Genomic DNA, 42726 nt, shown 5'->3' with positions numbered 1-42726 from the left:
TCTAAGCTATATCCTTGTTTTCTAAGTTCATAGATCTGAACTTTATCATCATAAGTTAATTTCATAATAAAAACACCCCAAAAGTTAGATTTTTTCTGTCTAACTTTTGGGGTGCAGTTCAACTTGAACCGTAATACTATGCGTTTTATTGTGAGAAAATTTATTTCATTTTCTCCTGAAATTGAGTTTTTACCCAGTCTCTAATGAGTTATTTCCAAGTGACCAGTTCGCTCCAAACGCTAACATTCGATATAGTAGAGGTTTCACCAGCTGGAACCCATTTGTTGGTGCCTAAGTATCTAACTTCTAGTTTACGAACGTTTACTGTGTAAGATGCTTTTAGTCTAATATAACCATAAGTGTAGGGTGGTACGTTATGGGAGACTGAGTGATTTAAACTAAGTCCAGCTCCAGACTCCGGAGCAGAAAAGCTAACACCTGCACCTACAGTCAGAGTAGCTCCAGCTTTTCCACCATAGGCAGTTGAACTTACAGGACCTGATGTGGTGCTTTTCTTGTAAGAGTGAGAGTATTTAGTTCTATAGTCTGCAACACCAGTTGCATTAGAACGAGTCTGATACGTAGATTTAGACTCTAAATAGGCGTCTCTAAGTTCAGTCGTATAAAATGACAATAACTCTCCTGTGTTGATATCTTTTACAATACGATTAGATACAATTTCATAATTTGTACCAGGATAGACATCAGCAAAAACCGTAGATGTTGTGACTAAGAATAATAGACTTGATAGTAGAGAGAAAAACAATAGTTTCAGTTTAATCATAACAAATTTACTTTCTTCATGAGTAAAAGATTATTTTTTCAATCCTTTGAAAGTTATAATGCAACCCGAAATAATACTGAGAGTTCCTACAGGTCTCCAATATAGTTGCCAAAAGAATAAATTTATTCTTTCTTTCAGTGTCGCATAGGGTTCGGCATAATAGGGGTTGATGTGAAATAATAAAAAACCAAAACATAAAACTATGATTCCAGTTAAGAATAAAATGTCCTTATTTACTTTCCTCATAAAACCTCCTTTTATTTTATTTAAAGCGCTTTCTATTATTAGTATACGTCAAAAAAAGAAAAAAAACAAGTCTATTTATTTATTTTTTTACATGGTATAATAGAATAGTTGGAGAGTTTTTATATAGCTTTAAAAGGCTGATATGAATACTTTGTATAATCTAATGATTCTTCAAAAAATTTCTTATTCAAACAAGAGCAAAGAGAAGGTGGGCTGCATATCAGAAGTTAGATGTATTTCTGTCTAACTTTTGAGGTGTAGTTCATTTTAAAACCACGAATCCTATGTGACTCGTGGTTCTTTTTTATAAACTAGTAGAGTGTTTTGGTTGTACTTTTTGCTCAGGGTCGATGTAGTTGATAGCATTATTGACAGCAGTTGGAGCTTCTCCGAGACCTGTCGCAATCAAGTCAATTTTTCCGTCATAGTAGCAACAGTCACCGATAGCATAGATACCTGCTTGGCTAGATTCCTGTTTGCTGTTGACAATAATCTTGTGACGGTTGAGGTCGAGCCCCCAGTTTTTAAGGTTACCAACAGAAGATTTGAAACCATAGTTGACAAAGAGGTGATCTAAGTCAATCGTTTCTGTTTCATCAGATTTTACTTTTGTGATTTCCAACTTGTCAAGCTTTTTTCCATCTCCAAGGAGTTGGCTAGGGACGAATGGTGTCTTGATGGTCACAGATGATTCTTGCAAAGCTTGCACACTGTGTTCCAAGGCACGGAAATTATCTCTGCGGTGAACAAGGGTAGTTGGCGCGATTTTTTCAAAAGCCAAAGCCCAATCCACAGCTGAGTCCCCCCCACCAAGAATCGTCACTTTCTTACCAGCATATTGCTGGATGTTGGAAACGTGGTAGTGGATATTTTCATAGTTCTCAACGCCTTCTAGTTCCAGAGGACGTGGTTTGAAGGCGCCGCCACCCATAGCAATGATAACTGTTTTAGACAGGTGACTCCCTTTAGAAGTTGTAATTACAAAGCCTTCTTCTTGTTTTTCAATCTCAATAACCGTTTCGTTGAGATGAATAGGGGTATCAAAGCCGTTTAGCTGTTCAATCAAGCGGTTGGTCAACTCTTCTCCAGTCAGGTTTGGGAAACCTGGAACGTCGAGGATTTCCTTTTCAGGATAGAGAATAGCAGGTTGTCCACCTAGTTGGGGAAGAGAGTCGATGATTTGGACCTTGGCTTGGCGTAGGTGGGCATAGAAGGCCGCAAAAAGACCAACTGGACCACCACCTACAATGGTAATATCATAGAGTTGAGACATGGTTTCTCCTTTGTTTTTTCTAGTCATACTCTTCGAAAATCTCTTCAAACCACGTCAGCGTCGCCTTACCGTAGCTATGGTTACTGATTTCGTCAGTTCTATCCACAACCTCAAAACATTGTTTTGAGCAACCTGCGGCTAGCTTCCTAGTTTGCTCTTTGATTTTCATTGAGTATCAGTTTATTTTATCATATTTTTTCCTTAATTTAAAATGAAGTAGGATAGGGGAAAAATGCCAGAAAAATGGTATAATAGACAGGAACGTGTTTGGACAGAGAGGAGACGGCAGATGAACTTTCAACAATTATCCAACCTGCAATATTGGACTAGCTTGTTTTCTAGTCCTTGGAGTATTGCCATCAATGTGTTTGATATTTTGATTGTGGCTTATGTTTTGTATCGTTTTACAAAAGCGATAGCTGGTACCAAGATTATGATTTTGGTGCGGGGGGTATTGATTTTTGTATTAGCCCAGGTTGTAGCTAATATCCTTGGTTTAACCACGATTTCTTGGTTGATTAATCAGATTATCACTTATGGAGTCATTGCTGTGGTTGTTATCTTCTCTCCAGAGATTCGGACTGGTTTGGAACGCTTGGGAAGGGCGACAGATTTCTTTTCTACTACTCAAATAAGTGCAGAAGAGCAAATGATTCGTTCCTTTGTCAAGTCAGTTGAATACATGAGTCCTCGTAAGATAGGTGCCCTGGTTGCCATTCAACGAGTTCGGACCTTGCAAGAATACATTGCGACAGGGATTCCTTTGGATGCCAATATTTCGGCTGAACTTCTCATCAATATTTTTATCCCTAACACTCCCCTACACGATGGTGCTGTGATTATCAGAGAAAACCGAATTGCGGTAACCTCTGCCTATCTGCCCTTGACAGAAAGTACAGGGATTTCCAAGGAATTTGGGACCAGACACCGGGCGGCTATCGGTTTATCAGAAGTGTCTGATGCCTTGACCTTCATCGTCTCAGAGGAAACAGGTGGTATTTCTATTACCTACAATGGGGTCTTCAAGCATGACTTGACGATTGAAGAATTTGAAGCAGAGCTACGAACAATTCTTTTGCCAGCTGTTGAGGAAAAAGCCAGTTTCAAGGACCGTTTGCTAGGAGGTTGGAAATATGAGAAAAAATAGTCTATATATCATTTCATCTCTCTTTTTTGCTTGTGTCTTATTCATTTATGCAACGTCTACCAACTTTCAAAATAGCAATACCGCAAGGCAGGTCAAATCAGAGACCTACACCAATACGATAGCAAATGTTCCTATCGATATTCACTATGATAATAGTCAATACTTTATTAGTGGTTTTGCTTCAGAAGTTTCAGTTGTGCTGACAGGTGCCAATCGTGTGACTTTGGCCAGCGAAATGCAGGAAAGTACTCGTAAGTTTAAAGTTACTGCTGATTTGACGGATGCCAGTGTTGGAACGATTGAAGTTCCCTTGAATATTGAAAATCTTCCAAGTGGATTGACCGCTGTGGCAACGCCTCAAAAGATCACAGTGAAAGTTGGGAAGAAGGTTAAGCGAGATGAGATGATTGTTGTTCCGCAAGTTGACCAAAGCCAGATTGATCCCAAGTTACAAATTGATAGTGTAACTGTGTCAAATGAACGAGTTTCTGTCACAACTGACCAAGAAACATTAGCTAAGATTGACAAAGTTATTGCGCTTTTACCAACTAGCGAACGCATAACAGGTAATTACAGTGGTTCAGTACCTTTGCAGGCAATCGACCGCAATGGGGTTGTCTTACCGGCAGTTATCACTCCGTTTGACACAACAATGAAGGTGACTACAAAACCTGTGACACCAAGTTCAAGCACATCAAATTCAACTACAAGCAGTTCGTCGGAGACATCTTCGTCAACGAAAGCAACTAGTTCAAAAACGAATTAAAAAATAGGAAAAGGATTTTATAAAAATGGGTAAATATTTTGGGACTGATGGAGTCCGTGGAGAAGCTAATGTAGAACTAACACCAGAATTGGCCTTTAAACTAGGACGTTTTGGAGGCTATGTTCTTAGTCAACATGAAACGGAAGCACCGAAAGTCTTTGTAGGACGTGACACACGAATTTCAGGAGAAATGCTAGAATCTGCCTTGGTAGCTGGTCTCCTTTCAGTTGGTATTCACGTATACAAACTAGGCGTTCTGGCAACGCCAGCAGTAGCTTACTTGGTTAAAACTGAAGGAGCAAGTGCAGGTGTCATGATTTCTGCTAGCCACAATCCAGCCCTTGATAATGGAATCAAGTTCTTTGGTGGGGATGGCTTCAAACTAGATGACGAAAAAGAAGCAGAAATTGAAGCCTTGCTAGATGCTGCGGAAGACATTCTTCCTCGTCCAAGTGCAGAAGGTCTAGGTACTGTAGTTGATTATCCAGAAGGCTTGCGTAAGTATGAAGGCTATCTTGTTTCAACTGGAACTCCTCTTGAAGGAATGAAGGTTGCCTTGGACACAGCAAACGGTGCAGCGTCTACAAGTGCCCGTCAAATCTTTGCAGACCTTGGAGCTCAATTGACTATTATCGGGGAAACACCAGACGGTCTTAACATCAACCTTAATGTTGGTTCAACCCACCCAGAATCCCTTCAAGAAGTGGTCAAAGAAAGCGGGTCAGCTATCGGTCTGGCCTTTGATGGAGACAGTGACCGCTTGATTGCTGTTGATGAGAATGGCGATATCGTTGATGGTGACAAGATTATGTACATCATCGGAAAATATCTTTCTGAAAAAGGACAATTGGCCCAAAATACAATCGTGACAACTGTTATGTCTAACCTTGGTTTCCACAAGGCCTTGGACCGTGAAGGTATTAACAAGGCAGTCACTGCAGTCGGTGACCGCTACGTTGTTGAAGAAATGAGAAAATCAGGCTACAACCTTGGCGGAGAACAGTCTGGGCACGTGATTTTGATGGATTACAATACCACAGGTGATGGCCAATTATCAGCTGTCCAATTGACGAAAATCATGAAAGAAACTGGTAAGAGCTTGTCAGAGCTGGCCGCAGAAGTAACCATCTATCCACAAAAATTAGTCAATATCCGAGTGGAAAATGCCATGAAGGAAAATGCCATGGAAGTGCCAGCTATCAAGGCCATCATTGAGAAGATGGAAGAAGAAATGGCAGGAAATGGCCGTATCCTTGTTCGCCCAAGTGGAACAGAGCCCCTCTTACGTGTTATGGCAGAAGCGCCTACAACAGAAGAAGTGGACTACTATGTTGATACCATCGCTGATGTAGTTCGAGCTGAAATTGGGATTGACTAAATCCTAGAAAACTAGATGAAAATAAAAAATTATGGTACAATAGCTTATAATATTGTAGCTAAGGGAGAGAGACATGAATCTTAAACGTGAACAAGAATTTGTTAGTCAGTATCATTTTGATGCGCGTAATTTTGAATGGGAAAATGAGAATGGAGCTCCTGAAACCAAGGTGGATGTAAACTTCCAATTGCTCCAACATGACCAAGACAATCAAGTGACTTCCTTAATTGTTGTCTTGAGTTTTATGATTGTATTTGATAAGTTTGTCATTAGTGGAACCATTTCACAGGTGAACCATATCGATGGTCGTATTGTCAATGAACCAAGTGAATTGAGCCAAGAAGAAGTGGAAACTTTGGCTCGTCCATGTTTGAATATGCTCAATCGTTTGACTTATGAAGTGACTGAAATTGCATTAGACTTACCAGGAATCAATTTGGAGTTCTAATATGAAACTAGCTGTTATTACAGATTCCTCTGCCTTTCTCAGTACAGAGACCTTGCAAAGAGAAGATTTGTTTGTCTTGGATATTCCTGTCAATATTGATGGTGAGGAGTATGTTGAAGGCATCAATCTGACTGCTGAGGAATTTTATCAAAAAATGGCTCAGGCTTCTGAATTGCCTAAGACCAGTCAACCAAGCATTGCCAAGTTAGATGAAATCTTAACTTCGCTCAAAGAACAAGGCTATACCCATGCCTTGGGGCTTTTCCTATCTTCTGGAATTTCAGGTTTTTACCAAAATATCCAGTATATGGTGGATGATTATGAGGGCTTGACCATTGCTTTCCCAGACACTTTGATTACAAGTGCTCCGCTGGGTATTATGGTTGAAAGTGTCTTTAACTGGCGAGACCAGGGCGATGATTTTGCCATTATTCAGGATAAGCTAGCCATTCAAATCAGCCGTACGTCAGCTTTTATCATGGTAGATGATTTGGACCACTTGGTGAAAGGTGGACGTCTTTCAAATGGGGCTGCGATTTTGGGCAATCTGCTAAGCATTAAGCCAATCCTTTATTTTAACGATCAAGGTGTGATTGAAGTTTACGAAAAAGTTCGTACTGAAAAGAAAGCAACCAAGCGCTTAATTGAAATCATTAAGGAAACAACAGCTTCAGGCCAATATCGGGTCATTGTCATTCATGGAAATGCTCCTGAAAAGGCTGAAGAATTGCGTCAACACTTGCTTGAATCTGGAGTGGGTACGGATATTTCACTAGCTACATTTGGTAGTGTCATTGGAACTCACCTAGGAGCAGGAAGTATTGCTCTGGGTTATATTCCAGTGATTTAGTTGGCACTTTTAGACTAGTTAAGAAGTTAGCAGTTGAACACGCCTGGAACCCCGTGTGAAAAAGATAGTTCTTCCAAGGAGTAGACGCTCCTTGATCAGAACTCCTATTTTCACTTTGTGTTCCTACAGGCTTTGTATCTTAGACAGGAGTAGAGATGAGTATTCGAGTAATTATTGCTGGTTTTAAGGGAAAGATGGGCCAAGCTGCTTGTCAGATGGTCTTGGATGATTCAGACTTGGACTTGGTAGCAGTTTTGGATCCCTTTGAGTCTGAATCAGAATGGCAAGGAATTCCTGTTTTCAAGGATAAGGCTGATTTAGCAGGCTTTGAAGCGGATGTCTGGGTAGATTTTACTACTCCAACTGTTGCCTATGAAAATACACGCTTTGCTCTTGAAAATGGCTTTGCTCCAGTAGTTGGAACGACTGGTTTCACAAGTGAAGAAATTGCAGAACTAAAAGCATTTTCCCGTACCCAAGATTTGGGTGGTTTGATTGCCCCTAACTTTGCCTTGGGTGCTGTCTTGCTTATGCAATTTGCTACGCAGGCTGCCAAATATTTCCCAAATGTGGAGATTATCGAGCTCCATCATGACAAGAAAAAGGATGCTCCGAGTGGAACAGCTATTAAAACAGCTGAGTTGATGGCAGAAGTTCGTGAATCAATCCAGCAAGGTGCGCCTGATGAGGAAGAATTGATTGCAGGTGCCCGTGGTGCTGATTTTGATGGCATGCGCATCCACTCAGTTCGTTTGCCAGGCTTAGTAGCCCATCAGGAAGTCATCTTTGGCAATCAGGGAGAAGGATTGACCCTCCGTCATGACTCCTATGATCGCAGCTCCTTCATGACAGGAGTGAATTTGGGAATTAAAGAAGTTGTCAAGCGTCATGAGCTTGTCTATGGATTAGAACACTTATTATGAGATTAACGAAAATGCCTTCTGAATTTCAGAAGGCTTTACCAGTATTAGAAAAAATTAAAGAAGCAGGCTTTGATGCTTATTTTGTTGGAGGCTCTGTTCGAGATGCCCTTCTCAATCGTCCCATCCACGATGTGGATATAGCGACGTCTTCTTATCCTGAAGAGACCAAGCAGATTTTCCCACGAACAGCCGATATCGGAATTGAACATGGAACTGTCTTGGTCTTATATGGAGACGAGGAGTATGAGGTGACTACTTTTCGGACAGAGGATGTCTATGTGGACTATCGTAGGCCTAGTGCGGTTTCCTTTGTGCGTTCGCTAGAAGAAGACCTCAAGCGTCGTGATTTTACAGTCAACGCCTTTGCCTTGGACGAGACAGGGGAAATCGTTGACTTGTTTCATGGTTTAGAGGATTTGGAAAATCAAGTTTTGCGAGCAGTTGGAGTGGCTAGTGAACGTTTCAACGAAGATGCTTTGCGGATTATGCGTGGTTTCCGTTTTCAGGCCAGTCTTGGCTTTGAACTTGAGCCAGAAACATTTAAAGCTATGAAGATCTTGACGCCGCTTTTGGAGAAAATTTCTGTAGAGCGTACCTTCGTCGAGTTTGATAAACTCTTGCTGGCTCCGTTTTGGAGAAGGGGTTTGTCTTCCATGGTTGAGAGTCAAGCTTATGACTATCTCCCTGATATGGCATCTAGCCAAGATAAGCTCAACAGATTGTTTGATTTGGAGAATGATTTCACTTTTGAATCCTCTGAACAAGCTTGGGCGGCTCTACTGTGGGCTCTGGAGATTAAAGATGCACAGCCATTTTTGAAGGCTTGGAAGACCTCTCGTCAATTTGCCAAGCAGGTACAGGATTTACTGACTATTTTGGCTCTGCGTGAAAAGGGAGAATTGAGCAAGCGCGATTGTTACCGCTTTGACTTGGATTTACTTTTACAGGCTGAAAATCTTCGTCAGGCTCAAGGAAAAGAAGTCAACCCACAAGCTATCACAGAAACTTACCAGAGTTTGACAATTCATGATAAGAAAGAAATCCAAATCAACGGTGGTATTTTAATCAAGGAATATGGTTATCATCCGGGCCCAGACTTGGGAGAGATTTTAACAGATATTGAATATGCTATTGTCGATGGAGAATTGGAAAATGACCGTCAAGCCATCCATGCTTATCTGAGGGAGAAAAAATGAGTGATTTTATCGTTGAAAAACTAAGTAAATCCGTCGGTGACAAGACCGTTTTTAAGGATATTTCCTTTATCATCCATGATCTAGACAGAATTGGTTTGATTGGTGTCAATGGGACTGGCAAGACCACCCTTTTAGATGTTCTTTCCGGTGTTTCTGGCTTTGATGGGGATGTTAGTCCTTTTTCAGCTAAGAATGATTACCAGATTGGTTACTTGACTCAGGATCCTGATTTTGATGATAGCAAGACTGTCTTGGATACGGTTCTATCTAGTGACCTCAAGGAAATCCAGCTCATTCGTGAGTATGAGTTGATCATGCTCAACTACAGTGAAGACAAACAGGCTCGTTTGGAACGTGTCATGGCTGAGATGGATTCTCTTCAAGCTTGGGAAATTGAGAGTCAGGTCAAGACCGTTCTCAGCAAGCTAGGTATTCAGGACTTATCTATTCCTGTTGGGGAATTGTCAGGTGGTCTGAGAAGACGGGTCCAGTTGGCGCAAGTTTTACTTGGCAACCACGACCTCTTGCTTTTGGATGAGCCGACTAACCATCTGGACATTGCGACTATTGAGTGGCTGACCCTCTTTTTGAAAAATTCTAAGAAAACCGTCCTTTTTATCACCCATGATCGTTATTTCCTAGACGCTTTATCAACACGTATTTTCGAGTTGGACCGAGCGGGCTTGACAGAATACCAAGGAAATTACCAGGACTATGTTCGCCTTAAGGCAGAACAGGATGAGCGCGATGCGGCTCTTCTCCACAAAAAGGAACAACTTTATAAGCAAGAATTGGCCTGGATGCGCAGGCAACCGCAGGCGCGTGCGACCAAGCAGCAGGCTCGTATCAATCGTTTCCATGACTTGAAGAAAGAGGTTTCAGGCAGTAGTGCTGAGACAGACTTGACTATGAACTTTGAAACCAGTCGTATTGGGAAGAAAGTCATCGAGTTTCAGGATGTTTCCTTTGCCTATGAAAACAAGCCTATTTTGCAAGATTTTAATCTCTTGGTGCAGGCTAAAGATCGTATTGGAATTGTTGGGGACAACGGTGTTGGGAAATCAACTCTCCTTAACTTGATTGCAGGAAGTCTTGAGCCGACAGCAGGTCAAGTTGTGATAGGGGAAACTGTTCGCATCGCCTATTTCTCTCAGCAAATTGAGGGTCTGGATGAAAGCAAGCGAGTGATCAATTACTTGCAGGAAGTGGCAGAAGAGGTCAAGACCAGCGGTGGTTCTACGACTTCTATTGCAGAATTACTGGAGCAGTTTCTTTTCCCACGTTCGACGCATGGAACCTTGATTGAGAAGTTGTCTGGCGGCGAGAAAAAACGTCTTTATCTCCTCAAATTGCTCTTGGAAAAACCAAATGTTCTTCTCTTGGACGAGCCAACCAATGATCTGGATATTGCAACCTTGACAGTTTTGGAGAATTTCTTGCAAGGCTTTGCTGGTCCAGTTTTGACTGTTAGTCACGACCGCTATTTCTTGGATAAGGTAGCGACCAAGATTCTGGCTTTTGAAGATGGCAAGATTCGTCCTTTCTTTGGTCATTACACAGACTATCTTGATGAAAAAGCCTTTGAAACAGAGATGGTCAATCAAGTTCAAAAGGCTGAAAAGGAGAAGGTCGTCAAGGTCAGAGAAGACAAGAAACGCATGACCTATCAAGAAAAGCAGGAGTGGGCAAGCATTGAAGGCGATATTGAAGCCTTGGAAAACCGTATCGCTGCTATTGAAGAGGAGATGCAGGCCAACGGCTCTGACTTTGGTAAGCTGGCTACTCTCCAAAAAGAACTGGATGAGAAAAACGAAGCACTCCTTGAAAAATACGAACGCTATGAATATTTAAGTGAGTTTGATAGCTAGAAGAATGGAAAAATCCCGTCTCATGGACAGGATTTCTCTATTCTTTTTTGGTTTCTTGATGAAAGATATTTTGCCAGGTTTCGTGGCGACGCCAGATACTGGTATGGACGATACCATCTAACTCATAGCAGATGAGTTTGGTCTTTTGACTGATGGAAGTGATCTGGATATCCTTGATAGCTGAATTTAACTCTTTTTCGGCTTTATAGGCCTCTTTATTCATCTGTTCTCCATCTTGACGAATATAGACAAAATCATCAGCCAAGAGTTCTTCCAGTTGATTTCCTTGGTCAATCAATTGTTCGCGCATAAGCAATTTTTTGTAGACATTGTCTAAAATCTCATCCTCAGGTATAGGTGCTGGCTCGATATGGACATCGGTATCGAAGATGCCAAAACGTTCCTCCAGCATAGACTCGACTTGATCCGCGATTTCATGACTCTCATAAACAGACAAGTCAGGATTCATCTCCAACGTAATATCCAGGTAGATGTTGCTACCGTAGGTGCGACCTCTTTGCGATTTGACCTTGCTGATTTTAGGAATTTCCATAATGGCTTTTTGATATTCCTCAAGCAGACGGTCATCAAAACCATCTGAAAGGCTAAAGGAAGACTCGATGAAGATATCATAGGCAGTTTTCAAGATAAAGAAAGTGATGATGATAGCAACCAATTTATCCACAATGGGATAATTGAAACTGCTAGCCAGGATGGCAATGGTGGTACCAAGTGAGGTAAGAGCGTCAGAAAGATTGTCTTTGGCAGCAGCCTTCAGTGCCTTGGAGTTAGATTTCTTACTGAGGCGAGTATTGTAGAGATAGACCAGAAACATTATCGCTGCAGAAATGATTCCTAGAGTTGCACCCAGAGGATCAATGACCGTTTCTTCCCGGCTGAGAATCTTTTGAATGGTGTCCCTCAGCACATCAAAGCCAACATAAAACATGATGATGGAAGTGATCAAGCTAGCCAAATCTTCAATCTTCCAGTGGCCAAAACGGTGGTCTCGGTCAGCAGGCTGGCGCGCCATTCGAATACCAATCAAGAGGGCCACATTTCCAATGATGTCCGACACGTTGTTGAAACCATCGGCCACCAAACTGGATGAATGAAGGAGGTGACCAGTTGCCAATTTGGCTGCAGATAAGAGCAGGTAGGTCGAAATGCTGATAATGGCCCCACGCTCAGCTAACTTGAGATTTGAAATAGATTGCTTCATTCAACTTCCTTTCTAGTCACATAGCATTTTACCATTATACTGGTTTTCAAGGGAAAATTCAAATAAGGTAGTTTTTACTCTTTTAAAACTTCCCAAAATTTGGTATAATAGTACTACTCAAGGGAGTAGCTGGCAGAAACCTGTGATAGTGTCGTCATTCCGAATTTTATACTGAAAAGTATGTTTTCCGGCCCTATCTTAAACAGCGAGACTTGTTATGATTAACAGGTCTCTTTTTGTTTGTCGTGAAAAGATACGATGGGAAAAAGAGAGCCTGTTTTGCACACAATGTCAAGGAGGAGACACATGTCAAAAGAACAAAAACGCCAAGCGTTTTATACTCAAAGTCCTGAAGAGGTCTTGAAGGCTGTGGATGCGACCGAGCAAGGTTTGTCATCAAGTGAGGCGGAAAAACGCCTTGCTGAATTTGGCCACAATGAACTCGAAGAAGGAGACAAACGATCAATACTGGTCAAATTCATCGAGCAATTTAAGGATTTGATGATTATCATCCTAGTTGCGGCAGCAATCTTATCAGTCGTGACTTCTGGAGGGGAAGATATCGCTGATGCCATTATCATCCTAGCTGTGGTTATCATCAACGCTGCCTTTGGTGTTTACCAAGAAGGGAAAGCCGAAGAAGCGATCGAAGCCCTCAAATCCATGTCTAGTCCAGCTGCCCGCGTTCTTCGTGATGGCCACATGGCTGAGATTGACTCTAAAGAATTGGTACCTGGAGATATCGTTGCCCTTGAAGCAGGTGACGTGGTGCCAGCGGACCTACGTTTGCTAGAAGCCAACTCTCTTAAAATTGAAGAAGCTGCTTTGACAGGTGAGTCTGTGCCAGTCGAAAAAGACTTGTCAGTCGAGCTTGCGACAGATGCTGGTATTGGTGACCGTGTCAACATGGCCTTCCAAAACTCTAACGTAACCTATGGTCGTGGGATGGGTGTTGTTGTCAATACAGGTATGTACACTGAAGTTGGTCACATCGCTGGTATGCTTCAAGATGCGGATGAGACAGATACACCACTCAAACAAAACTTGAACAATCTTTCTAAGGTCTTGACCTATGCTATCTTGGTTATTGCCCTTGTTACTTTTGTAGTTGGAGTTTTCATTCAAGGAAAAAATCCACTTGGTGAGTTGATGACCTCTGTTGCGCTTGCCGTTGCAGCCATTCCAGAAGGGCTCCCGGCTATCGTAACGATCGTTCTTGCCCTTGGTACGCAAGTCTTAGCTAAACGTAACTCTATCGTTCGTAAATTGCCAGCAGTAGAAACACTTGGTTCAACTGAGATCATCGCTTCTGACAAGACTGGTACGCTGACTATGAACAAGATGACCGTCGAAAAAGTCTTCTACGATGCAGTTCTACATGACTCAGCTGATGACATTGAACTAGGTCTTGAAATGCCCCTTCTTCGTTCAGTTGTCTTGGCAAACGATACTAAAATCGATGTGGAAGGCAACTTGATTGGTGACCCAACAGAAACAGCCTTCATCCAATATGCCTTGGACAAGGGCTACGATGTCAAAGGATTTTTAGACAAATATCCTCGTGTAGCTGAGTTGCCATTTGACTCTGACCGTAAGCTCATGTCAACAGTTCACCCATTGCTAGATGGTCGTTTCCTTGTGGCAGTCAAAGGTGCGCCAGACCAACTTTTGAAACGTTGTGTTCTTCGTGATAAGGCTGGAGATATTGCTCCGATTGATGAGAAGGTTACAAACCTCATTCATACAAACAACTCTGAAATGGCCCACCAAGCCTTGCGTGTCCTTGCAGGTGCGTATAAGATTATCGATAGCATTCCAGAAAATCTCACTTCTGAAGAACTTGAAAATGATTTAATCTTTACTGGTTTGATTGGGATGATTGACCCTGAACGTCCTGAAGCTGCTGAGGCTGTTCGTGTGGCGAAGGAAGCGGGAATTCGTCCAATCATGATTACGGGTGACCATCAAGATACTGCAGAAGCTATTGCCAAACGTTTGGGAATCATCGATGCAAATGATACAGAAGGCCACGTTTTAACTGGTGCTGAACTCAATGAACTGTCAGATGAAGACTTTGAAAAAGTTGTTGGCCAGTATTCTGTTTATGCCCGTGTGTCTCCAGAGCACAAGGTTCGTATCGTTAAGGCCTGGCAAAAACAAGGTAAGGTCGTTGCCATGACAGGTGATGGTGTCAATGATGCGCCAGCTCTGAAAACAGCCGATATCGGTATCGGTATGGGAATCACTGGTACAGAGGTTTCTAAGGGGGCTTCTGACATGATTCTTGCAGATGATAACTTTGCGACTATCATTGTTGCAGTTGAAGAAGGACGTAAGGTCTTCTCAAACATTCAAAAGACCATTCAATACCTGCTTTCTGCCAATACTGCTGAAGTATTGACCATCTTCCTATCAACCTTGTTTGGTTGGGATGTCTTGCAGCCAGTTCATCTCTTGTGGATCAACTTGGTAACCGATACTTTCCCAGCTATCGCTCTAGGTGTTGAACCTGCTGAGCCTGGTGTCATGAATCATAAACCACGTGGACGCAAGGCAAGCTTCTTCTCAGGTGGTGTTTTCAGTTCTATCATCTATCAAGGTGTACTCCAAGCAGCTATTGTTATGAGTGTTTATGGTCTTGCGATTGCTTACCCAGTTCATGTGGGTGACAATCATGCCATTCATGCAGATGCCCTTACTATGGCTTTTGCAACCCTTGGTTTGATTCAGCTCTTCCATGCCTACAATGTGAAATCTGTCTACCAATCCATCTTGACAGTCGGCCCATTTAAATCTAAGACCTTTAACTGGTCTATCTTGGTATCCTTCATTCTTCTCATGGCAACTATCGTCGTAGAACCGCTTGAAGGAATCTTCCACGTAACCAAACTAGACTTGTCACAATGGGGAATCGTTATGGGCGGAAGCTTCTCAATGATTATTATTGTCGAAATTGTTAAGTTTATTCAACGCAAACTAGGTTTTGACAAGAATGCGATTTAAGGGAGGTTTCTGATGTCAGCTTATCAATTACCGACCGTATGGCAGGATGAAGCTAGTAATCAAGGAGCCTTTACGGGACTAAACAGACCAACAGCAGGTGCCCGTTTCGAACAAGACTTACCAAAAGGAGAACGACCTTTTCAGCTTTATTCACTGGGAACACCAAATGGTGTGAAGGTCACTATCTTATTGGAAGAATTACTAGAAGCTGGTTTTGAGCAAGCGGCTTACGACTTGTATAAGATTGCTATCATGGATGGGGATCAATTCGGTTCAGACTTCGTAAAGCTCAATCCAAATTCCAAGATTCCAGCCTTGCTGGACCAGTCAGGTACTGAAGAAGTAAGAGTCTTTGAGTCTGCTCATATTCTCCTTTATCTTGCTGAGAAATTTGGAGCCTTTTTACCAAGCAATCCTGTGGAAAAGGTAGAAGTTTTGAATTGGCTATTCTGGCAAGCAGGTGCTGCACCTTTTCTAGGTGGGGGATTTGGACATTTCTTTAATTATGCCCCTGAAAAATTGGAATATCCAATTAATCGCTTTACGATGGAAGTGAAACGCCAGTTGGATTTATTGGATAAGGAATTGGCTAAGAAACCTTATATTGCAGGCAATGACTATACGATTGCAGATATTGCTATCTGGTCTTGGTATGGACAGTTAGTTCAAGGAAACCTTTATCAAGGTTCTGCAAAATTTTTAGATGCCTCAAGTTATCAGAATCTAGTAAACTGGGCAGAAAAAATTGCCAACCGTCCAGCTGTTAAGCGTGGTATGGAAGTAACTTACAAAGAAATTAAATAGCGAAAAAGTCATCTTCGGATGGCTTTTTGCTACAGTTGAGGGAAAGGGCTTGCAGTTATCGGCTTTTGTGCTATAATTGCTATAATATAGTAAACATCAAGAGGAGTGTGAGGAAGTGGAAAAGAAAATTGTGAAGGATATCTTATTTTTATCTCAGGTATCTCAGCCGGCAAGTCAGGAAGATCTGTATCTTGCCAGAGATTTGCAGGATACACTCTTAGCAAATCGTGAGACCTGTGTTGGTCTGGCTGCCAATATGATTGGGGTGCAGAAGCGCGTGATTATCTTTAATCTTGGCTTGGTTCCCGTGGTCATGTTTAATCCAGTTCTCCTGTCCTTTGAAGAACCTTATGAGACAGAAGAAGGCTGTTTGTCCTTGGTAGGTGTGAGACCAACTAAGCGTTATGAAACTATAAGGATTTCCTATCGTGACAGCAAGTGGCAGGAACAGACTATTACCTTGACAGGCTTCCCAGCTCAGATTTGCCAGCATGAACTAGATCACTTGGAAGGACGAATCATTTAGGAGGAAAGCAAATGAAACGAATAGTCTTTGAATTTATTTTTATCGCAACGACCTGGTATATCTTTTTACCGCCTCTTAACCTGACCAGCTGGGAATTTCTCTTTTTTCTCTGTGGGCATTTGCTGCTTGTGGCAATCTTATTTGGCTTTGGCAAGGGAATCAATCTGGTCAAAACAGTCCATGTGCGCCACGGCAAGGCGGAAGCTGCCTTAAATCTTGAAGGTTTCAAAATCAATCGGTTAGGTAAAGTTCTTTTTGCTTCTATTGGAGGGATTCTTCTCTTGGCAGCTTTGGTTTCCTTGGTAACTTCCAGCATTTTTCAGGCTAAAAATTATGCCAATGTAGTCACGGTTACGGAAAAAGACTTTACTGAATTTCCTAAGACTGACACCAGTAAGGTTCCTATTCTAGATAGAAGTACTGCTGAAAAAATTGGTGACCGCTACTTGGGTTCCCTAACAGATAAGGTGTCGCAGTACGTAGCGGCAGACACCTATACCCAATTGACGATTGATGGGAAACCTTATCGAGTTACGCCACTAGAATATGCAGATCCTATCAAGTGGTTTAATAATCAGGCCAAGGGAATCGGCGAGTATATCAAGGTGGACATGGTAACTGGAAATGCGAATTTGGTGGACTTGAAGACACCAATCAAATATTCAGACTCGGAGTATTTTAATCGTGATGTCAAGCGTCACCTGCGCTTTAAGTACCCAACCAAAATCTTCAAGACTCCATCTTTCGAGGTGGACGATGAGGGTAATCCTTTCTATGTAGCAACGGTTTACCAAAAGCAATTTGGACTTGCGGTTCCCCGTCCTGTTTCAGTCATTATCTTGGATGCCACAAATGGAGATACCAAGGAATACAGTTTGGCAGATGTTCCAGAATGGGTGGACAGGGTTTATCCAGCTGAGGAAACCATTGAGCAAATCAACTACAACGGCAAGTACAAGGATGGTTTCTGGAATGCCATGATTTCCAAGAAAAATGTGACCCAGACTACCAAGGGCTATAATTACTTGTCTATCGGTAATGACATCTACCTATACACAGGTGTGACGTCGGCCAATGCGGATGAAAGTAATCTTGGTTTCATCCTTGAAAATATGCGAACAGGAGAAATCACGAAGTATAGCTTGGCTTCCGCGACCGAAGAATCAGCCCGTGAATCAGCCGAAGGTGCTGTTCAGGAGAAATCCTACAAGGCGACCTTCCCAATCCTCATCAACCTCAATGACAAGCCTCTCTACATCATGGGCTTGAAGGACAATGCTGGTTTGGTCAAAGAGTATGCTTTGGTAGACGCAGTCGAGTACCAAAATGTTATCGTAGCCACGACAGTAGAAGAACTGCTCAGCAAGTACGCCAATAAAAACGACCTTGAAATTGATAATGAAACCACAGAAAGCATCAAGGGTGTGGTAGCAGACCTCAAATCAGCTGTTATCAAGGGCGACACCGTCTACTTCTTTAAAGTTGATGGCAAGATTTACAAGGTTAAGGCCTCAGTATCAGATGACCTTCCTTACCTTGAAAATGGTAAAACCTTCGAAGGTCAAGTAGGAAAAGATAATTATCTTAAGACCTTTAAAGTGCAGTAATACTCTTTGAAAATTTCTTCAAACCACGTCAACGTCGCCTTGCCGTACTCAAGTACAGTCTGCGGCTAGTTTGCTCTTTGATTTTCATTGAGTATAAAAAAGATTTATTTAAGAAATATATGTGATAATAAGGTAAATTAAGTCTAATGGAGGACAAAGAAATGGGTTTTTATGTGATGCTTGCTTCAATGCTACTCGGACTGCTCGCTTTGAAGATAGGTTTTTCTCAGTTCAAGGAGAAAAAAGATAAATTCTTATCTATCTTAACAAGCTTAGCTGGCACAGCCCTTGTTCTCGTGGCTATCTGGTTAGGATGGCCCAAATAAACAGAGGAACCTCGGTCAAACCGAGGTTTTTCAGATGAATTTCTTGGTAGTAGCTAAAAAATATGCTACACTATCAATATGAAAATTTTAATCCCAACAGCAAAAGAAATGAACTCAGATTTGCCAAGTATCGAAGCAACTTCTTTAAAACCAGAAAGCCAGGCCGTGCTGGATGCCTTGGCCCTCTATTCTGCTAGTCAATTGGAGAGTTTTTACAAGGTATCAGCTGAGAAGGCAGTGGAAGAATTTCAACATATCCAAGCTTTAAAAAAACAAACTGCTCAACACTACCCAGCCTTGAAACTTTTTGATGGGCTTATGTACCGTCACATCAAGCGAGATAAGTTGACCGAGGCAGAACAAGTCTATCTTGAAAATCATGTCTTCATTACCTCGGCTTTGTACGGTGTCGTTCCAGCCTTGTCACCCATGTCCCCTCACCGTTTGGACTTTTTGATGAAGTTAAAAGTCGCTGGTAAGACTTTGAAGAGCCATTGGAAGGTAGCCTACGATGAAGCTGTGACGCAGGAAGAAGTAATTTTCTCCCTCTTGTCGTCCGAGTTTGAGACTGTATTTTCTAAGGAAATTAGAGAAAAAATGGTGACCTTCAAATTCATGGAGGACAAGGATGGTCAGCTGAAGATTCATTCAACTATTTCGAAGAAAGCGCGTGGTGCCTTCCTAACAGCCCTGATAGAAAATCAAGTACAGACGGTGGAGGAAGCTCGTCTCTTAAGCTTTGCTGGATTTGTCTACCGAGAAGATTTATCCCAGCAACAGGAATTGGTTTTTGTTAAGGAAGTATGAAAGAGAACAATTCAAATTGAGGCTCAACTTCTTCGTTTTTAAAACGCATGAGGTTGGATAAAGAGTCTTTAAAATCAGAAAAATGCATATTATCAGATATTGAAAAAATTTGATGATATGTATTTTATTTTTCTAGAGTATTTTGGAGATTTTATACTTTAATTTTACTAGGATTGAAAGAAAAAATTAGTCATTTCCTATCTTTTCTATTGCTTTATTTCCTATCATTTGTTATATTAAAAGTGTAATTATTTTTTATTTAATGACGTAAGTGTTACACTTTTTAGACAGAAAGGAGTATTTTTTTAAACAGCAGATGTAAACGCTTACGTATATAGTGAAAGGATTTAGGACTTAATGGATAAAGGATTGTTTGAAAAACGTTGTAAATATAGTATTCGAAAATTTTCATTAGGGGTTGCTTCTGTCATGATTGGTGCAGCTTTCTTTGGAACTAGTACTGTCCTAGCAGATTCTGCACAAACAGGTTCAACAGCAAATATGCCTGCTGATTTGGCTGCAGCTCTTGCAAATGCTAAAGAGGACGGAGGGCATGATTTTGAAGCACCAAAAGCTGGTGAAGACCAAGGTTCTCCTGAAGTAACTGAAGGACCAAAGACTGAAGAAGAATTACTGGCAAAAGAAAAAGAAACTGCAACAAGCTCTTCAGCTTCAGATACTCTTCCTGATGAACTACGTGGAAAACTTGATAAGGCTGAAGAAAATGGCCACACTGCCTCAAAAGAAGAATTAGAAAAAGAGGATAAAAGCTTAGTTCCAGAAGATGTCGCTAAAACAAAAAATGGTGAATTAAACTATGGTGCGACTGTTGAAATTAAAAGCGCTGCGGGGATTGGCAGTGGTATCGTTATTGGGGAAAATCTAGTTTTATCTGTTTCTCATAACTTTATCAAAGATGTTCCAGATGGTAATAATCGTAAGGTAGCTGATAATGTTGAGAGTGATGGAGATGTCTATACAGTTTCTTACAAAGGAGCACCAGATGTCAAATTTAGTAAGAATGATGTAAAACACTGGGACCGTGAAGGCTTCCTCAAAGGCTATAAAAATGACTTGGCAATTGTTAAGCTTCGTACACCTCTTGCAAATGCTCCCGTTGAAGTGTCTGAGAAGCCTGCAACAACTAAGGTAGGAGATAAGGTCCATGTATTTGGATATCCAAAAGGAGAACTTGATCCGATTCTGAATACAAGGGTTGAGGACATTAACAATCACGGAGAAGGTGTTCGTGGAATTAGCTATCAAGGAAGTGAACCAGGTGCCAGTGGTGGTGGAATCTTCGATGAAAATGGGAAATTGATTGGTATCCACCAAAATGGTGTCTCTGGTAAACGTAGTGGAGGTATTCTCTTCTCACCTGCTCAGCTAGAGTGGATCCAAAACTATATCAAGGGTATTGAAACAAGGAAACCAGCTGGTCTAGATGCTCTCGATAAACAAGTGGAAAACAAGGAAGAAAAACCAAAAGAGGATAAACCTAAAGAAGAAAAACCAGCTGACAATAAGCCGGCAGAAAACAAACCAGCAGAAAATAAACCAGCTGAAACTAAACCGACTGAATCAAAAGAAGTCACTCCAGAATGGAAAACAGTTGAAAAGAAAGAACAACAGGGAACAGTAACTGTCCGTGAAGAAAAAGGAGTTCGTTACAACCAACTAGCTTCAACTGCTCAAAATGACAATGGTAAAAAACCAGCCTTGTTTGAAAAAGATGGTTTGACAGTAGATGCTAATGGGAATGCTACCGTTGATTTGACCTTTAAAGAAGAATCCGAGACAGGTAAGTCTCGCTTCGGTGTCTTCATGAAATTTAAAGACACAGATAACAACGTTTTTGTAGGATATGACCAAGGTGGATGGTTCTGGGAATACAAGACAAATGGTAGTGGACTTTGGTATCAAGGTGGACGAGTTGCAGCTCCAGTAAATGGATCTGAGAACCATTTGACGATCAGTCTAAAATCAGATGGACAGCTCAATGCAACTAACAATGATGTGAAACTTTTTGACACAGTGACCTTGCCATCTGCAGTAAATGATAAACTAAAAGATGAGAAGAAAATCGTTCTTAAAGCTGGAACCTATAACAGTAGCGAACGAACAATTGTCAATGTCAAAACTGACAACCAAGAAGGAGTTAAAAGCGATCAAGAATCGACTAAAAAAGAAAAGGGCGATACAGTAGATGATAGCAATGTAAAATACGACACTATTCAATCTACAGTATTGAAAGCAGTTATCGACCAAGCCTTCCCACGTGTTAAAGAATATGTTCTAAATGGAAACAAGCTTCCAGGACAAGTTCAACCAATTAATCAAGTTGTGATCAACAAGCACGCTGTGACTCCTGAAGTTACCTATAAAAAGGTTAATGCAACGACTGCTGAGTATGACATGAAACTCCGTGATGAGAAAAATCTCATCAATGCAGATATGACCGTTCGTTTGCAAGTAGTGGACAACCAACTTCACTTTGATGTGACTAAGATTGTCAACCATAACCAAGTGACACCAGGACAAAAGATTGATGACGAACGTAAATTACTTTCTTCAATCAGCTTCCTAGGAAATGCCTTGGTATCTGTTTCAAGCGACCAAGCAGGAGCTAAGTTTGATGGGGCAACCATGTCAAACAATACTCATGTAAGTGGTGATGACCATATCGCAGTAACAAATCCAATGAAAGAATTAGCTAAAGGGTATATGTACGGATTTGTTTCAACAGACAAGCTTGCGGCAGGTGTATGGAGTAATTCGCAAAATAGCTATGGTGGTGGTTCTTACGACTGGACACGTTTGACAGCTTATAAGAATACGATTGGCAATGCCAACTACGTGGAAATTCATAGTTCTGAATGGCAATGGGAAAAAGCTCATAATGGTATTGTCTTCCCAGAATATACCAAAGAACTTCCAAGTGCTAAAGTTGTCATCACAGAAGATGCCAATGCTGACCATAAAGTAGATTGGCAAGATGGTGCGATTGCTTATCGTAGTATCATGAATAACCCTCAAGGTTGGGAAAAAGTTAAAGACATCACAGCTTATCGTATCGCTATGAACTTTGGTTCACAAGCGCAAAACCCATTCCTCATGACCTTGGATGGTATCAAGAAGATTAACCTTCATACAGATGGTCTTGGTCAAGGTGTACTTCTTAAGGGATACGGAAGTGAAGGACATGACTCTGGACACTTGAACTACGCGGATATCGGTAAACGTATTGGTGGTGTCGAAGACTTTAAGACTCTTATTGCGAAAGCTAAGAAATATGGTGCCCACCTCGGTATCCACGTTAACGCTTCAGAAACCTATCCTGAGTCTAAATATTTTAATGAAAATATTCTTCGTAAAAATGCAGATGGTAGCTACAGCTACGGTTGGAATTGGCTTGACCAAGGTATCAATATTGATGCTGGTTATGACTTGGCTCATGGACGTCTAGCTCGTTGGGAAGAGTTGAAGAAAGAGTTGGGTGAAGGCCTAGACTTCATCTACGTCGACGTTTGGGGTAACGGTCAATCAGGTGACAATGGTGCCTGGGCAACTCACGTTATTGCGAAAGAAATTAACAAACAAGGTTGGCGCTTTGCTATTGAGTGGGGCCATGGTGGTGAATATGATTCTACCTTCCAACATTGGGCAGCTGACTTGACCTACGGTGGCTATACAAATAAAGGTATTAACAGTGCCATTACTCGCTTTATCCGTAACCACCAAAAAGATTCTTGGGTTGGTGACTACAGAAGTTACGGTGGTGCAGCTGACTATCCACTTCTAGGCGGTTATAGCATGAAGGACTTTGAAGGATGGCAAGGACGTAGTGACTATAACGGTTATGTAACAAACTTGTTTGCTCATGACGTTATGACTAAGTACTTCCAACACTTCACAGTCAGCAAATGGGAAGATGGCAAACCAGTAACCATGACTGACAATGGTAGTACCTATAAATGGACTCCAGAAATGAAAGTAGAATTGGTCGATGCTGCAAATAACAAGGTTGTGGTAACTCGTAAATCAAACGATGTCAACAGTCCACAATATCGTGAACGTACAGTTACGCTCAATGGTCGTGTGATTCAAGATGGTTCAGCTTACTTGACACCTTGGAACTGGGATGCGAACGGTAACAAGCTTGCGAGCGACAAGGAAAAAATGTACTATTTCAATACTGAAAAAGGTGCAACAACTTGGACGCTTCCTAGCGACTGGGCGAATAGTAAGGTTTACCTTTATAAACTAACTGACCAAGGTAAGACTGAGGAAAAAGAAGTTGCCGTGAAAGACGGTAAGATTACCCTTGATCTTACTGCAAATCAGCCATATGTTCTCTATCGTTCTAAACAAACAAATCCTGAAATGTCATGGAGTGAAGGAATGCATATCTATGACCAAGGATTTAACAGCGAATCTTTGAATCATTGGAAGATTTCGGGAGATGCGTCTAAGGCTGAAATCGTGAAGTCTCAAGGTGCAAATCAAATGCTCCGCATCCAAGGCAATAAAGAAAAAGTTAGTCTCACTCAAAAATTGACTGGCTTGAAGCCAAATACTAAATACGCAGTCTATGTCGGTGTAGACAACCGTAGTAATGCTAAAGCAAGTATTACCGTTAATACTGGTGAAAAAGAAGTAACTAACTACACCAACAAGTCACTCGCCCTCAACTATGTAAAAGCCTATGCTCACAATACTCGTCGAAGCAATGCAACGGTTGATAACACAAGTTACTTCCAAAACATGTATGCTTTCTTCACAACAGGTTCAGATGTATCAAATGTAACCTTGACCTTGAGTCGTGAAGCAGGTGATGAAGCAACTTACTTCGATGAAATTCGTACCTTTGAAAATGAATCAAATATGTACGGTGACGGTCATGATACTGCAACAGGTGTCTTCAAACAAGACTTTGAAAATGTGGGTCAAGGTATCTTCCCATTTGTCATCGGTGGTATCGAAGGTGTTGAAGACAACCGTACTCACTTGTCTGAAAAACATGGTCCATACACACAACGTGACTGGAATGGCAAGAAAGTTGATGACGTTATCGAAGGAAATTGGTCACTCAAGACAAACGGTCTTGTGAGCCGTCGTAACTTGGTTTACCAAACAATTCCACAAAACTTCCGCTTTGAAGCAGGTAAGACCTATCGTATTACATTTGACTATGAAGCTGGATCTGACAATACTTATGCCTTTGTAGTCGGTAAAGGAGAATTCCAATCTGGACAGGCAAGTAATTTGGAAATGCATGAATTACCAAACTCATGGACAGATTCTAAAAAAGCTAAACGCGCAACTTTCCTCGTGACAGGTGCTGAAACTGGCGATACATGGGTAGGTATCTACTCTACAGGAAATGCAAGCAATACTCGTGGAGATTCTGGTGGTAATGCGAATTTCCGTGGTTACAATGATTTCATCATGGACAGACTTCAAATTGAAGAAATTGTCTTGACTGGTAAGATGATGGCAGAAAATGCTGTTAAGAACTATCTTCCGACTGTTTCGATGGATAACTATACTAAAGAAACGATGGATGCTTTGAAAGAAGCAGTCTTCAACCTCAGTCAAGCAGACGATGATATTAGTGTAGAAGAAGCTAAAGCAGAAATCGCTAAAGTCAATGCTCTTAAAGATGCTTTAGTGATGAAGAAAACAGCTCTTGTGACAGATGATTTTGCAACCTTAAGTGCTCCTGCTCAGGCTGGTGAAGGTCTTGCAAATGCCTTTGATGGAAACTTATCTAGTTTATGGCATACATCATGGGGCGGAGGAGATGTTGGCAAGCCAGCTACAATGGTCTTGAAAGAACCGACTGAAATTACTGGTTTCCATTATGTTCCACGTGGTTCCGGTTCAAACGGTAATCTGAGAGATGTGACTCTTGTCGTAACTGATGAAACAGGTAAGGAACATACTTTCAATGCAACAAATTGGGCTGATAATAACAAACCTAAAGATATCAACTTTGGAAAGACGATCAAAGCTAAGAAGATTGTTCTAACAGGAACACGAACTTACGGAGATGGTGGCAATCAATATCAATCAGCTGCAGAATTGATCTTCACTCGTCCACAAGTGACTGAAGCAGGTCTTGATACTGCAGCCTATGAAGCTGCTTTAGCTAAAGCTCAAAAATTGGCTGATAAGAGCAATCAAGAGGAAGTAGCAAGTGTTGTTGCCAGCATGAAATTTGCAACAGATAATCATCTCTTGACAAATAGAATGATTAAATACTTTGCAGATTATCTTGATCAATTGAAAGATGAAACACCTACTCCAACTCCAGAACCGAAACCTGAAACTCCAACATCAAGCAAGGGTGACCAAGTAGCACCAGTCATTGAAGTTCCGGAATTCACAGGTGGTGTAAACGGTGGCGAATCAGCTATTAATGAAGCACCAGAGTATACAGGAGTAGTAGGGACAGCAGGAGATGAAGTGGCTGTAAAAGAGGTTCCAGAGTTCACTGGAAGTGTGAATGCGGTAGAATCAGCTGTACATGAAGTTCCAGAATATACAGGTGCAATGGGAACAGCAGGTGACCAAGCAGCACCTACGGTAGACAAACCAACTGGGGACGTTCGTGTCTTATCAGATAAATCAACAGGAGTTGTAGTTGCAGGACTAGCAAGAGACTTGGCACCAGACATGCACCTTCAAGTTCAAAAAGTAACAGACCAAAGCTTACAAGGTATGGAATTTGATGCTTATTCTCTTCATCTGGTAGATAAGGATAATCATAAAGTTCAGCCGAAAGGTGCAGTCCTTGTTAGAGTACCGGTTTCTGGTGAAGTGGCTGGGGTATACTATACTGCATCAGGTGAGTCAGTAAACTTTACAAATGGTCAGGGAACAATTGAATTCACAACAAGTCAACTAGGACATTATGCTGTTGTTTATAAACAAGTTTCTAAACAAGAATCACCATTAACTGAAGAACCTGGAGCTAAGGCGCAGACTCCATCAACTAAAGAACCTGGAGCTAAGGCGCAGACTCCATCAACTGAAGAAGTTGGAGGTAAGGCACAAACTCCATCAACAGATCAATTCAATCAGAAGCAACAGAGTTCAGCAGAACAAGCAGTTGAACATCAATCAGTTGATAGGTCTAAACCAGGAATGAAGATAGAAGAAGCAAAAGAAGAAATGACTGCTAAACTTCCAAACACTGGAACTAGCCAGTCAGATAAGCTCTTCTTCCTTGCCAGCCTCAGTCTAGCAATGTCTGCTCTATTTCTTGCAAAGAGAAAAGAAGATTAGAATATACAAGAGTTTTCATTAAAAGGGAGCTCAAACTCTCTGCTTGTTCTAGTGGAGAAAAAAGAATGCCCAGAGAGGACCTCTAGGTCCTCTCTTTTTCTAAAGGGAAATGAGAACGTTTACGATTGTGAGCGTATGAAAGGAAATAAGAAAAAATGGGAAAACATTTTTTTGAGAAACGGTGTCATTATAGTATTCGTAAATTTACGATTGGTGCAGCTTCTGTTATGATTGGTGCTAGTATCTTTGGTGCTGGCATGGTTCAAGCAGCTGAAACAGAAGGACCTGCTGAGACAGAAGGAACAATAACACAGGCTCAGCCTCTGGATAAGCTGCCAGCAGATATAGCAGCAGCTATTGAAAAAGCAGAAACTGCCACTACGACAGGGGATAGTGAAACTCAACCAAGTGAGACAGAAAGTCAGCCTGAAAATACTGGAGAAACAGTTACAAAGCCAACTGAAACTCCTGCTCCGAAGGAAGAAGCAACTCCAAAACCAGCAGAAACTCTAAAAGAAGAAGTAGCTCCAACAGCTAAACCATCTGAAAAGCCAGTGACTAAAGATTTGGTCGAAACACCAGATGTCAATCATTTAGAAAAAGCTTCTGCTACAGCATCAAACCATGAAGCAAACACACAGTACACAGCAGAAAAGGCAATTGACGGAAAACCTGATACTCGCTGGGCTACTGATCAAAATGTTGAAAAACCAACCATCGAATTTACACTTGAAAAGACAACAGTGATTAAGCATGTGGAGATTGATTGGGATCGCCGTGTTCGTGGTGAAAAAAATGATCCAAATATCAAGTCATGGAATCTTTATTACGCTGGCCAGGATGATGTGAATGGTTCGGGAGTTAAAGAATGGAAGTTAGCTTATCAAAGAACAGGCACTCCACTTCTTGATGAAAAAGTTGATTTGAAAGAGGCTATTCAAGCCAAGTACCTTAAACTTGAAATCACAGATTACCAAGCTGGTACTATGAACTGGAAAAATGTTGGTATTCAAGAAATTCGTGCCTATTCAAACATTCCGGATGCAAGCAAACCAACAGATATTCGTCAGGTGACAGAACTAGAAGTTGCTAAAGATGGAAAATCACTTGTTTTACCTAAATTACCAGGTCAAGTAAGCTTAATTGGTAGCAACAAACAGGGTGTTGTTGACCTAAATAACAAAATCTACAAACCTTTAACAGATCAAACTGTTAAGGTCATGGTCCAACAAGTCAAAGATACTCATACCTTCACAAAAGAATTTGAAGTTCTTATTAAAGGCTTGCATGCAGACGAAGGCGTTGGAACTAAACCAGCAGTTGCTCCAGCAGTTCAACAATGGTATGGAACTGAAGGAAAAACTTCTATTACATCATCTACTGTTATTTCAGTCGGAGATTCTGGATTTGGTCAAGAAGCCAAATTCTATCAGACTGACCTTGAAAGTCGTGGCTTAGAAATTGCAACAGGCAATCAGACAGCTCAAAAACGAATTGAATTTAAGAAGGTTGAAGACAAGGGATATGGTAAGGAAGGCTATGGTATCACTGTAAAAGATGGTGTTATCACTGTAGAAGCTGCAACAAATGCAGGTGCCTTTTATGCTACACGTACACTTCTTCAAATGGGAGAAAAAGATCTACAGAACGGTGAGATCCGTGACTTCCCAAGCTTCAGCCACCGTGGCTTTATGCTAGACACAGGTCGTAAGTTTATCCCTTATGATACGCTTGTAGACATCATGCTAAACATGGCCTACTACAAGATGAACGATCTTCAGTTGCACTTGAATGATAACTATATCTTCCTAAAAGAGCACTTGGCAGGTAAGAACTTAAGTCCAGAAGAAGAACTCAAGTATGTTCTAGAGCATGCCAAGACAGGCTTCCGTGTGGAGACAGATATTGTTGGTAAGGATGGCCAAAAATTAACATCAGATGAGCACTATACCAAGGAAGAAATGCAAGAAATCATCAAGTTAGCAAAAGCTTTGCATATCAACCTTGTTCCTGAAATTGACACACCAGGTCACGCCCTTTCATTCGTTAAAGTTCGTCCAGACTTGATGTACAAGGGTCAACTTAGTGCGAGAAAACACAATGTAGAACGTGTAGCTATGTTGGACTTGGATAACAAGTACGAAGAAACACTTGCTTTTGTTAAATTAGTCTATGATAAACTTCTTGATGGTCCAGATGCACCCCTTCATGGCGTTTCTACCGTTCATATCGGTACAGATGAGTATTATGGAAGTCCAGAAAGCTATCGTCGCTATGTCAATGACCTCATCAAGTATATCAAAGGAAAAGGTTATACACCACGTATTTGGGGATCACTCAGCGCCAAACAAGGAAAAACGCCAGTTGATTGGAAAGATGTAGAAGTGGATATCTGGAGCCTTGGATGGCAACGTCCAGCAGCTGCAATTGCTCAAGGTGCCAAGATTATCAATATCACAGATGTTCCAACCTATAGTGTCCCAAGTGGTAGCAATAGCCAAACTGCTTATGGAGATTATGCAAATTATGAAATTCAATACAATCGTTGGACACCAAATGACTTCTCAACAGGTGGTGGCCCACGTCTAGAAGCTTCTAATCCTAATATCATTGGTGGTGGTCATGCGGTTTGGAATGATAATATTGACCTCCATGAAACTGGACTTACTTCTTATGATATCTTTAAACGTTTCTTCAAGAGTATGCAGTCTACTGCAGAACGCACTTGGGGTTCCGATCGTGCAGCTAAGACCTATGCAGATCGTATTCAACCAGCAAGTGTCTATGCACCACAATCTAATCCTGAAAAGACTATAGCTGAAGAAGACTTGTTCAAGATTAATCCTGAGACTGTCAAAGATTACCTTGCTAAGAAAGTGAAGAAGACTGAAGCAGGATTGAATTTCGATAAAGACAGTACAATCGAAGGTCTAGTTGGTGACGCAGGACCAAGTCATGTCCTGAAAATGGATGTTACTGTAACTGGTGACGGTGAACAGACCTTCTCAACAAGTGGCAATAATCAACTTTATCTTGCAGATAAGGATGGCTACCTTGCCTATACTTTTGAGCAATTCCATATTCAATTCAACAAGAAACTTGAAAAGAACAAACGTTATCAAATCTCTGTTGTAACGAAACCACAATCTACAGAAGTTTATGTAGATGGTGAAAAGGTTGAACGTATTGCAAATCCAGCTAATCCTCGTTTTGCTCATAATAGCTTGGTTCTACCACTTGAAACGATCGGTGGTTTCAAAGGAATCTTGCATAGTGCTGAGTTGTCAAATGAACCATTTGTAAATCCACGTTTGATTCCAAATAATCATTTTACAGTTTCTGCAACTAGTCAAGAATTACCAGGTACCAATGCAGAAGGTCCAGTAGAAAAAGCCTTCGACAATGATCCAAATACCTTCTGGCATTCAAAATGGTCTGGACATCAAGCACCATTCACAGTTGCTATGAACTTGAAAGCAAGTGAAAAAGTCAATGGTTTGACTTATCTTCCACGTCCAGGTGGTGGTAATGGTGTCGTGACATCTTATGAAATATATGCTCAAAAAGATGGTCAGATGGTTAAAGTTGCTTCAGGAACTTGGGAAAACAATGCCAAAGAGAAAACAGTGAACTTTGATGCAGTTGAAACGAATAAGGTAGAATTAAAAGTCCTAGCAGGTGTTGCAGGATTTGGTAGTGCCGCAGAAATTCAACTTCTGAAACCAGTTTCTACTAACAAGGCAGAAGAGCCAGCTACTCCAAAAGCACCTAAAGTTGAGGAGATGGGTGACGGGACAACTGAACTTGCTGATAAATTTGTAGCTAGCAAGCCAACAAGTGATGAGGCAGTTGCTGCTGCAGCCCAAAGTCAAGACTACCTTAAGAAAGAATACAAGGTATTCCCAACACCACAAAAAGTAACTTACGATGAAGGTGTTACGAAACTCCATAAACAAGTCAATCTTGTCATGGGAGATCAATTAGATATCTATACTCGTAACCGCTTGAAGAGCGTTCTACAAGATCATCAAATCTCATACACAAGCAGTCAAACAGCAGTGGCAGGTGCTACTAACATCTACCTTGGTGTTCATGGTCAAAATTCACAGGCTGAAAAAGAAGTATCTGGAATTTCTCAAGGACTCTTTGATAAAATTGATGCTTATGCCTTGTCAATCAAGAACAATACAATCTCTATCGTCGGTAAAGATACAGATGCTGTCTTCTACGGTTTAACGACTCTCAAACACATGCTTAATGAGAGCGCGGCACCAGTCTTACGTAATGTAACAGTTGAAGACTACGCTGAAATTAAGAACCGTGGCTTTATCGAAGGTTACTATGGAAATCCTTGGAGTAATGCTGACCGTGCAGAATTGATGCGTTATGGTGGTGACTTGAAGTTGACCCAATACTTCTTTGCACCAAAAGATGATCCATATCACAACAAGAAATGGCGTGAACTTTATCCAGAAGAAAAACTAGCTGAAATTCGTGAATTGGCGCGTGTTGGAAACCAAAACAAGACTCGTTATGTTTGGACCATCCATCCATTCATGAATAATCGTATCCGTTTTGGTAACGATGCTGACTACCAAAAAGACCTTGAAACTATTAAAGCTAAATTCACTCAATTAATGGATGTCGGTGTTCGTGAGTTCGGTATTTTGGCTGATGATGCCCCAAGTCCAGTTGGTGGCTACAATAGCTACAACCGCTTGATGAAGGACATGACAGACTGGTTGACTAAAAAACAAGCAACTTATGGTGGCCTTCGTAAGGAAATGATCTTTGTCCCAGGTCAATATTGGGGTAATGGCCGTGAAGATGAGTTGAAAGCACTCAATGAAAATCTTCCAACTTCAACCTCTATGACCCTTACTGGTGGTAAGATCTGGGGTGAAGTATCCGAAAGCTTCCTCTCTAACCTTAAGAACAATCTGACTGCAGGTGGTAAGACATATCGTCCAGTTTCTCTATGGGTCAATTGGCCTGTTACAGATAATTCTAAACAACACTTAATCTTAGGTGGTGGTGAGAAATTCCTTCATCCAAATGTTGATCCTAGTCTTCTTTCAGGTATCATGTTGAATCCAATGCAACAATCTGAGCCTTCTAAGATTGCCCTCTTCTCTGCAGCTCAATATGCATGGAAACAATGGAAGTCAGAAGAAGAAGCTAAGAAAGTAAACGATATTGCCTTCAACTTTGTTGAAAATGGTAAGTTTACAGATAGCGAAACCTCTCTTGCCTTCCGTGAGCTTGGTAAACATATGATCAACCAAAACATGGATGGTCGTGTTGTGAAGTTGGAAGAGTCTGTTGAACTTGCACCGAAATTGGCGGCCTTCATGTCTAAGTTGAAAGCTGGTCAAGATGTTGGTGCAGAGCGTGAAGGCTTGCGTGCAGAATTTGCGAAACTAAAAGCTGCAGCTCAACTTTATAAAGCATCTGGTGATGAAAAGATGCGTGCTCAAATCCATTATTGGTTGGACAATACCATTGACCAAATGGATGCCTTGAGTGCTCTCCTTGATGGTACAGAGGCTATCGAAAAGAACGATTCTGCAAAACTTTGGGATAGTTACTATAAGGGATTGAAACTATATGAACAGTCTCAAACTTATACCTTCCATTATGTAGACCATGACGAAAAAGCTGAGTTGGGTGTTCAACATATCCGTCCATTCTTGCTTGGACTGCGTGAAATCTTGGCAACAGAAGTTCAAAAAGCCTTGCATCCTGATCAAGTGATTAGTACCTTTATCACAAACCGTACAGGTGTAGAAGGCGGACTTGCTGAGGTAACTGATGGAGATTTGGGAACTCATGCATTAATCAAATCGCCAAACAGTATCAAGACTGGTGATTACATTGGTTTGAAATTTAACAAAGCTGTTCCACTCCAAAACTTGACCTTTGCAATGGGAACTCAAGCAAATCCTCGTGATACCTTTAACAATGCTAAGGTTGAGTACCTAAATGAAAATGATGAGTGGGTAACACTTTCAGAACCAAGCTATACTGGAAATGAATCTCTTATTAAATATGAAAAACTCAATATTCGTGCCAAGGCTGTTCGAATGATTGCGACTTCAGATCGTGATAATACTTGGTTTGCTGTAAGAGAAATTGCTGTTAACCGCCCTGTGGAAGTTACTCGTGCTAAACAGGCAGCTACTGTGACGATTAGTCCAAATCTTATGTACAAGTACAATACGACAGTTGGTCAGATTACAGACGGTCGTGACAATACTGAAGCCATGCTTGCGAATGCTGATCGAACTGATACAACTCCAGTAAATAGTTGGGTACAACTAGACTTAGGCGAAGTCAAACCTGTGACTAAGGTTCGTCTCCACCAAGGTTCAGGAGATAAATTAGCAGAAGGTGTTCTTGAATATTCTGCAGATGGTAACTCATGGCAAGAATTGGATCGCTTGACTGGTGAACAAACCAAAGAAATCGAAACTCCAATTTCAGCTCGCTATGTCCGTATTCGCAATACTAAGAACACCAACCTATGGTGGCGTATCGCTGACTTCTCAGTTGAAACACGTACAGGCAATAGCCAATTGACTGATACAAATGTTGAGAACTTGAAGTCAACTCCAGTTTATGACAGCCTAGGCCGTTATAATATGCAAATTCCGAGCGGAACAAAACTTCCAGCTAAAAGTTATTTGGGTATGAAACTTGATCGTCTTCACCAAGCTGAACTCATTCAAGCGGTTGGTACAGAAAACCCATCCCTTAATTTGGAATATTCTCCAAATGCCCAAGAATGGTATCCGGCTGATCAAGTGACAGATAAGTCCTTGGTACGTTATGTTCGTTTGGTCAACAAGACTGACCAAGAACAAGCAGTGACAGCAACCTCTCTACTTGTTCAGACAAAAGAAATTCAACCAACCACACTTGATTCGACATCAATGGGCATCCATCCAACATATGGTCGCAATGACGTTCGTAAGATTAAGAACTTGGATCAATTGTTCGATGGAGTTTACAATAACTTTGTAGAGTTTTCAGACTATGCGCGTAAAGATGGTCATATCACCTTGAAGCTAGGTAGTGAACGTGCAATCAAGAAAATTAGAGCTTACATTCAAGACGGCACTCAAAACTATCTCCGTGATGGTAAGATTCAAGTCAGTCAAGATGGCAAGACTTGGACAGATCTTGTGACAGTTGGTGATGGTGTTGCCAATGAGACACGTGATGATTCCTTGACAGATGGTTGGACACATGATTCTAAGATGCCAGGAAACCGCTACATCGAGGGTGAACTTGCAAGTCCAGTTAAAGCCAATTATCTCCGTGTTCTATTTACAGCTAACTATGATGCTCGTTTTGTAGGCTTCACTGAGTTGGTTATCAATGATGGCGAATTCGTGAAACCGATTAATGATCCAACTGTTCAAGGAAACAGTGGTGAAAGCCAAGGTAACCTCTACACCAACCTCGTAGATGGTAAGGTATTGACTAGCTATAAGGCTGAGAAAGAACAAGGTGAGCTGGTCTACCACTTGTCAGAACCGACAGATGTCAACCATATTCGACTTGTTTCAAGTCTTCCGCAAGGAGTGAAGGCTCGAGTATTGGCTCGAACTCTTAAATCAGATAAAAGAGATTCTTGGTCAGAAATAGGTGAGATTACCTCAAGCTTCCAAACATTTGCTGTCCGAGATAAATCTCCATTATTGGATGTGAAACTTGTTTGGGAAGGAGGTAAACCAGAGTTCTACGAAATGACGACATTCCACCAAGAACTTCCAGAGGAACCAGCCAAACCGGCTCCAACTACAAGTAAGGGTGACGAACCATCACCAGTAGTAGAAGTCCCAGAATTTACTGGTGGCGTAAATGGTGTCGAAGCAGCTGTTCATGAAGTTCCAGAATACACTCAAGCTATTGGCACAGCAGGCGATGATGTGGTTCCAGTAGTAGAAGGGCTAGAATTCAAAGGCGGAGTAAACGCAGTTGAGGCAGCTACCCATGAAGTTCCCGAGTATACTGAAGCTATTGAAAAAGCAGACAAGCTACCATCACCAGTAGTAGAAGTCCCAGACTTCAAGGGTGGCGTAAATGGCACTGAAGCAGCTGTCCATGAAGTCCCAGAATATAAAGAAACAGCAAGCCCTCAAGTCACTCCAACAGAGGAAAACTTGAAAGATTCGGTTGATAAAGTCGATGGAGATAAGATGAGCAGTGGCAATCGTGATGTTGAAACTACTGTTGAAAAGTCCGATGAATTTGCAAGTGCATCAGTGAAAACAGATCAAGCACAAAAACAAGAACAACCACAAACATCGGTTGCTAAAGTTAAAGATCAACTTCCAGCAACAGGTGGAGAAGAATCAGCTACTTTAGCCTTGTTAGGTGGTCTTGGACTAGTTCTCTCTGCCGCTTTTATCAAAAGAAGGAAAAAGGATTAAGAATTCGAAAAAGAGTTATTCAATAATCCTGGATAAACATTAATGTCACAATAAAACCACACAGTGATTTCAGTATTGAGCATCATCAAGCTGAAAGCAACACTGTGTGGTTTTTGAATAGTTGATAGTTTCGGACCAGATTCTTTATCCATTGTTAAGCTTCTCGTTATAGGATGTTGCCTCAATCTTTTTTTGTTATATTAAAATCATAAAAAAGATTGCAATTTTTTGTTCATTTTGATATATTCAATATATACAAAAAACAAACTCGATGCTTAGTTGTGTGTTCAGAAGGAAGTTATTTTTCTAAAAAAGGAAGCGCTTACTCAGCATCAAGAAAAAGAAAAGAGGATTTTAATGAACAAAAGACTTTTCGATAAACGTTGCCATTATAGCATTCGTAAATTTGCTATAGGTGCGGCATCTGTGATGATTGGGGCTAGTATATTTGGTATTTCAGCTGTACAAGCTGAGGAGGTGGCTTCATCCAATACTCAAACAGAAGAAACAACAGTTCATCAACCTCAGCCTTTAGATAAGCTTCCCGATGATGTGGCAGCTGCTATCGCAAAGGCTGATGAGAATGGTGGACGTGAGTTTGTAAAGCCAAAAGCTGAGTCGACAGAAGACAAAGTGACTAAGGATACAGAACCTACTAAACCTGTTAATGAAGGTAACCATGAATTGGTTAATCCTAAAGTTGAAACTCCAAATAAGGTAGGAGAAGAAAACGAAGCTGAAGAGAGGCAAAAAGCTGAAGAGACAAATCCAAAGACTGTGGAAGATGGTCCGAAATCTACAGCAGCAGTTGAAACAGATGTAAAAGAGGATGCTAAGAAAACTTCAGAAAAGGATCAGGTAAAACCGACTGCAGATCTCAAATCTTCTTCTGAAAAAACGCAAGCGCTTTCTAAAGAGTCAAGTAAAGCGGATGTTGAAACAGAGAAGCAGCTATTATCAGATCGAAAACAAGACTTCAATAAAGATTGGTACTTTAAACTAAACGCCCAAGGAGATTTTTCAAAAAAAGATGTGGATGTTCATGATTGGTCTAAATTGAATCTACCACACGATTGGAGTATTTATTTTGACTTCGATCACAAGTCTCCTGCTCGCAACGAAGGTGGACAGTTAAATGGTGGAACGGCTTGGTATCGTAAGACTTTTACACTGAATGAAGCAGACAAGAACAAGGATGTTCGTATCAATTTTGATGGTGTTTACATGGATTCTAAGGTTTATGTAAATGGTAAATTTGTAGGACATTATCCAAGTGGTTATAATCATTTTTCTTATGATATTACAGAATTTTTGAACAAGGATGGCAGTGAAAATTCCATTACCGTTCAAGTGACCAATAAGCAGCCAAGTAGTCGTTGGTATTCTGGAAGTGGGATTTATCGTGATGTAACCCTTAGTTATCGTGATAAGGTCCATGTTGCGGAAAATGGGAACCACATTACAACACCAAAATTAGCTGAACAAAAAAATAGCAATGTTGAAACACAAGTTCAAAGTAAGATTAAAAATACAGATAAAAAGGCTGCGAATGTCTTTGTGGAGCAACAAATTTTCACTAAGGAGGGTAAAGCTGTTTCAGAACTAGTTCGTTCTGAAACTAAGAGTTTGGCAGAAAATGAAACAGCACAATTTAATCAGAATATCCTGGTTAATCAGCCAACTCTTTGGACAACGAAAAGTTACCATCCTCAACTTTATGTTCTAAAAACAAAAGTCTATAAAGAAGGCCAGTTAGTTGATGTAACAGAAGATACATTTGGTTACCGTTATTTTAACTGGACAGCTAAGGAAGGATTTTCTCTCAATGGTGAGAGAATGAAATTCCATGGGGTAAGTATTCACCATGACAATGGAGCCTTGGGTGCAGAAGAGAACTATAAGGCTACTTATCGTAAATTAAAACTTCTGAAAGATATGGGAGTGAACTCCATTCGTACCACTCACAACCCGGCGAGCCCTCAGTTGCTAGATGCTGCGGCGAGTCTAGGACTTTTGGTTCAAGAGGAGGCTTTTGACACTTGGTATGGTGGCAAGAAGACTTACGACTATGGACGTTTCTTTGATCAAGATGCGACTCATCCCGAGGCTAAGAAGGGAGAGAAGTGGTCTGATTTTGATCTTAGAACAATGGTAGAACGTGATAAGAACAATCCGTCTATTGTGATGTGGTCTCTTGGAAATGAGGTAGATGAAGCGAATGGTAGTCCTCGTTCTATTGAAACTGCTAAACGTTTGAAGGCTGTTATCAAAGCGATTGATACCGAGCGTTACGTAACCATGGGTGAAAATAAATTTAGTCGTGCGTCTACAGGTGATTTCTTGAAAGTTGCAGAAATCATGGATGCTGTGGGTATGAACTATGGAGAGCGTAATTATGAAGCTGTTCGTAGAGCTCATCCAGACTGGCTCATCTATGGTTCTGAAACTTCTTCAGCTACTAGAACGCGTGATTCTTATTACAATCCTGCTCAAATCCTTGGACATGATAACCGTCCAAATCGTCACTATGAACAATCTGACTATGGTAATGACCGTGTTGGATGGGGAAGAACAGCTACTGAGTCATGGACTTTTGACCGTGATCATGCTGGCTATGCTGGACAATTTATCTGGACAGGAATTGACTATATCGGTGAACCAACTCCATGGCATAACCAAGATAATACACCCGTAAAAAGTTCTTACTTTGGTATCATCGATACGGCTGGTTTACCCAAGAATGATTTTTACCTTTACCGTAGTGAATGGTATAGTGCTAAAGAAAAACCAACTGTCCGAATTTTACCACATTGGAACTGGACTGATGAGACACTCAGGGATCGTAAGATGCTGGTCGATGGAAAGGTTCCGGTTCGTACCTTCTCAAATGCAGCAAGTGTCGAATTGTTCTTAAATGGAGAGTCACTTGGTAAAAAGGAATTTACTAAGAAAACGACAGAAGATGGACGTCCATATCATGAGGGAGCTAAACCAAGTGAATTGTATCTCGAGTGGCTCGTTAAATACCAACCAGGCACACTGACTGCGATTGCTCGAGATGAAAATGGCAACGAAATTGCGCGTGATAGTGTGACAACTGCTGGGGAGCCAGCAAGAGTTCGTCTGACTAAGGAAGAGCATGTTATCACAGCAGATGGTAAAGATTTATCTTACATCCATTACGAAATTGTTGATGGAGAAGGGAATGTTGTTCCGACAGCTAACAATCTTGTTCATTTCAATCTTCATGGTCAGGGACAGATTGTTGGTGTGGATAATGGAGAACAAGCTAGTCGTGAACGCTACAAAGCTCAAGCAGATGGAACATGGCAAAGACGTGCTTTCAATGGTAAAGGGGTTGTCATTGTAAAATCAACAGAAAAAGAAGGTAAATTTACTCTTTATGCAGATTCTGCTGGTTTAACATCTGATAGTGCAACAGTTGCAACCGTGTCTGGTAAGAAAGAAAACCGTCACTTTATAGCCTATGCTCCTGTGAAGGCCACAACTGATGTGAGTACCACTCCTGAATTACCACGAACAGTAACAGCTATTTATAGTGACGGTAGTGTTGAGGAAAAGACTGTAACATGGGACGTGCCATCTGACTTGCTTACAAGCGCAGGTGAGAAAAAAGTATTTGGTAATGTAGAAGGTATCGAAGCTAAGGCTGAAGCCCTTGTCAAGGTAGTTGCACTTGATAAGTGGTTGCCTAAGGTAGCGACAGTTCCAGTTGGTACAACGGCAGCTGATTTGGATAAAACGGTTACTGCTGTTTTGTCAGATGGCAGCTTGATTGATACAGATGTTGTGTCTTGGACCTTGAAAGATCCTGCCGCCTTGACTAAAGAAGGTGGACGAACTGAAGCAACTGGTAAATTGACAGATGACGATCGTGAAGTAACTGCAACCTTTATCGCAAGCAACAAGGAAACAGAAAGTACTGTTACAGGTCTCACGGTTGGAGATAAGACTCTTGAAAACTTTGAGCCTGGAAAGACTTATTACCGAGTATCCCTTCCTTACACTGCTAAAATCCCAAGTGTTGGAGCACAGACTACAGGCTATCAGGTAACAGTTCAGCAAGCTTCTGCTGATAATGGTTATCAGGCTTCTGTCTTCTTGAGTGACCAGAAGGGTGACTTGGTTCAAACTTACTTGATTCAATTCGTGAAGGAAGCACCTGCCTTGACCCGCTTGGAAGTAAACGTTGAAGGAAAAGAGAAAGCAACAGAAGATCAAGTTCTCCCTTATCATGTGATTGGGCATTATGAGGATGGTTCACAGACGGAATTTGCAGCGTCAGATGTCCACTTAGAAGCCAAGTCAGCTGATGGTGGTCATCTTGAGGTAAATAGACAGAACTTGTTGCTCTATACTAAGGGTCGTGTTACTCTAACTCCTCGTATTGACAATCAAACAGAAAAAACGCAATCTGTCGCAACTGAATTGGTGATTAAAGAAAATAAAGTAGAGAAGAAAATTGTCAAACTTCATCCAGTTTCTGCCTCTACCGATATCAATCAGCAACCTAATTTACCTAGTCAAGTTGGAGCAGAATTTGATAAAGGCTTGCCTCGTAAGGTAGCTGTAACTTGGGACAAAGTAGCTGAAAAAGAATTGGGGCACTATCATAGCTTTACCCTTAAAGGACATGTAGAAGGTACAGATATTGAGGCTCAAGCAACTGTGACGGTTGAAGGCTTGCAAGTTGCAGAGGAAATCAGCCTTACTCTTCCTAAGGGTGAGACAGTTCAATTGCCAGCCAGTGTACGTGCTTACCATTCTAATGGAACCACTATCTACAAAGATGTGGTTTGGGATCAGGTACCAGCTAACTTTAGTCAAACTGAAGGGGTGTATGAAATCAATGGTCATTTAGTTGGTAGCAATCTGACCACCAAGGCTCATGTCCGTGTTTCTAGTCAAGTGGTTGCTGGAAATAATATCTCTAAACAATGGACAGGTTCACAATTACCAGCAGCTATTGTATCCAATACAGGAGGGGATGATTCGGCTAATGCTTTGAACGACCTGACTGTATCAAGAACGCCTACAGATGCTAAAAATAGATGGACTACTTGGAGAACAAATACTGATAATGACTGGGCATCAATCTTGTTTGGAAACTCTGGTGATTTGACCAAGCGCTTTGTTGATAATCTTTCAGTTGATTTCTATACTGATGGAGCGATTGGTCTTCCAAAAGAATATGTTATTGAATACTATGTCGGTCAAGAAGTTCCAGATCTTCCGAATGATGTCAATAATGCTCAACGTGATAGCAACCATCCATTTAATAATGAAGCTAACTGGAAAGAGGTGGAACACCTCAAAGCTCCTGGACAATTATCTGCAGGTAAAACCAACCACTTTACATTTGATAAGGTAGAAACCTATGCTGTTCGTATGCGCATGAAGAAAGCAGATGGAACTGCTGGTGTTGGTTTGACAGAGCTAACTGTCCTTGGAAATAAGGTAGTGAGCTCTACAAGTTCAGAAATTTCTATCCAAGTAGATGGCAAGAAGCTTGAACATTTCAATCCATCTAAGACTGATTACTATATTCCTAAATCTAGCAAAGAAATCACTGCAACAGCTAGCAATAATGGTCTGGTAACAGTTGTGCCTGCAACAAGTGAAAAAGGTGCGACACGTCTTATCTTAAAAGCTGAGGATGGAACTGTTCTGAAAGAATATCGTATCTTCCGTGATGACGAAAAAGAGTCAACACAATCAGCAGCTGCAGAAAATAGTGCCAAGACCCTGAATGTTGGTGATCAACTTCAATTGCCTGCTGAAGTGACAGTCTATTATCCTTCACAAGCTGGCTGGGTTAAGGCTAACCTTGCAGTTCAATGGGATGCCATTCCTGAACATGCGACAGAACAGGAGGGAAGTTTTGAAGTAACTGGTCATGTCATTGGTACAAATCTAACAACTAAAATACAGGTGACAGTTGTAGCTAAAGGTAACCAAGTTCTGTCAGAAAATCCAAGCAACAATGAAACGGATTCTAAAGCCTTTGCTTCGACAACGAACGATACACAAGCAGCTTCACATGATAGAATTTTCTATATCAATGATGGAAAATACAATGAAGATGGACGTTGGACAAACTGGTCTCGTACTCCGAAAAATCAAGAAACTTCTGTCGGCCTACTCTTTAAGAAGGATGGAAAAATTGCCTCTCAATCCATTGGAAAAGTAGCAATCCAGTTCTTTAAAGATAGTGGAACAGATGCCCCAGAGAAAATGGTTCTAGAAAGATATATTGGTCCTGCCTTTACAGAACCAAGTACGATTTCTCGGTATGAAGAAAATGCTGACCATCCATTCAACAAGGCAGAAAATTGGGAATCAATTCCTTATAAAGCTTCTGGAGAATTAGTAGCTGGTAAACCAATCGAGTTTAACTTTGATCCGGTTCAAACGACAGCTATTCGTGCTCGCATGACTCGTAAGGCTACTACTAATGGCCTAGCACTTGTAGAATTTACAGCCTACTCTGCAGGCAAAGGAGCAGAAGTGGAAACACCATCAGCGACTATTTCGATCGATGGAAAAGCATTGGAAAACTTTGAACCAAATGTGACAGATTATACACTAACAGCAATGAGTTCCCAACCAAAAGTCACTGCGACAACTAGTGGACATGGAGTAGTCACAGTTGTGAATCCTGGAAATACTAATCTTCCAACACTTGTTCGTCTTGTTTCTAAAGATGGAACTCTTGTGAAAGAGTATCGTTTACACTTTAAGGCAGCCTTCCAAACAATTCCGACAGAAGGAGTTAAGAACTTAGTAGCAGAAACTCCAAGCTTGGAAATTGAAAAGACTCCGCTTCCATTTAAAGAAGTTATTCGTGAAAATCCTGAACTTGCTCAAGGTAAACGTCGTGTAGTTTCTGAGGGACAAGATGGAGAAAAAGTTGACTTTATTCAAGTATCAGGAACTACTAGAACTATTGTTCATACTGAACAAAGAAAGGCTCAAGACCGCATTGTCGAGGTGGGAGTAAAACCATCTATTTCAAATAGTAAGGGCGGGGAACCTGCGCCAGTCAACGAAGTTCCAGAATTCAAAGGCGGAGCTAACTTTGTTGAAGGAGCAGTCAATGAGGTTCCAGAATTCAAAGGCGGAGCTAACTTTGTTGAAGGAGCAGTTAACGATATTTCAGAATACATAGGGAAACAATCAACTGTAGGTAATCAGGTAGCACCAATCGCTGAGAAGCCTAAATTTAAAGACGGGGTAAATACAGGAGTGCCTCAAGATAGTAAACTTCCAGAGGATAAAGGTGTTCCAGCAACAGTAGGAAATCATGAAGCACCAGTTCGTGAGAAAACAGAGCATCCAGTACAGAACTTAGCAAATAACCAGACTACAGAAAGAAAGGCTTCAGCAGTCAAAGGAGATCAAAATAGCTTACCAGAAACTGGTGAGAGAGAATCTGATACAGCCATCTTCTTAGCAGGTGTTAGCTTGGCCTTGTCAGCAACACTATTGACTGCAAAACGTAAAGAAGATTAGACTTTATCTCTAAATTATTCTTATTTGTATAGATTAATCGAGGATTAAAAATTGAATCGGTAAATGAGCAGGACTACTATGATATAAAGCCTCAAATTGAGTAGAAATATAGTAGATCCTTGCATGATAAAACGCATCGTATTAAGGTTTTGAATACCTAATATTGAACTGCACCCCAAAAGTTAGACAGAAAAAATCTAACTTTTGGGGTGTTTTTATTATGAAATTAACTTATGATGATAAAGTTCAGATCTATGAACTTAAAAAACAAGGATATAGCATAGAGAAGCT

General features: G+C 41.1%; 21 protein-coding genes and 2 pseudogenes. 18 read left to right on the top strand and 5 right to left on the bottom strand.

Annotated features, from left to right (window positions below; all coding sequences use genetic code 11):
• From FJR77_RS10540 to FJR77_RS10385, 4 genes and pseudogenes are all read right to left on the bottom strand, one after another.
• Nucleotides 1–65: pseudogene (locus tag FJR77_RS10540) on the bottom strand (transposase); the annotation flags it as partial.
• Nucleotides 66–208: 143 nt separating this feature from the next.
• Complete coding sequence (locus FJR77_RS09460) at nucleotides 209–784, bottom strand: hypothetical protein (RefSeq protein ID WP_000593540.1); 576 nt, start codon at nucleotides 782–784, stop codon at nucleotides 209–211.
• Between the two features lie 550 nt (nucleotides 785–1334).
• Nucleotides 1335–2303 carry an NAD(P)/FAD-dependent oxidoreductase gene (locus FJR77_RS09455; RefSeq protein WP_140834613.1) on the bottom strand — a complete coding sequence of 323 codons (969 nt, stop codon included), beginning with the start codon at nucleotides 2301–2303 and terminating at the stop codon, nucleotides 1335–1337.
• A gap of 19 nt (nucleotides 2304–2322) precedes the next feature.
• Nucleotides 2323–2472 carry a hypothetical protein gene (locus tag FJR77_RS10385; RefSeq protein ID WP_235888732.1) on the bottom strand — a complete coding sequence of 50 codons (150 nt, stop codon included), beginning with the start codon at nucleotides 2470–2472 and terminating at the stop codon, nucleotides 2323–2325.
• Between the two features lie 120 nt (nucleotides 2473–2592).
• Between FJR77_RS10385 and cdaA the strand changes: the two genes are divergently transcribed.
• The 8 genes from cdaA (at nucleotide 2593) to FJR77_RS09415 (ending at nucleotide 10879) form a co-directional block, all read left to right on the top strand.
• Nucleotides 2593–3450 carry a diadenylate cyclase CdaA gene (cdaA, locus tag FJR77_RS09450; RefSeq protein WP_140834614.1) on the top strand — a complete coding sequence of 286 codons (858 nt, stop codon included), beginning with the start codon at nucleotides 2593–2595 and terminating at the stop codon, nucleotides 3448–3450.
• Nucleotides 3437–4216, top strand: a complete 780-nt coding sequence (locus FJR77_RS09445) for a CdaR family protein (RefSeq protein WP_001230936.1) — start codon at nucleotides 3437–3439, stop codon at nucleotides 4214–4216. Before cdaA ends, FJR77_RS09445 begins: the two co-directional genes overlap by 14 nt.
• Before the next feature lie 25 nt (nucleotides 4217–4241).
• Nucleotides 4242–5594, top strand: coding sequence for a phosphoglucosamine mutase (glmM, locus tag FJR77_RS09440; RefSeq protein WP_140860131.1), 1353 nt, complete (start codon nucleotides 4242–4244; stop codon nucleotides 5592–5594).
• A 73-nt stretch (nucleotides 5595–5667) separates the two neighbouring features.
• Entirely contained in the window at nucleotides 5668–6042 is a 375-nt protein-coding gene (locus FJR77_RS09435; protein ID WP_140834617.1) for a DUF1149 family protein, read from the top strand.
• A 1-nt stretch (nucleotide 6043) separates the two neighbouring features.
• Complete coding sequence (locus FJR77_RS09430; RefSeq protein ID WP_061088284.1) at nucleotides 6044–6892, top strand: DegV family protein; 849 nt, start codon at nucleotides 6044–6046, stop codon at nucleotides 6890–6892.
• A gap of 155 nt (nucleotides 6893–7047) precedes the next feature.
• Complete coding sequence (dapB, locus tag FJR77_RS09425) at nucleotides 7048–7815, top strand: 4-hydroxy-tetrahydrodipicolinate reductase (protein ID WP_140834618.1); 768 nt, start codon at nucleotides 7048–7050, stop codon at nucleotides 7813–7815.
• On the top strand, nucleotides 7812–9011 hold the full coding sequence (locus tag FJR77_RS09420) for a CCA tRNA nucleotidyltransferase (RefSeq protein WP_140834619.1): 1200 nt from the start codon (nucleotides 7812–7814) through the stop codon (nucleotides 9009–9011). The genes dapB and FJR77_RS09420 overlap by 4 nt, the downstream gene beginning before the upstream one ends.
• Nucleotides 9008–10879: an ABC-F family ATP-binding cassette domain-containing protein gene (locus FJR77_RS09415; protein ID WP_140834620.1), complete on the top strand. Its 1872-nt coding sequence runs from the start codon at nucleotides 9008–9010 to the stop codon at nucleotides 10877–10879. Before FJR77_RS09420 ends, FJR77_RS09415 begins: the two co-directional genes overlap by 4 nt.
• 37 nt (nucleotides 10880–10916) lie before the next feature.
• Here the strand turns inward: FJR77_RS09415 and mntE are convergent, their stop codons facing one another.
• Nucleotides 10917–12101 carry a CDF family manganese efflux transporter MntE gene (gene mntE / locus FJR77_RS09410; RefSeq protein ID WP_140834622.1) on the bottom strand — a complete coding sequence of 395 codons (1185 nt, stop codon included), beginning with the start codon at nucleotides 12099–12101 and terminating at the stop codon, nucleotides 10917–10919.
• Between the two features lie 306 nt (nucleotides 12102–12407).
• On the opposite strand from mntE, the gene FJR77_RS09405 reads away from it, so the two are divergent.
• The 10 genes and pseudogenes from FJR77_RS09405 to FJR77_RS09360 all read left to right on the top strand — a co-directional run.
• Complete coding sequence (locus tag FJR77_RS09405) at nucleotides 12408–15104, top strand: cation-translocating P-type ATPase (protein ID WP_140834623.1); 2697 nt, start codon at nucleotides 12408–12410, stop codon at nucleotides 15102–15104.
• Between the two features lie 12 nt (nucleotides 15105–15116).
• A complete protein-coding gene (yghU, locus tag FJR77_RS09400) occupies nucleotides 15117–15908 on the top strand; it encodes a glutathione-dependent disulfide-bond oxidoreductase (protein ID WP_140834625.1) in 792 nt (263 codons plus the stop codon).
• A 115-nt stretch (nucleotides 15909–16023) separates the two neighbouring features.
• On the top strand, nucleotides 16024–16434 hold the full coding sequence (locus FJR77_RS09395) for a peptide deformylase (protein WP_140834627.1): 411 nt from the start codon (nucleotides 16024–16026) through the stop codon (nucleotides 16432–16434).
• Nucleotides 16435–16445: 11 nt separating this feature from the next.
• Entirely contained in the window at nucleotides 16446–18041 is a 1596-nt protein-coding gene (locus tag FJR77_RS09390; protein WP_140834629.1) for a hypothetical protein, read from the top strand.
• A 161-nt stretch (nucleotides 18042–18202) separates the two neighbouring features.
• Nucleotides 18203–18367 carry a YczI family protein gene (locus FJR77_RS09385; protein WP_061759413.1) on the top strand — a complete coding sequence of 55 codons (165 nt, stop codon included), beginning with the start codon at nucleotides 18203–18205 and terminating at the stop codon, nucleotides 18365–18367.
• A 78-nt stretch (nucleotides 18368–18445) separates the two neighbouring features.
• Nucleotides 18446–19174, top strand: coding sequence for a peroxide stress protein YaaA (gene yaaA, locus FJR77_RS09380; RefSeq protein WP_061759412.1), 729 nt, complete (start codon nucleotides 18446–18448; stop codon nucleotides 19172–19174).
• Nucleotides 19175–19531: 357 nt separating this feature from the next.
• Nucleotides 19532–26464, top strand: a complete 6933-nt coding sequence (locus tag FJR77_RS09375) for a SpGH101 family endo-alpha-N-acetylgalactosaminidase (RefSeq protein ID WP_140834631.1) — start codon at nucleotides 19532–19534, stop codon at nucleotides 26462–26464.
• A 155-nt stretch (nucleotides 26465–26619) separates the two neighbouring features.
• Nucleotides 26620–34902, top strand: coding sequence for an SIALI-17 repeat-containing surface protein (locus FJR77_RS09370; RefSeq protein ID WP_140834633.1), 8283 nt, complete (start codon nucleotides 26620–26622; stop codon nucleotides 34900–34902).
• A 357-nt stretch (nucleotides 34903–35259) separates the two neighbouring features.
• Complete coding sequence (locus FJR77_RS09365) at nucleotides 35260–42435, top strand: SIALI-17 repeat-containing surface protein (protein WP_140834635.1); 7176 nt, start codon at nucleotides 35260–35262, stop codon at nucleotides 42433–42435.
• Nucleotides 42436–42655: 220 nt separating this feature from the next.
• Nucleotides 42656–42726 (top strand): annotated as a pseudogene (locus FJR77_RS09360) (transposase); the annotation flags it as partial.

This window comes from Streptococcus shenyangsis (assembly GCF_006385785.1).
GTDB lineage: Bacteria > Bacillota > Bacilli > Lactobacillales > Streptococcaceae > Streptococcus > Streptococcus shenyangsis.
This window is presented reverse-complemented; position numbering and strand designations above follow the sequence as displayed.

What these genes read in the sequence shown, in the direction of transcription:
- FJR77_RS09460 (WP_000593540.1), bottom strand. Translation starts at nt 784, where the DNA reads ATGATTAAACTGAAACTATTGTTTTTCTCTCTACTATCAAGTCTATTA.
- FJR77_RS09455 (WP_140834613.1), bottom strand. Translation starts at nt 2,303, where the DNA reads ATGTCTCAACTCTATGATATTACCATTGTAGGTGGTGGTCCAGTTGGT.
- FJR77_RS10385 (WP_235888732.1), bottom strand. Translation starts at nt 2,472, where the DNA reads ATGAAAATCAAAGAGCAAACTAGGAAGCTAGCCGCAGGTTGCTCAAAA.
- cdaA (WP_140834614.1), top strand. Translation starts at nt 2,593, where the DNA reads ATGAACTTTCAACAATTATCCAACCTGCAATATTGGACTAGCTTGTTT.
- FJR77_RS09445 (WP_001230936.1), top strand. Translation starts at nt 3,437, where the DNA reads ATGAGAAAAAATAGTCTATATATCATTTCATCTCTCTTTTTTGCTTGT.
- glmM (WP_140860131.1), top strand. Translation starts at nt 4,242, where the DNA reads ATGGGTAAATATTTTGGGACTGATGGAGTCCGTGGAGAAGCTAATGTA.
- FJR77_RS09435 (WP_140834617.1), top strand. Translation starts at nt 5,668, where the DNA reads ATGAATCTTAAACGTGAACAAGAATTTGTTAGTCAGTATCATTTTGAT.
- FJR77_RS09430 (WP_061088284.1), top strand. Translation starts at nt 6,044, where the DNA reads ATGAAACTAGCTGTTATTACAGATTCCTCTGCCTTTCTCAGTACAGAG.
- dapB (WP_140834618.1), top strand. Translation starts at nt 7,048, where the DNA reads ATGAGTATTCGAGTAATTATTGCTGGTTTTAAGGGAAAGATGGGCCAA.
- FJR77_RS09420 (WP_140834619.1), top strand. Translation starts at nt 7,812, where the DNA reads ATGAGATTAACGAAAATGCCTTCTGAATTTCAGAAGGCTTTACCAGTA.
- FJR77_RS09415 (WP_140834620.1), top strand. Translation starts at nt 9,008, where the DNA reads ATGAGTGATTTTATCGTTGAAAAACTAAGTAAATCCGTCGGTGACAAG.
- mntE (WP_140834622.1), bottom strand. Translation starts at nt 12,101, where the DNA reads ATGAAGCAATCTATTTCAAATCTCAAGTTAGCTGAGCGTGGGGCCATT.
- FJR77_RS09405 (WP_140834623.1), top strand. Translation starts at nt 12,408, where the DNA reads ATGTCAAAAGAACAAAAACGCCAAGCGTTTTATACTCAAAGTCCTGAA.
- yghU (WP_140834625.1), top strand. Translation starts at nt 15,117, where the DNA reads ATGTCAGCTTATCAATTACCGACCGTATGGCAGGATGAAGCTAGTAAT.
- FJR77_RS09390 (WP_140834629.1), top strand. Translation starts at nt 16,446, where the DNA reads ATGAAACGAATAGTCTTTGAATTTATTTTTATCGCAACGACCTGGTAT.
- FJR77_RS09385 (WP_061759413.1), top strand. Translation starts at nt 18,203, where the DNA reads ATGGGTTTTTATGTGATGCTTGCTTCAATGCTACTCGGACTGCTCGCT.
- yaaA (WP_061759412.1), top strand. Translation starts at nt 18,446, where the DNA reads ATGAAAATTTTAATCCCAACAGCAAAAGAAATGAACTCAGATTTGCCA.
- FJR77_RS09375 (WP_140834631.1), top strand. Translation starts at nt 19,532, where the DNA reads ATGGATAAAGGATTGTTTGAAAAACGTTGTAAATATAGTATTCGAAAA.
- FJR77_RS09370 (WP_140834633.1), top strand. Translation starts at nt 26,620, where the DNA reads ATGGGAAAACATTTTTTTGAGAAACGGTGTCATTATAGTATTCGTAAA.
- FJR77_RS09365 (WP_140834635.1), top strand. Translation starts at nt 35,260, where the DNA reads ATGAACAAAAGACTTTTCGATAAACGTTGCCATTATAGCATTCGTAAA.